Origin of the sequence: Streptococcus suis (genome assembly GCF_002964045.1) — a bacterium.
GTDB lineage: Bacteria > Bacillota > Bacilli > Lactobacillales > Streptococcaceae > Streptococcus > Streptococcus suis_U.
On the sequence record NZ_POPB01000339.1, the window covers coordinates 1 to 57,671 of the forward strand.

General features: G+C 42.3%; 60 protein-coding genes, 1 tRNA gene and 1 other RNA gene. 18 read left to right on the top strand and 44 right to left on the bottom strand.

Annotated features, from left to right (window positions below; genetic code table 11):
- Positions 1-135: 135 nt before the first annotated feature.
- The 5 genes from C1E99_RS07155 to C1E99_RS07180 all read right to left on the bottom strand — a co-directional run bounded on the left by C1E99_RS07155 (position 136) and on the right by C1E99_RS07180 (position 4,872).
- Positions 136-837, bottom strand: coding sequence for an ABC transporter permease (locus C1E99_RS07155; RefSeq protein WP_105207099.1), 702 nt, complete (start codon positions 835-837; stop codon positions 136-138).
- A complete protein-coding gene (locus C1E99_RS07160; RefSeq protein WP_161951168.1) occupies positions 830-1,666 on the bottom strand; it encodes an ABC transporter ATP-binding protein in 837 nt (278 codons plus the stop codon). Before C1E99_RS07160 ends, C1E99_RS07155 begins: the two co-directional genes overlap by 8 nt.
- A gap of 218 nt (positions 1,667-1,884) precedes the next feature.
- Positions 1,885-2,775 (bottom strand): helix-turn-helix domain-containing protein, encoded by an 891-nt coding sequence (locus C1E99_RS07165; RefSeq protein WP_105207100.1) that lies wholly within the window; start codon positions 2,773-2,775, stop codon positions 1,885-1,887.
- Positions 2,776-3,278: 503 nt separating this feature from the next.
- Complete coding sequence (locus tag C1E99_RS07175) at positions 3,279-3,953, bottom strand: CPBP family intramembrane glutamic endopeptidase (protein ID WP_105207101.1); 675 nt, start codon at positions 3,951-3,953, stop codon at positions 3,279-3,281.
- A 268-nt stretch (positions 3,954-4,221) separates the two neighbouring features.
- Positions 4,222-4,872 (bottom strand): CPBP family intramembrane glutamic endopeptidase, encoded by a 651-nt coding sequence (locus C1E99_RS07180; RefSeq protein WP_105112426.1) that lies wholly within the window; start codon positions 4,870-4,872, stop codon positions 4,222-4,224.
- A 225-nt stretch (positions 4,873-5,097) separates the two neighbouring features.
- Here C1E99_RS07180 and C1E99_RS07185 point away from each other — a divergent pair, with 225 nt between their 5' ends.
- A complete protein-coding gene (locus C1E99_RS07185; protein ID WP_032511323.1) occupies positions 5,098-5,385 on the top strand; it encodes a type II toxin-antitoxin system RelB/DinJ family antitoxin in 288 nt (95 codons plus the stop codon).
- The gene (locus tag C1E99_RS07190) at positions 5,375-5,716 is read left to right on the top strand and encodes a type II toxin-antitoxin system RelE/ParE family toxin (RefSeq protein WP_105207102.1); all 342 of its coding nucleotides are present in this window, start codon (positions 5,375-5,377) and stop codon (positions 5,714-5,716) included. Before C1E99_RS07185 ends, C1E99_RS07190 begins: the two co-directional genes overlap by 11 nt.
- A gap of 94 nt (positions 5,717-5,810) precedes the next feature.
- Here the strand turns inward: C1E99_RS07190 and C1E99_RS07195 are convergent, their stop codons facing one another.
- The 13 genes from C1E99_RS07195 to C1E99_RS07250 all read right to left on the bottom strand — a co-directional run bounded on the left by C1E99_RS07195 (position 5,811) and on the right by C1E99_RS07250 (position 14,495).
- Positions 5,811-6,005, bottom strand: a complete 195-nt coding sequence (locus C1E99_RS07195; protein ID WP_024377604.1) for a hypothetical protein — start codon at positions 6,003-6,005, stop codon at positions 5,811-5,813.
- A gap of 21 nt (positions 6,006-6,026) precedes the next feature.
- Positions 6,027-6,692 (bottom strand): CPBP family intramembrane glutamic endopeptidase, encoded by a 666-nt coding sequence (locus C1E99_RS07200; RefSeq protein WP_105207103.1) that lies wholly within the window; start codon positions 6,690-6,692, stop codon positions 6,027-6,029.
- 38 nt (positions 6,693-6,730) lie between these two features.
- A complete protein-coding gene (locus C1E99_RS07205; RefSeq protein WP_105207104.1) occupies positions 6,731-7,141 on the bottom strand; it encodes a hypothetical protein in 411 nt (136 codons plus the stop codon).
- 241 nt (positions 7,142-7,382) lie between these two features.
- Positions 7,383-7,544, bottom strand: a complete 162-nt coding sequence (locus tag C1E99_RS14680) for a hypothetical protein (RefSeq protein ID WP_153309274.1) — start codon at positions 7,542-7,544, stop codon at positions 7,383-7,385.
- 629 nt (positions 7,545-8,173) lie between these two features.
- Complete coding sequence (locus C1E99_RS14685) at positions 8,174-8,341, bottom strand: hypothetical protein (RefSeq protein WP_153309275.1); 168 nt, start codon at positions 8,339-8,341, stop codon at positions 8,174-8,176.
- A 73-nt stretch (positions 8,342-8,414) separates the two neighbouring features.
- A complete protein-coding gene (locus C1E99_RS14690) occupies positions 8,415-8,567 on the bottom strand; it encodes a hypothetical protein (protein WP_161951169.1) in 153 nt (50 codons plus the stop codon).
- A 48-nt stretch (positions 8,568-8,615) separates the two neighbouring features.
- Entirely contained in the window at positions 8,616-8,774 is a 159-nt protein-coding gene (locus tag C1E99_RS07220) for a hypothetical protein (RefSeq protein ID WP_024403937.1), read from the bottom strand.
- 163 nt (positions 8,775-8,937) lie between these two features.
- Positions 8,938-10,272: a sensor histidine kinase gene (locus C1E99_RS07225; RefSeq protein WP_105207105.1), complete on the bottom strand. Its 1,335-nt coding sequence runs from the start codon at positions 10,270-10,272 to the stop codon at positions 8,938-8,940.
- The gene (locus C1E99_RS07230) at positions 10,272-11,009 is read right to left on the bottom strand and encodes a response regulator transcription factor (RefSeq protein ID WP_105207106.1); all 738 of its coding nucleotides are present in this window, start codon (positions 11,007-11,009) and stop codon (positions 10,272-10,274) included. The genes C1E99_RS07225 and C1E99_RS07230 overlap by 1 nt, the downstream gene beginning before the upstream one ends.
- 215 nt (positions 11,010-11,224) lie before the next feature.
- Positions 11,225-11,299, bottom strand: coding sequence for a hypothetical protein (locus C1E99_RS15240; protein ID WP_232503818.1), 75 nt, complete (start codon positions 11,297-11,299; stop codon positions 11,225-11,227).
- 301 nt (positions 11,300-11,600) lie between these two features.
- A complete protein-coding gene (locus tag C1E99_RS07240; protein WP_002941993.1) occupies positions 11,601-11,786 on the bottom strand; it encodes a hypothetical protein in 186 nt (61 codons plus the stop codon).
- A 62-nt stretch (positions 11,787-11,848) separates the two neighbouring features.
- Positions 11,849-12,292: a D-aminoacyl-tRNA deacylase gene (gene dtd / locus C1E99_RS07245; RefSeq protein WP_024377597.1), complete on the bottom strand. Its 444-nt coding sequence runs from the start codon at positions 12,290-12,292 to the stop codon at positions 11,849-11,851.
- A 1-nt stretch (position 12,293) separates the two neighbouring features.
- Positions 12,294-14,495 (bottom strand): RelA/SpoT family protein, encoded by a 2,202-nt coding sequence (locus C1E99_RS07250; protein ID WP_105207108.1) that lies wholly within the window; start codon positions 14,493-14,495, stop codon positions 12,294-12,296.
- A gap of 261 nt (positions 14,496-14,756) precedes the next feature.
- Here C1E99_RS07250 and C1E99_RS07255 point away from each other — a divergent pair, with 261 nt between their 5' ends.
- Positions 14,757-17,363, top strand: a complete 2,607-nt coding sequence (locus C1E99_RS07255; RefSeq protein WP_105207109.1) for a bifunctional 2',3'-cyclic-nucleotide 2'-phosphodiesterase/3'-nucleotidase — start codon at positions 14,757-14,759, stop codon at positions 17,361-17,363.
- Between the two features lie 72 nt (positions 17,364-17,435).
- Positions 17,436-17,906 carry a GNAT family N-acetyltransferase gene (locus C1E99_RS07260; protein WP_105207110.1) on the top strand — a complete coding sequence of 157 codons (471 nt, stop codon included), beginning with the start codon at positions 17,436-17,438 and terminating at the stop codon, positions 17,904-17,906.
- 27 nt (positions 17,907-17,933) lie between these two features.
- On the opposite strand, the gene C1E99_RS07265 is transcribed toward C1E99_RS07260, so the two are convergent.
- The 6 genes from C1E99_RS07265 to C1E99_RS07290 form a co-directional block, all read right to left on the bottom strand.
- Positions 17,934-18,650 carry a DUF554 domain-containing protein gene (locus C1E99_RS07265; protein WP_105207111.1) on the bottom strand — a complete coding sequence of 239 codons (717 nt, stop codon included), beginning with the start codon at positions 18,648-18,650 and terminating at the stop codon, positions 17,934-17,936.
- 12 nt (positions 18,651-18,662) lie between these two features.
- Positions 18,663-19,922 (bottom strand): hypothetical protein, encoded by a 1,260-nt coding sequence (locus C1E99_RS07270; protein ID WP_105207112.1) that lies wholly within the window; start codon positions 19,920-19,922, stop codon positions 18,663-18,665.
- Between the two features lie 13 nt (positions 19,923-19,935).
- Positions 19,936-20,682 carry a 16S rRNA (uracil(1498)-N(3))-methyltransferase gene (locus C1E99_RS07275; RefSeq protein WP_105207113.1) on the bottom strand — a complete coding sequence of 249 codons (747 nt, stop codon included), beginning with the start codon at positions 20,680-20,682 and terminating at the stop codon, positions 19,936-19,938.
- Position 20,683: 1 nt separating this feature from the next.
- On the bottom strand, positions 20,684-21,637 hold the full coding sequence (prmA, locus tag C1E99_RS07280) for a 50S ribosomal protein L11 methyltransferase (protein WP_105207114.1): 954 nt from the start codon (positions 21,635-21,637) through the stop codon (positions 20,684-20,686).
- 587 nt (positions 21,638-22,224) lie between these two features.
- The gene (locus C1E99_RS07285) at positions 22,225-22,695 is read right to left on the bottom strand and encodes a DUF3013 family protein (RefSeq protein ID WP_105207115.1); all 471 of its coding nucleotides are present in this window, start codon (positions 22,693-22,695) and stop codon (positions 22,225-22,227) included.
- A 111-nt stretch (positions 22,696-22,806) separates the two neighbouring features.
- Positions 22,807-23,136 carry a MazG nucleotide pyrophosphohydrolase domain-containing protein gene (locus C1E99_RS07290; RefSeq protein ID WP_105207116.1) on the bottom strand — a complete coding sequence of 110 codons (330 nt, stop codon included), beginning with the start codon at positions 23,134-23,136 and terminating at the stop codon, positions 22,807-22,809.
- A gap of 69 nt (positions 23,137-23,205) precedes the next feature.
- Here C1E99_RS07290 and C1E99_RS07295 point away from each other — a divergent pair, with 69 nt between their 5' ends.
- The 4 genes from C1E99_RS07295 (at position 23,206) to C1E99_RS07310 (ending at position 25,460) form a co-directional block, all read left to right on the top strand.
- On the top strand, positions 23,206-24,486 hold the full coding sequence (locus C1E99_RS07295; protein WP_105207117.1) for a replication-associated recombination protein A: 1,281 nt from the start codon (positions 23,206-23,208) through the stop codon (positions 24,484-24,486).
- Between the two features lie 76 nt (positions 24,487-24,562).
- A complete protein-coding gene (locus C1E99_RS07300) occupies positions 24,563-24,979 on the top strand; it encodes a hypothetical protein (protein ID WP_044750666.1) in 417 nt (138 codons plus the stop codon).
- Between the two features lie 207 nt (positions 24,980-25,186).
- Positions 25,187-25,380, top strand: a non-coding RNA gene (ssrS, locus tag C1E99_RS07305) — 6S RNA.
- A 7-nt stretch (positions 25,381-25,387) separates the two neighbouring features.
- Positions 25,388-25,460 (top strand) — tRNA-Lys (locus tag C1E99_RS07310).
- Between the two features lie 108 nt (positions 25,461-25,568).
- Here C1E99_RS07310 and nrdG read toward each other — a convergent pair.
- From nrdG to C1E99_RS07370, 11 genes are all read right to left on the bottom strand, one after another.
- Complete coding sequence (gene nrdG, locus C1E99_RS07315; RefSeq protein ID WP_105207118.1) at positions 25,569-26,141, bottom strand: anaerobic ribonucleoside-triphosphate reductase activating protein; 573 nt, start codon at positions 26,139-26,141, stop codon at positions 25,569-25,571.
- Between the two features lie 15 nt (positions 26,142-26,156).
- Complete coding sequence (locus C1E99_RS07320; RefSeq protein WP_105207119.1) at positions 26,157-26,648, bottom strand: GNAT family N-acetyltransferase; 492 nt, start codon at positions 26,646-26,648, stop codon at positions 26,157-26,159.
- 1 nt (position 26,649) lies between these two features.
- On the bottom strand, positions 26,650-27,996 hold the full coding sequence (locus C1E99_RS07325) for a bifunctional metallophosphatase/5'-nucleotidase (protein ID WP_105207120.1): 1,347 nt from the start codon (positions 27,994-27,996) through the stop codon (positions 26,650-26,652).
- 1 nt (position 27,997) lies between these two features.
- Positions 27,998-28,132, bottom strand: coding sequence for a hypothetical protein (locus tag C1E99_RS15405; protein ID WP_105207121.1), 135 nt, complete (start codon positions 28,130-28,132; stop codon positions 27,998-28,000).
- Positions 28,133-28,397: 265 nt separating this feature from the next.
- The gene (gene nrdD, locus C1E99_RS07335; protein WP_105207122.1) at positions 28,398-30,569 is read right to left on the bottom strand and encodes an anaerobic ribonucleoside-triphosphate reductase; all 2,172 of its coding nucleotides are present in this window, start codon (positions 30,567-30,569) and stop codon (positions 28,398-28,400) included.
- A gap of 348 nt (positions 30,570-30,917) precedes the next feature.
- The gene (locus tag C1E99_RS07345) at positions 30,918-31,358 is read right to left on the bottom strand and encodes a DUF3021 domain-containing protein (RefSeq protein WP_105207124.1); all 441 of its coding nucleotides are present in this window, start codon (positions 31,356-31,358) and stop codon (positions 30,918-30,920) included.
- The gene (locus C1E99_RS07350; protein ID WP_105207125.1) at positions 31,355-31,798 is read right to left on the bottom strand and encodes a LytTR family DNA-binding domain-containing protein; all 444 of its coding nucleotides are present in this window, start codon (positions 31,796-31,798) and stop codon (positions 31,355-31,357) included. The genes C1E99_RS07345 and C1E99_RS07350 overlap by 4 nt, the downstream gene beginning before the upstream one ends.
- Before the next feature lie 124 nt (positions 31,799-31,922).
- Positions 31,923-32,588 carry a DUF998 domain-containing protein gene (locus C1E99_RS07355; protein WP_238146218.1) on the bottom strand — a complete coding sequence of 222 codons (666 nt, stop codon included), beginning with the start codon at positions 32,586-32,588 and terminating at the stop codon, positions 31,923-31,925.
- Between the two features lie 26 nt (positions 32,589-32,614).
- Complete coding sequence (locus C1E99_RS07360; RefSeq protein WP_105207126.1) at positions 32,615-33,241, bottom strand: nitroreductase family protein; 627 nt, start codon at positions 33,239-33,241, stop codon at positions 32,615-32,617.
- Between the two features lie 16 nt (positions 33,242-33,257).
- Positions 33,258-34,601, bottom strand: a complete 1,344-nt coding sequence (locus tag C1E99_RS07365) for a dihydrolipoyl dehydrogenase family protein (protein ID WP_105207127.1) — start codon at positions 34,599-34,601, stop codon at positions 33,258-33,260.
- Positions 34,601-35,293 (bottom strand): type 1 glutamine amidotransferase domain-containing protein, encoded by a 693-nt coding sequence (locus C1E99_RS07370; protein WP_105207128.1) that lies wholly within the window; start codon positions 35,291-35,293, stop codon positions 34,601-34,603. Before C1E99_RS07370 ends, C1E99_RS07365 begins: the two co-directional genes overlap by 1 nt.
- 135 nt (positions 35,294-35,428) lie before the next feature.
- Here C1E99_RS07370 and C1E99_RS07375 point away from each other — a divergent pair, with 135 nt between their 5' ends.
- Entirely contained in the window at positions 35,429-35,866 is a 438-nt protein-coding gene (locus C1E99_RS07375) for a MarR family winged helix-turn-helix transcriptional regulator (RefSeq protein WP_105207129.1), read from the top strand.
- An 86-nt stretch (positions 35,867-35,952) separates the two neighbouring features.
- On the opposite strand, the gene mutS is transcribed toward C1E99_RS07375, so the two are convergent.
- Together mutS and argR are read right to left on the bottom strand one after the other, a co-directional pair.
- Positions 35,953-38,493, bottom strand: coding sequence for a DNA mismatch repair protein MutS (mutS, locus tag C1E99_RS07380; protein WP_105207130.1), 2,541 nt, complete (start codon positions 38,491-38,493; stop codon positions 35,953-35,955).
- A gap of 14 nt (positions 38,494-38,507) precedes the next feature.
- The gene (gene argR / locus C1E99_RS07385) at positions 38,508-38,948 is read right to left on the bottom strand and encodes an arginine repressor (protein ID WP_105207131.1); all 441 of its coding nucleotides are present in this window, start codon (positions 38,946-38,948) and stop codon (positions 38,508-38,510) included.
- 106 nt (positions 38,949-39,054) lie between these two features.
- Here argR and argS point away from each other — a divergent pair, with 106 nt between their 5' ends.
- Positions 39,055-40,743 carry an arginine--tRNA ligase gene (gene argS, locus C1E99_RS07390; protein WP_105207132.1) on the top strand — a complete coding sequence of 563 codons (1,689 nt, stop codon included), beginning with the start codon at positions 39,055-39,057 and terminating at the stop codon, positions 40,741-40,743.
- A 315-nt stretch (positions 40,744-41,058) separates the two neighbouring features.
- On the top strand, positions 41,059-42,489 hold the full coding sequence (locus C1E99_RS07395) for an SH3 domain-containing protein (protein ID WP_105207133.1): 1,431 nt from the start codon (positions 41,059-41,061) through the stop codon (positions 42,487-42,489).
- Between the two features lie 49 nt (positions 42,490-42,538).
- Here C1E99_RS07395 and C1E99_RS07400 read toward each other — a convergent pair whose 3' ends face one another.
- Positions 42,539-43,060, bottom strand: coding sequence for an MFS transporter (locus C1E99_RS07400; protein WP_105106719.1), 522 nt, complete (start codon positions 43,058-43,060; stop codon positions 42,539-42,541).
- Positions 43,061-43,189: 129 nt separating this feature from the next.
- Here C1E99_RS07400 and C1E99_RS07405 point away from each other — a divergent pair, with 129 nt between their 5' ends.
- Positions 43,190-43,384, top strand: coding sequence for a hypothetical protein (locus tag C1E99_RS07405; protein ID WP_105106718.1), 195 nt, complete (start codon positions 43,190-43,192; stop codon positions 43,382-43,384).
- Between the two features lie 37 nt (positions 43,385-43,421).
- On the opposite strand, the gene C1E99_RS07410 is transcribed toward C1E99_RS07405, so the two are convergent.
- The 6 genes from C1E99_RS07410 to malQ all read right to left on the bottom strand — a co-directional run bounded on the left by C1E99_RS07410 (position 43,422) and on the right by malQ (position 49,645).
- On the bottom strand, positions 43,422-43,721 hold the full coding sequence (locus C1E99_RS07410; RefSeq protein WP_105106717.1) for a hypothetical protein: 300 nt from the start codon (positions 43,719-43,721) through the stop codon (positions 43,422-43,424).
- Positions 43,714-44,355, bottom strand: coding sequence for an ABC transporter ATP-binding protein (locus tag C1E99_RS07415; protein WP_105106716.1), 642 nt, complete (start codon positions 44,353-44,355; stop codon positions 43,714-43,716). The genes C1E99_RS07410 and C1E99_RS07415 overlap by 8 nt, the downstream gene beginning before the upstream one ends.
- Position 44,356: 1 nt before the next feature.
- Positions 44,357-46,387 (bottom strand): bacteriocin-associated integral membrane family protein, encoded by a 2,031-nt coding sequence (locus tag C1E99_RS07420; RefSeq protein WP_105144094.1) that lies wholly within the window; start codon positions 46,385-46,387, stop codon positions 44,357-44,359.
- Between the two features lie 61 nt (positions 46,388-46,448).
- Positions 46,449-46,742 carry a lactococcin 972 family bacteriocin gene (locus C1E99_RS07425; RefSeq protein WP_105106714.1) on the bottom strand — a complete coding sequence of 98 codons (294 nt, stop codon included), beginning with the start codon at positions 46,740-46,742 and terminating at the stop codon, positions 46,449-46,451.
- A gap of 372 nt (positions 46,743-47,114) precedes the next feature.
- Positions 47,115-48,026 carry a helix-turn-helix domain-containing protein gene (locus tag C1E99_RS07430; RefSeq protein ID WP_105106713.1) on the bottom strand — a complete coding sequence of 304 codons (912 nt, stop codon included), beginning with the start codon at positions 48,024-48,026 and terminating at the stop codon, positions 47,115-47,117.
- 80 nt (positions 48,027-48,106) lie between these two features.
- Entirely contained in the window at positions 48,107-49,645 is a 1,539-nt protein-coding gene (malQ, locus tag C1E99_RS07435) for a 4-alpha-glucanotransferase (RefSeq protein WP_105106712.1), read from the bottom strand.
- A gap of 318 nt (positions 49,646-49,963) precedes the next feature.
- Between malQ and C1E99_RS07440 the strand changes: the two genes are divergently transcribed.
- The 6 genes from C1E99_RS07440 to pulA all read left to right on the top strand — a co-directional run bounded on the left by C1E99_RS07440 (position 49,964) and on the right by pulA (position 57,376).
- The gene (locus C1E99_RS07440; RefSeq protein WP_105207134.1) at positions 49,964-51,217 is read left to right on the top strand and encodes an extracellular solute-binding protein; all 1,254 of its coding nucleotides are present in this window, start codon (positions 49,964-49,966) and stop codon (positions 51,215-51,217) included.
- A gap of 104 nt (positions 51,218-51,321) precedes the next feature.
- Entirely contained in the window at positions 51,322-52,617 is a 1,296-nt protein-coding gene (locus C1E99_RS07445; RefSeq protein WP_029186015.1) for a sugar ABC transporter permease, read from the top strand.
- A gap of 1 nt (position 52,618) precedes the next feature.
- The gene (locus C1E99_RS07450; protein WP_029186016.1) at positions 52,619-53,461 is read left to right on the top strand and encodes a sugar ABC transporter permease; all 843 of its coding nucleotides are present in this window, start codon (positions 52,619-52,621) and stop codon (positions 53,459-53,461) included.
- Positions 53,462-53,570: 109 nt separating this feature from the next.
- Positions 53,571-54,302 (top strand): hypothetical protein, encoded by a 732-nt coding sequence (locus C1E99_RS07455; protein ID WP_238146219.1) that lies wholly within the window; start codon positions 53,571-53,573, stop codon positions 54,300-54,302.
- Positions 54,303-54,311: 9 nt separating this feature from the next.
- On the top strand, positions 54,312-55,295 hold the full coding sequence (locus C1E99_RS07460; protein WP_105109253.1) for a LacI family DNA-binding transcriptional regulator: 984 nt from the start codon (positions 54,312-54,314) through the stop codon (positions 55,293-55,295).
- A 23-nt stretch (positions 55,296-55,318) separates the two neighbouring features.
- Positions 55,319-57,376: a type I pullulanase gene (gene pulA / locus C1E99_RS07465; RefSeq protein WP_105207136.1), complete on the top strand. Its 2,058-nt coding sequence runs from the start codon at positions 55,319-55,321 to the stop codon at positions 57,374-57,376.
- Positions 57,377-57,671: the final 295 nt, after the last annotated feature.

Consider the following 57,671-nt stretch of genomic DNA (forward strand, 5'->3'; position numbering starts at 1 on the left):
AATCACCAACGTTTTCAAGAGCGCAACAACGGCCTTGCCCCTCTTGAAATGAGGAACAAGGCCGCCGCCTAATCTTTTATTATTTCATTGTCCACTTGACAGGGAGCTGTTCAATAAGCTGAGCGATTTTGCTTTTTATTTTTCAGCGGTTTCCACAAATTTACTCTTCTTCATTGCTCCCCACGTTAACACAGCTAAAACAAGATTCCAAAGCAACAAGATTTTTATAGAATCCGCATTCATTGAAAAATGTTCCTTGGTAAAGAAGTCTGTATAGGCTCCCATAAAAGAATAGCCTACAAGAGTTTCTACACCTTCTTTCAAGCCAGCAAACATTGGCAACAAGGCCACAATAAATGTAATAGGCAAGCCATTGATTTGAGCCTTAGACTGTGTATCAGAAAGCAAACCGATGTACATATTGATCAGCATGACAGCCAAGGAGGTCAGGAACATTACAAGAGCGTATTCGCCATACATTCCTTCTAAATCTGTTTCAGTCAAAATTGGAAATGAAATCAAGGTAATCACCATCATTATCATGGGGTGAATAAGGACTGATAGGATGTATTCATGGTATCTGACACCGCTCAACAATAAGGTCTTGAGCATATTTTTTTCTTTCTCTTCCGCAATCATGGTTGAAATCATCATCCCAATAGACATTGCAATTGCCATAGACAAACAGATAAACATGAGTTTCATTCCTGATGCATCCATAAAATTCTTATAGAGTAAGACCAGCATATAAGGCAACAATATCTGAACAGCTAAATTTTTATTGCTTACTAATAGTTGATTTCTCAGCCAAAACAAGGCATTCATTCTTCTAAACATTTAACTTCTCTCCTGTCAATTGAATAAAAATATCTTCAAGCGTTGGCTCGCATGAGTGGACGGCAATCGCGTTTGATAGGTCATTATTGGTAAAGTTTGCAAACGGAATTTCTTTTTGACTAAAATCAGAATAGGTCACTCTTACCACCTTATCCTGATTGTATCTTTGAATAATATCTCTCGGAACTCCATTTTCCACTAATCTACCCTTGTTTAGTAAGACCAACTCATCACAGAGCAGGGTAGCTTCACGCATATCGTGAGTTGTCAGGAAAATCGTTGTTCCTTGTTCTTTCAAATCCATAAGTAAGGCATGTATGGATTGAGAAGTAGTTGGGTCTAAGCCACTTGTTGGTTCGTCAAGAAAGAGAATTTTTGGAGCATTCAGTAAGGCTCTGACAAGTAGCATGCGTTGTTTCATGCCAGTTGATAACTTCTCAGCAGGTACCTTCTTGCTATCAAACAAACCAACCCGTTTCAATAAGTCATCTATTTTTTCTGCTTTAGCACCAAATAATTTTCCATACAACTGTAAATTCTTTTCCAATGACAATTTCTCATAAAAACCACTTTTATCACTGACAATTCCAATTTCTTCTAAATCTGACGGAGTCAAATCAGAAGAATCTTTTCCTAGCAACTGACCTTTTCCTTGGTTTGCCTTCATCTGACCTGTTAAAATGTTGATCATCGTTGTTTTACCAGAACCGGACGGTCCTAAAAATCCAAAGATGTTCCCCTCACGAATTTCAAAACTAATACTATTTAATGCAACTTTATCCCCAAAAGACTTGGTAATCTTATCTGCTACAATCATCGTTTCTTTCATAACCTATCTCCTTTTCCTCAATTCATTGTCATTATTTATGAACTTAGTATAAAACAAATCAGCATAATAGTTACATTCATGTCACGAACGGTCGCTATTTTGTAATGAATGACCATTTTCCGTCTCAAGTTTTTCTACTAATCCTTATTTATAGTCCTAGTATAAGAAAAAAATAAAAAAAGCAACATGACATGTAAGTCAGGTTGCATATTCTCTATTTAGAAACGTGCTAAATCATTTTCCTTTTCCATCTTAAGATTTTTCACTAGAATATCATCATTAAGCATCTTCGCGAAGGCAATTGCCTTATCATATAATTCTTCTACTTTTTCCTTATCATTTTCCACTTCTAGATAGTGTTTTGCTTCAAAAGCGTAGACTACTGGTTTGTGTTGATAGTTGGTTGATTCCTCAATGATTTCCCTTAGAGCATGGGTATAAATCAGGTAATCTTTTGGATCTGCTTGAACCAAGATATTGATGAGTATCCTCTCCAGAAGATACAAACGTTCGGTATCGCCATAGTCAATATGAAGCAAGACTTTTTGAGACAATTCCTCAACATAAGAATTGTCTTCCAATCCCATAATACAACACATGAAATAAATGTTGATAATCAACAAGTCATTGTAGTTAAATCGTTTCTTTTTCAAAATTTGATGAAAATATTCTTCTAACAGTCCCTCACCAAATCCTGTATCTTGGCTACTAAATACATTTGCCTGGGCTTGCAGGACTTCAACTAGGAGTTGTTCCTCTTCAGGAAGATTATCATAAAAATCATTATAAACCTCATCAAACATCGCTTCTTGTTGAGCAATACGCTCCTCATCGCCATAAGTGTGAAATTTTATCAGTTTATTTTTTAATACCAGATAACGATTTGGAATCTCAACCTTAGAAACATCTACCAAATCCTGTATTTGTATCCCTAATTTTTGAGATAAGAAGAGGAGTTTGGGAATTGTAGCCATTGCTTGTCCATTTTCAATTCGTGCCAACTGTCGGATCGTTAATTCAGTTTCATCATCACAAATATCTGCTTGAGTTAAGTTTCTACTGATTCGAGCATGTCGAATTTTCTTTCCAATTTCAACCTTTATATCCATTAAATCTCCCCAGATGTGTATTGTTATCTCAACTACTAATGTAAAACATTATACCATTTTTAGTGGAAAAAGCGATTCTAATTCGTAACGAATAAAAATGACTAAATCGCCCAGCCTAATAAGCTGAGCGATTATTTTTTCTTCCAATTGTGGAAAATTGATCTGGCAACAAAAAATAGCTGCCCACATACATAAACGAACCAAAGTAGGAAACCGATATAAAAACAGCCCAACAGAAAGTAGGGGTTATATGTTAAAGGCTGCAAGATAAACATGAGAAGCCCTACCAAACCCCACCGCATACCCCAGGTCATCTTTCTCTGGATAATCCACTCCAGCCAATCTTCTCTAGTTGAACTTCTGGTGTCCAGATATTCTTGATTAAGGTCCTGAAAAAATTTTCTCATATTCTTAATCCCCCCGCACTTGCTATTTGGCAATTATAAAATTGCCAACTTCCTCTTAGTATACAGGCATTTCCCCAAATTGTCTACTGTCAATTTTTATCCACCAATCTGCACCAAACCAAATAGAATTTGGATGATTAAAATGGAGGCATTATATAAGCTATGTGCAAGGATACTGTCCGTCATTCGTCTATTGCACATATACAGATAGCCCAGATAAGCCCCTGTTATAAAGTGCCCTAAAAATGCTACTGAAAAGCTCCAAGTATGACAATAGGCAAATAGAAGGGCAGAAAATACGATGACCATTTGAGGATGCTTAGGAAAATACTGGGCTGTCTTTTCTAACAAAATCCCTCTGTAAAGAAATTCTTCTAAAACTGGAGCAAACAAGACAACTGAGAGAGCCATCACCCAAAAATTATCCGAATTTAACTGATTGACTATATCCAAGGCGTTAGAATCACTAGGGCTAAGACCCAAATACTGCAAAAGGAGGTTCAGGCCAGTTTCTCCAGTAAATACCAGTGCTGTCATTCCGACTATTTTTAAAACATTCAGCTTCTCTCTTGAAAAGACTTGATGCTTCATCATTCCTCGTCTGATGACAGAAAGTAGTGCCAATATTGCAAGACCAAGCCCTATCATGACTGCAAGTTTTAGTAGCACATTCTCTTGAAAGGCTGTTATCCCCACATATGCTGGAAGTTGAATGAGCAAAGTGAGTAGCAAGGTACCCACAGCTAAACCGATGGATTTTATTATTTTCATATTCTCAGCTCCTACTCATTTTTTATCTATTACAACTAATTCCGAGTGTTCTTTTTATATGTATGATAACTTAGAATTAATATTCCTACTAACCCCAATATATTTAAAATATATCGCAAGTAGTCTGTCACTCGAAACAAGTTTAGTATTCCCATCATTAATAGTACAAACAAGGGAATAATAGTTATCAATTTTAGCATTTTCATATTCTCTCTCCTTTCCATTGTCATTTATAGCCTATCCAATTGTTATTCACAATGTTACACCTTTACACACTTATAACATTTAAAATGGTCACAATACTGTTCGACAAGATATGTGCCACTATCGGATATTTGAGATGATTGGTTTTATAGTAAACCCAAGAAAAAACAAGACCCGGGAAAAATAGCATCCAAAAACTTACAGAAATATCATAAGTATGTACAAAAGTAAAAATTACCGTTGTGACAAAGACACTGATCTTTGGATAAGCCTTATTCCTAATTCTTTCTTGAAAGACACCTCTATATAGATATTCTTCACGAATAGGCCCCAAAATATTTACACTAAGCAAGGCCATCCAACCATATTTGGACTGAAATAGATCTAACATGGAACTATTATCGATGGTCGAACCAGACAATCGTAAAAAAATATTCGATACTACAAGTTGTGCCACAATTCCTAGTAAAACCAATCCAAACAGTTTTACATAACTATATTCTCGGACTTGGAGACTATCATCACGATACTTTTTCCGTAATGTCCCTAATAACCAAAAAATAAGAGCCGTTAGAACAAACCAACATAGTACATGTATGAGATAACCTACTACTGTGTCATCCATCTTTCCCCAAGACATTTCAGCTATTACAGGGACTTGTATGACTAAGGTCAACAATAAAACCTGTACGATGCTTTTTATCCAATGAACCATTGCTACTCTCCCTTTCTAATAGAATCTTTTTATGAATTTAGTATACAGCAAATCAGCACACCATTCTCATCCCTGTCACGAACGGTTGCTATTTTGTAATGAATGACTATTTTTTCGAATTCACCGAATTGCATCCAAGATATTCAGCTTAAGATTATCGCTTGACAGATGTAAAACAAATAGCTACACTATTGTTATACATATTAGAATTTGGAGTTGAAGACAATGGCAGGATTGGTTAGGGATAGACAATATAATTTTAGAGTAAATGCACAATTACTGGAACAAGCAAAAATAATCTTATCGGAAAAAGATATGACCCTTTCTGATGCTCTTAATTTATTTGTAGAAAGGGTGGTTGAAGAGCAAGATTTGCCAATAAAAACAGTAGAAGAGGCACGTGCAGATGCTTTTCTAGATGAGTTGATTGCAGAGCTTGATGAAGGCTACCAAGAAGTTTTATCAGGACACACAACACCTGCTCGTGAGGTATTCGCCAAATATGGTCTATGAAGTACATTTATCTGCTAAAGCCGAACAAGATTTAGAGGAAATCTACCAGTATTATGTCCGTGAATTTTCAGAATCAAGTGCTCGAAAGGTGCTTGCATCTCTAAGCACAGCTATCTTGACCTTAGAAATATTTCCAGAGGGATATATTGACCTCGACGCTCGTCTGGGACGAGCATTATTCCCAGAAGGAAAAACAAGGATGATTCCTGGAAAACAGCACCTCATCTTCTATTTGATTCGTGGCTCTCATGTAGATATCCTTCGCATTAGAGGAGCAAGGACAGACTACCTAAACAACCTAGACAATCTATTCAAGCAAACCCTCAAATAACGAGATACTTTCCCCCCTTCAACAAGTCTATCGAAACGAGTGTAAACAAAAAGCTGATTGCTCAGCTTTTTTCATTTTATTTTCTTCCACTCCCTCATCCAAAAACAGAATATAGAAATTCACCGAATTCTTGCCCTGCTGAATATATCGCTGGTACAAGAACTGATCCAAGTGTCATCAAGGTCAGTGCTACTCCTACCCAGACCAAGAATTTCATTGCAAACGGGGAAGACTCATAAGCTGTTTCAAATTCTTGGTATTTTTTATCTAATTTTTCCATCATTGTCATAACTGAACTCCTTTAACATCACTAACCAAACAGTACCAATAAGTAACCAATAATGGAGAAGATAACCAGTAGGCTATTGTTCAATATATGAACAAGAATCGCATCCACAATATTGCCACGGCGAGCATAGGCCAAATAGAAGACTGCCCCCAGCAAGAAGTAAAGTGGCAACTCAATTGGATGAATCGCATGAAGAAGAGCAAAGACAGCTGAACTGATTATCAATTTTAGCCATTTTTGATTTTCTTTGAAGAAATAACTGCTAAACAAACCTCTGAAAACAAGCTCTTCCATAAAAGGAGCAAAGACACCTATTGCAACATGAAAGGCAACAAAGTATAGCGGAAACATCTTCGCCAATTGCTCATTTGTAGCCAAGAGTGCTGCATCGTTGGCTGTGGTGGCATTGCCAGTAACCAACTGGGTCAATAGCGTTCCGCCAATACCAACAACCCGTCCAGCCAAGAAAAATAGCAGAGCAAACCCAAAATCTTTCCAGGTAAATGTGAACCCTTTTTGCTGGTCAGGCAGACCTTTCTTATACCGTTTCCAAGTCCACACCACAATAGCTGTAGCAATGGCCAGATAGCCAATGCCAGAAACCCACTGCATGGCACCTGACATCGAATCCTGTATGGCAATCAATCGCATCGGAGTTATGTTAATCGCAACGATGACAAGAATCAAACCAATAAATTTTAAATATTTTTAACACGTTTCATAAGCTAGTCCTCCTTTTTAGTCTTATTCACTTTCATTAGAAAATACAATGCAATAAAGAGCATTGGATAGAAATTAGATGAGAAAACATCTACTGTTTTTCCAAGAACAAGCCAAGCCATTAGGTGAATAAGAACGGCAGTGACCAAAATTCCTTCAACAAGCCTTTGCAAGAACTGCATAATTTTATTCTTTCTTTGATAGTCATCATTTGATGTTTGTTTTCCATTTTTATTTCTCCTTCCCGTAAAGCTCAAAAAGGTAGCGGAATATATGATAGCGTATGTAGATGGAATATATAATTCTATATCAAAATTAATTATAGATACATCTGCTAAGATACATAGAATTGCATAACTAATGATTAGAATACTAATTATGGTTTTGATTTTATCCATTGTTTTAAATTTAGTCATATATTTTCTCCTTGTTCTTGTTTTCTTTACTAACTTACTTTTCCTTGTTTTGTCCCTTATTTGTAAAAATGGCAAAAGCGATGATTAGACCTGGATTACTGACTGCTAAAATATTGAAATAGTCTTTAATGTTTTCATCTGACAAATTCGCACAGATTTTAAAAACTATCCAAAGTACAACGGGAATCAAAACTGCATAGAATTTTTTTTCTTCATCTTCAATTCTCCTTGTTCTTGTTTTTTATAAAACATTTTCTAATAAAACACCGACTTCATATCCAAAATATTTAAAAACTGTATAGACAGGTGGAACGAGCCAAGCAAATACTACTAGAGATAGTATGAGAATAGCTACCGTTTTAAAATCAAATTTTCTTCCTTCCTTAGGATATTTATGTTCCATCTTTGTTTCTCCTGTTCTTGTTTTCTTTACACTCTTAATATAAGCCAACTCAGATCAAATTTTTCATCCATGTCATGAACGGTCGTTATTTTATAATGAATGACCATTTTTTATCGATTCATTAAGTTGTGATATAGTTTTTTGCAAAATTTCTCTAATTTTTCTTCAACGAGAACAAATAGATACAGTCCATAGGGAGTTATGAAGCGTGGTACAAAATTCTTAGTGACAAGTAAGTACAGCACATACAAGGTATAGACTATCATAGCGACATGTAGCAATTGTTCTTCTGTCATAGCAATTTTCTTTTTCACTGTCATCTCATTTCTCCTTGTTCTTATTTTTTACACTCTTAGTATAGACCAACACACCACCATTTTTTCATCCATGTCATGGACGGTCGATATTTTGTAATGAATGACCATTTTTTCATTAAGTCGTTTTCATGCTTCTCTTTTTTTCAATCATCGATAGAACGATGACTGAAAACAGCGGTGGAACCAAATAACTAATTTCGCTAAAATGAATACCAAATCCTATAACAGACAACCATTTGAGAAAAAGCATATTTAAGACAAATAAGGCAAGAAAAAGTATCCCGAGTTTCAACATCCTTTTCAACTCTTTACTCATACTTCATCCCCACCTTTTCCATATTTATCCACTAAATGGGACACAATGACGGTAATGACCGCAACTGTGACTCCATTTAAGTAATGGTTGTGAAAAGGCTGTAAAATACTTGTTACAGGAATGGAAATTACAACAACCAATAGAAGTTTAATAAGCCAAATCATAAAATTATTCCTCCTACGATACGCGTATAAAATGCACCGACAAACACATTCCGTAAAATCATCTCATCATTTACTAAAACCAAAGTGCAAGAGCCTGACCAAATTCATAACCAATTTGATATAGGGTATCAATGAGAGATGGAATATCAATCACACTAACCAAAAGTAACAAGAGCAAAACTTTTTCACGCTCTGACCACGGTTGACTATCCTTAACAGTTTTCATTTTTTCATCGCTTTCTCTCCTTTAAAATTTCCTATCCTATCTACATATTTACGGTAAAACTGCATTCACAAAACTACGCCCAAAATCTCTACCTGCTTGGTAAATGGTTTGAAAAATAGGCGGATAAATGGTCAATAAGCCAACAATAATCAACAACATGTAGATTGTTTTTTTATTTCCTTTGAAGTATGTTTTTAAAGTATTCATGTTCGTGCCTCCTTTTTTGTTTTCTTTACACTCTTAGTATAGACCAACACACCACCATTTTTTCATCCATGTCATGAACTGTCGTTATTTTGTAATGAATGACCATTTTTTCGAGAAGATGCAAAAAAATCCAGCCTTTCGACTGGACTTACATCTATAAATCTTATTCCAAAAACACCAACTCCTGAACAAATCGATGATTGCTACTGTTCGTTGATATAGAAAATTTAGGATATTTATGTAAAATAGCTTTTACATTAGCCAAGCCAATTCCTCGATTATCTCCTTTTGTAGAATGACCATATTCAAAAATATGACTTGTAGATACTTTATCTTCAACCGTAGTATTTTCTACAATGATAATTTTTCTGTCATATTCCTGGAAGTAGGCAAATACAATATTTCCATTTACACACTGCTCTGCAGCATCGATAGCATTATCTAATAAAATAGACAGAATCGTTATGAATTCTATCAACTCTAAAGCAGGTGGTTCAATTTCAGAATCTACTTCCACAGAAATTGCAATACCTTTTTTTTGTGCCTCCAACATCTTAGATGACAGCAGGCTCTTCACAGCAGGATTTTGTATATTGGACAATCTAGCTATATCGTACTTTCCATCATAGAATTTTCTATCAGAATCTGCAATAACCTCGCGATAAATAGTTCGAATCGCAACAATGTCTTCCTCTTTTATAGCCTCATTCAAGCTAACGAGAATATTTGTATAGTCGTGTCGGAAACTTCGAATTTCTTTATAAAGTGACTCAACATGACGACTATAACGGCCTAAATCTGTTAATTGTTTGTCTTTCAACTCCTGGATTTCTTTGTCTTGCTTTTCTTTATTTCTGTAATTCAGATATAATAAACTTGCTGTAAAAAGAACAAAATAAAGTAATACTATATTGGTACGAACATAATAAGGATCCCAATTAACTGCTATTACTTTCATTTCTACCCATCTTTCAATTAAAACTGTAGTTCTGACAAAAAGAAAATAGACAATGAATGAAATATTCAAACTGAGAAATATATTTTTAAAATCACTATCAAGTGTATCAACTTTTAAATACTTAGCTTCAATTCTCAACCCTTTAAAAAAGAGAGTATAGAACGGTATAAGCAACAAGGTTAAAATAATATCGAAAAATAAACCTAAACTGAAATAATCCAATTGAAACACAAATCTCAAATAGAGACTTATGATACGTTGAAACATATCCCCGATTACAAATGGTAATAAGCCGTAAAATAGTTTCTGGGTTCCATTCCAATTTGTTTTTAAAAAAGGAATAATAACCAAAAAAGAAAAAGGCTCTAATAACAGATATATGTCATAAAAAACTATTTGACAACCAGTTAAAAGAAAAGCAATCCAACATTTTTTCTTCTTGCTCAAAAATAAACCACTGATTTGTTGAAGAATCATCAAACGAATCAGCATGTCAATAAAGAATACAGTGTCATAAAATGGAGATATAAAAATATTCATCAATCAATCTCCAACAAATCTGCAAGTTTCTTCTGCTTCAAACGAGAAACAAAACAAGAATCTCCATTCTCAAAATAGGCAATGTGATTTGTTCTGTCCAATCTGGTTATATTTAATGGATTCACTACACAAGAACGATGTGCCTGGTAAAGTCGTTCGTCAGCTTTCGCTATATCGGATACTTTCCCGTAAAACTCAGTCTGACCTGTTTTTGTTTTTAAAATAACTTTATGTATTGTTGATGATGTTTCAAAATAAAGGATGTCACTAAAAGGGACTTGAATATGAGCAGTTTCAGTTTTGTATATAAAAGAATTTTCAGCTATAGTATGATCAATATTTTCAAAAGCATGCACTAACACATCTGATACTGCCTTTTGAAAGTCACTATCCTCCAGGCCTTTATCTATAAAATCTAAAGCAGAAACCCGATAACGATACGTTACCGGCATAAATTCTGAGTGAGTTGTTACAAAGACAATAACAGCATAAGGATCTCGAGCACGGATTTCTTTAGCGATTTCCATTCCTTTCTTTTCTTCGCCTTTAATTTCAATATCTAAAAAGAAAAATTGGTGATTGCCTGCTTCCTCAATTGATTCCAATAACTGATTTGGTTTACCAAAAACTTCTAGGAATTTATATCTTACTGACGTTTCTTCAACACACTGCCTAATAGCATTTTCTAGCCTGCTCTGCTGAAAAAAATCATCTTCTAATACAAAAATATTAAGCATCGAAATCTCCTACATTTTTTGTAAGTAATAATCATTATTATAGCATATTTCAGCAAAAGATAAATGTCCAACTTGACTTGATAGACCTACCGATGTATAATTAACATAGAAAAAGGTAGTTGCCAGAAACAACTACCCCTTGCAGAACCGTTTAAGACGGTGGCTTGTTATAAATTATGAAAAAATAACCGTGAACTCGCCAAAGTTACAGACGGTTATTTTTTTGTCGTTTTTACCAATTCAAGAACTAACATCACGAGAGCGATAACAAAGTTACCAGCTACAAACATGAGTGTTAGCCACTCAAAGGTTGACAAGCTAAGACTTTCGACGTGAGAGTTTTGAAACGATATTTTTCAAAACTCGAGCTAGTGCGAGCCCTAGACAAATCTTATAGGATTTGTCGTTGCCAGATGAGTAAGTTCACTTACCAGCTGGCTTGGGCTAGCCTTTCTGTTAGATTTTGATGATTTGACCATAGGCACCACCTACCTTTCAGAAATTAGAGCCACCGTCTTTACTTTTCTGCAAAAACTATTATAGCATATTTAATAAAGAATTGTAGTCCAATTTACACATCAAAAAACCAGCCTACTTGGGCTGGTCTTCTTGTAGCCGCTCTTTAAGGCGACGACGGTATAAAATCTGCGAAGGGATAAAATAGAGAAAACTTGCCAGAATAATCCAGCGTTTGTCAATTCCACTAAAGTAAATCACCAAAATCAAGGTAAATGCTACCACTAGGTAGAAAAAATGATTGGTCAGTAAGTTTTTCATGGCACACCTCCACATCTAATTCACTTTTAGTATATCAAAATAGACACAAAAAGTATAGAGGTCTAGCGATTTTTGGTATCTAACACAATGGTCACCGGCCCATCATTGACCAGACTGACCGCCATATCCGCCCCAAACACGCCCACTTCAACCGGCACAAAGGCTGACAGGGCTTGGTTAAAAGCATCATAAAGTTGGCTGGCTAGGGCAGGAGCTGCTGCTCCTGTAAAAGCAGGGCGATTGCCTTTTTTAGTGTCCGCAAAAAGGGTAAATTGGGAAATGGATAAAATCTTGCCCGCCACATCTTGAACAGACTTGTTCATCTTGCCTGCCTCATCTGAAAAAATCCGCATATTGACAATTTTTCGAACAGCATAGTCCAGGTCTTCCTGGCTGTCATCTGGCCCCACACCGACTAGGAGCAAAAGCCCCTGATCAATTTGCCCATGAATGCTTCCTTCGATGGTCACACTGGCCTGTGATACACGTTGTAATACAATTTTCATCTTATCCGTTGGTCCTTTTCACTGAGTAAACTTCTGGTACCGACTTGATCTTGTCCACCAGACTGGTCAAGGTTGCCAGGTTGGAAATGCCAAAGGAAACATGGATGGTCGCAAACTTCATATCCTTGGTTGGCTGGGCATTGACCGAAGAAATGTTCTTGCTGGCATTGGTCAAAACCTTAAGGACATCATTGAGCAGACCTGAACGGTTGAGCCCGTAGATGTCAATGTTTGCCATGTATTCCTTGGTTGAGTTTTCATCCTCCCAACCGACATCAATTAGGCGGACATCATAGTTTTCCTGGCTCTTGAGGTTCATACAGTCCACACGGTGAACCGCAACCCCACGTCCCTTGGTAATGTAGCCGACAATCTCATCGCCAGGTACTGGATTACAACATTTGGCAATCCGGATCAGCAAGCCTGACGCCCCTTCAATGACCACGCCACCCTCGTGACGGATTTTCAAACTATCTTTGTTGTCGTGTTTGACTTCACCACCGTTGACCAATTCATCCGCGACAGCTTTGGCCTTAGCCCGCTCGGCTTCTCGACGTTCTTTCTCTGTCAGACGATTAAAGACGGACACGGCAGAGATTTCCCCAAAACCAACCGCTGCATAGAGAGCCTCATCGGTTTTATAGCTGGTCTTTTGTAGGACTTCGTCCATGTGGCGACGGTCCAGGTATTGGTTAGGAACGTAGCCGTTTTCTTGGAGGAGATTCTGGAGCATTTCACGCCCTTTGGAAACAGACAATTCCTTGTCCTGGTTTTTGAAGAACTGCTTGATTTTATTGCGAGCCTTGTGGGTCTTTACAAGATTGACCCAGTCACGACTGGGACCGAAAGAGTTGGCAGAGGTGATGATTTCCACCTGGTCGCCCGTCTTGAGCTTGGTCGTCAGAGGCACCATACGGCCGTTGACCTTGGCACCTGTCGCCCGCTCACCGACCTTGGTATGAATTTCATAGGCGAAGTCAATCGGTACGGAGTCCTTAGGCAATTCACGCACCGCACCATCTGGCGTAAAGACGTAAATCCGCTCAGTGAAGATGTCCTCTTTGACCGAATCAACGAAGGATTGGGCATCTCCTGCCCCCTCTTGAAGTTCAATCAGGTTGTTGATCCAACGCAGCTCTTTTTCAGAAGCAGTTGCCTTGCCACCACGCTTGTAGGCCCAGTGAGCCGCAACCCCGTATTCTGCAACCTGGTGCATTTCCACCGTCCGAATTTGAAACTCAATCGGTCCCTTTGGTCCGTAAACTGTCGTATGGATGGACTGGTAGCCATTGGCTTTTGGACTGGCAATGTAGTCCTTGAAGCGACCGGGCATAGGCTTCCAGAGTTCATGGATGTAGCCCAGCATGGCATAGACATCGCTTGGAGTGTCCATCAAACAACGGATAGCAGTCAAATCATATAGTTCGTCAAAACGCTTTTTCTTGTCATGCATCTTCCGATAGATGGAGTAGATATGCTTGGGACGACCATAGATTTGACCGTGAAGATGGCGCTCCTCTGTGTATTCTCTCAACTTGTCGACGACTTCATTGACCAACTCTTCCCGTTCGCGTCGTTTCTCCCTCATCATGTGGGTAATCTTGTAAAACTCAACTTCATTGAGGTAACGGAAAGACATGTCTTCCAATTCCCACTTGATAGAAGAAATACCTAGACGGTGGGCAAGCGGTGCATAGATTTCCATTGTTTCACGTGAAATACGTTCCTGCTTGTCCTTGCGCAAGTGCTTAAGAGTCCGCATATTGTGGAGACGGTCTGCCAGTTTAACCAGAATGACCCGCATGTCTTGGGACATGGCAATCAGCATGTTGCGGTGATTTTCAGCCAACTGCTCCGCATGAGATTTGTACTCGACCTTACCTAGCTTGGTCACCCCACCGACAATGTGGCGAACCTCTGGTCCAAATTCCGCCTCCATTTCATCCAAGGTAACTTCCGTATCCTCAACCACATCATGCAAGAAGCCACAAGCTACGGTTACCGCATCTAGCTTGAGCCCTGCTAAAATACCTGCTACTTGGATAGGGTGGACAATATAGGGTTCACCTGATTTTCGAAATTGTGTCTTATGAGCTTCCGTCGCAAAATCCAAGGCCTTCTGAACAAAAGCAACATCTTCGGCTGGAAGGTAGGTGGCAGTCAGCCCAACAACCTCTTCTCCTGTAAAATTGATTTCCTTCATTTGTTTCTCTCCCTAACTATTTCCTATTATTTTACCATTTTCACTGGAAAAGAAAAAGGAAAGCGGTAATTCATCCATACTATATCATTCAAAATGACGATAAACAAAGAAAACTAACCAAACATTTTTTAGTCATCGTTCGTTTTTTGTTGTTTTTCTGAAAATTTTCCATCATTTTTCTTATATATTTGACAAAAAACCTTGATGTTTCCGTTTTCAATATGTATAATATTCTTGAGATTATATCAAATGGAGGTTCTCATGAAATTTCGTTTTAGTAAGTGTGCCCTAGCCCTCAGCCTAGCTTTACTGGCTAGCACCAACACCGCCCTTGTCTCTGCTGAAGAAACCAGCACAGAGACCCCTGTCTTAAAGACTGAAACAGAAACCAGTAGCTCTGTAGCAACCAGCCAAGCCGAAGCAACGACTGGTGAGGTTGCCACACCGACAACTACCGAAACTACAGCCGGTGAGGCTGTCACGCCAACTACAGAAACCACTGACCAGTCTGTTACACCAGTAACAGAAGAAGCTGCTCCTGTTGTAGAAACCAGCAATACTCCAGTTAACGACACAACAGCTAGCCCTGTTACAACAACACGCGCAGCGGCTACTGAAACTACCACTCCAGTTGAAGGCCAGTCTGTTGATGTCCGTATCCTAGCAACAACGGACCTCCATACCAACTTGGTCAACTACGACTACTACCAAGACAAGCCTGTGGAAACACTCGGTCTGGCTAAAACGGCGGTCCTAATCGAAGAGGCAAAAGCTGAGAATTCAAATATTGTGCTTGTGGATAACGGTGACACCATCCAAGGAACACCGCTTGGCAATTACAAGTCTCTCATTGATCCGATTGAAGAAGGTGAGCAACACCCTATGTACACTGCCTTGGACACGCTCGGTTTCGATGCTGGTACCCTTGGAAACCATGAGTTCAACTACGGTCTAGACTATCTCCGCAAGGTGATTTCAACTGCTGGCATGCCCCTTCTCAATGCCAACGTTTTACATCCTACAACCAAAGACTTCCTCTACCAGCCTTATACGATCATTGACAAGACCTTCACAGATACGACTGGCAAGGCTGTCAGCCTGAAAGTCGGGATCACAGGAATCGTTCCGCCACAAATCCTCAACTGGGACAAAGCCTATTTGGAAGGCAAGGTCATCGTGCGCGATGCGGTTGAAGCAGTCCGTGACATTGTTCCTGTTATTCGTGAAAATGGCGCTGACATCGTTTTGGTTCTTTCTCACTCAGGTATCGGTGATGACCAGTATGAAGTCGGCGAGGAAAATGTCGGTTACCAAATCGCCAGCCTAGCTGGAGTTGATGCGGTCATCACAGGCCACTCCCACGCAGAATTCCCAGGAACTGCTGAAAAACCAAGCTTCTATGCTAAATATGCTGGCGTGGACGACACAAATGGAAAAATCAACGGCACTCCTGTCACTATGGCTGGAAAATACGGTGACCACCTTGGGGTGATTGACCTAAACCTGACTTATACTGACGGTAAATGGACCACAACTTCTAGCAAGGCAGCCATCCGCAAGATTGACACCAAGTCATCTGTGGCGGACAGTCGTATCATTGACCTCGCTAAAGAAGCTCATACTGAAACTATCAACTATGTCCGTCAGCAAGTCGGTGAAACAACTGCTCCAATCAACAGTTTCTTCTCCTTGGTGCAAGACGACCCATCTGTTCAAATCGTCAACAATGCCCAAATCTGGTATGCTAAACAGCAACTAGCAGGAACGCCTGAAGCCGGCCTACCAATCCTTTCTGCAGCAGCCCCATTCAAGGCTGGAACTCGTGGTGATGCAACTGCCTATACAGATATTCCTGCTGGCCCAATCGCCATCAAGAACGTAGCAGACCTTTACCTCTACGACAACGTTGTAGCCATCTTAAAAGTCAACGGTGCCCAACTCAAAGAATGGTTGGAAATGTCCGCTGGTCAGTTCAATCAAATCGATCCAAACTCTACTGAACCGCAAAACCTGGTCAATACAGATTACCGGACTTATAACTTCGATGTCATTGATGGCGTAACCTATCAATACGACATCACCCAGCCAAACAAGTACGACCGCAGTGGTAAGCTAGTCAACGAAACTGCTAGTCGTGTTCGCAACCTTCAGTACAATGGACAGGCTGTCACAGATGAGCAAGAGTTTATCGTTGTGACCAACAACTACCGTGCAAATGGTACCTTCCCAGGTGTCAAAGATGCCTCTGTCAATTATTTGCTTAATTTGGAAAACCGCCAAGCTATCATCAACTACATCATCTCTGAGAAGGTCATCAACCCAACTGCAGACAATAACTGGACCTTTACAGATAGCATCAAGGGCTTAGACCTCCGTTTCTTGACAGCCGATCGTGCAAAAGACCTGTTGGCTAATCAAGAAGGTCTGGTTTACATCCAAGCCTCTACTGAAAACGAAGGATTTGGCGAATTCAAATTTGTCTACACTGAGCCAAAAGTGGTGACACCTCCAACTAACCAAACAGATGCCAACACTGACACATCTGCTGGTCAAACTGGTGTTCAAATCACACTTCCATCTGGTCAGGTGATTACCCTTCCAGCTGAAAAAACAACTGCACCTGCACCAAAACACAAACTTGCTACAACCACTGTATCTACCAACAAACCTGGTTTCGTAGCAGTCGCAACTACTACGACAAACACAGATACAGCGACCGATACTACTTCAAAAATAAGTACCGCCTCTACAAAAGCTCAAACTGGACAAAAAACACTCCCTGCAACTGGTGAGGCAAGTTCTGTACTCAGCCTCCTTGGCTTCAGCTTGATTGGCTTTGTCGGTGCTTTCCGCAAGAAAAAAGACTAGTAAAAACATGTAAGAGGAAACCATGTTTCAACCTTCCCTACTCTAAATTCTACCTCCTTCCAACTTCGAAAAATCGAGGAAACAGACCTCGATGACCTGTGGGAAATCTATTCCAACCCCCTTCATTTCCAATACACTCCTAACACGTCAACTAAAAATAAAGAAACCCTTCGCAAACGAATCAGTCATTTCCAACGTGATTTTGATAAGAAAAAAAGATTGTTTTTAGGACTAGAATTTCAAGGAAAATTGATTGGCGTTTTGGAAGTTTTCGACCACAAGAAACGGTCTGCGTCGGTAACCATAGGCTATCGGATTCATCATGCCTTCTGGAATCAGGGTCTAGCTAGTCAGGCAGTCAGCCTGCTCTGCCATTTCCTAATGGAAGAATGTCAGATAAAAGCAATCGTTGCCTTTGTCCTGCCAGAAAACCGAGCCTCTCAGAAGGTGCTACTGAAAAATGGTTTTCAACAGAGTGGGCAAATCGAGGAGGTCTGGAAGGGCTTGGGGCAGGTCAGCCTCTTGCAATTTGAACGAAAATAGTAAAAACCAGGGAAATCCTGGTTTTTCTTATGCAAAGTAGCTCCAAACAACCGCGATAAGAATCGCAGGCAACATGTTGGCAACGCGAATCTTTTTGTCCCAGATGATATTGACACCGACACAAAAGATGAGGGCGGAGCCGATAAAGGAGAGATTGGCAAGGGCCTGATCCGTCATCAAAGGTTCAATCAGACGGGCCAAAAGAGTCACAGAGCCTTGAAAGAGAAAGACTGGTACCGCTGAAAATCCAGCACCCTTGCCCAAACTGGCCGTCATGATAAAAATAATAATAAAGTCCAGAATACTCTTAATGACCAAAAGGCTAGAATCTCCCGTCAGACCATCTTGTATAGAGCCAATAATGGCCATGGCACCGATACAGACAGTCAGAGAGGCAGTCAAAAAAGCATCTAAAAACTGAGAGTCTTGACCATTGCCCGACTTTTCTCGGAGCCAAATCCCCAATCGTTCAAACCAGCCTTCGATATGAAGAACCTCGCCTAAAAAAGTCCCAAAGGCTAGACTCAGCACAAAGAGCATAGTATTCTGGGTGACCAGTTGACCATTTTCTACTCTTAAAAGGCCTGTCAGCGTTCCTGAAATCCCTAAAAAGAGAATGGCAACGCCGCTAGCCAAGGTTAGCCCAGACTGATGCCGTTCTTTCAGCAAATGTCCAAACCAAGACCCTAGCAAACCTGCTAGGGCAATGGCCACTGTATTGATAATGGTTCCTAATGCGAACATATCTCTCCTCTATCATCCTCTACCATCTGTCAACAGATAATAAACTTTGCCATCGTCAAGTAACAATTCTACATTCTCACCATAGTTGTTAATCGATAGTTGCTTACTAGATTGGTAGAAAACAGCTTTTTGTTCTGAAATTAGCTTAACTGTCCGTTTTCGAACATCAATGTAACGAATGGCCTTATTTAGCTCTCCAGCCGCTTTACCAATTCCAAAACCTGCTGCTGCACCTACGATACCTCCAAGAAAGCCTACTCCAGCAGCAACATGGGCATTCTTATCCAACTCTTTTGCAATATCTGCAACTACTTTCATAGCGCCTTCCTGTGCACGTCTATTGCGCTTAGTGTCAATTTGGAAAAATTTTATCTTATCTTTGTGCCAATTGGCTATCTTTTCACCTAGACTATTACAATTGTTTAGATAGTACTCGTACACATAATAACTACTATCCTCTGACATCACTCCTTGCGAGAAGGCTAGATCTAGCTTACTAAGTTCCGCTAATAATCTCAACAAGGTTTGTTGATAGGATAAATTAGTACTTAACTTATCAATTAACTGTTCATACTTTTCAAAAGATAATTCTTTTCCCTTAGTGAGACTCTCTTCAATAGCTAGATTGACCTGTTCTAGTAACTTGGTTACTTCAGCACGGAAGTTAGCACACTCCATCAACTTTAATCTTACTAATTCAGTATTTCCAACATAATCTGCTGAAAATTTTGATAGCTGAGAAATATTAACAATCAAAGCCCGAACAGTCCCTTTAAATTCTCTTTCTTGAAAATCTTTAATATCATTTAAAGTTTCTTTCATGGAATTAAGTTGTCCATTGATTTCAGCCATATAATATTGACCAACAACCATGGCACCAACTTGCATTGCACCCGAAACGGCTGCCGCAGCTTTTGCTCCCTTTGCGATATCCACTTGTGCAGGAGTCAAGATTGCATGGGTATTAATTTTTCCATCTGCACCTTTAACAAAGGCACGATACTTATCCGTTTCCCCTTTGATTTTGTGCAAATCGCCTATCGGCAAATCCACTTTGAACAATCCCTTAGGAATATTAGGCTGTACGGCTTTCTGAAGATTATGTTTAAGTGCTGGTTGAACTATCTTTTCAACATGAGCCAAAACTTTCGGATTTGTGATTTCATATTTTTGATATGGCGGCAATGCCAACTCATCCATTTCCTGAATGAGGGCAAAACAGTTCTCAGATACAATTAGTTCTCCTTGTTCCTTTGACTTTAGTTCATTCATCTTGAGACTCTCCTTATTTCAACAATTCCGTTGCGTAGCTAATAGCAGAAAGAGCATAAAGTGGAGCCGTTTCTGCTCGTAAGATACGAGGACCAAGACCTGTCTTGACCGCTCCTACTCCTTCAAAAGCGGCTACTTCCTCAGGCGACACGCCACCTTCTGGACCGACGATGACAAGGACTGATTGCTCGGCTTCTAAGCCAGACAAGATTTTCACTAGATTGGCTTGTTCGCCCTCCTTGGCGGATTCTTCGTAGGCTAAGATAATCTGGTCAAAACCTGCCAGCTGGGATAGGAAATCGCCTTTTTTCTCGAACAAACGAACTGCTGGAATCCGATTGCGTTTGCTTTGCTCGGCTGCTCCTTGGGCGATTTTTTCTAACTTTTCTGCTTTTTTTGCCAGTTTTTTGCCGTCCCATTTGACCACAGACCAGTCCGCTGGAAAGGCCCAAAGAGCTGCCATGCCTAACTCCGTTGCCTTTTGGGCGACAAATTCGAGCTTATCTCCCTTGGGAAAGCCCATGGCAATAGTAACGGAAACGGGTAATTCGACATTGTCTGCCAGTTCTTCGATGATTTCAACAGATTGGCTCTGGCTGTCCACTACACGCGCCAAGCGTTTAATCCCGTCGTCAAAAACAAGGACAATCTGGTCGTCTGCCTGCAAGCGCATAACAGAAAACATGTGCTTGGCAGTGTCCTTATCGCTAATCTGGAAAATGCCCTGCGGTGCTCTGCCATTGACAAAATACTGCTGCATCCTAGCCTCCAATCACACCTGAGCGGTCAGCTGTTTTCTTGAAGACGCAGCAATTCCACTCGCCCTGGATCATGTGGGTCTCAAGGAAGAAGCCAGCCGCCTCCGCCGATGCTCGCACCATGTCCCACTTATCCGCGATGATGCCGCTCATAATTAGGTAGCCCTCCTCCTTGACCAGACGGTAGGCATCCTCAGTCAGATGGATGAGAATGTCCGCCAAGATGTTGGCAACGATGACTTCTGCTTTAATATCAACGCCACGAAGCAAGTCACCTGCCGCAACATGAATATTGCTAGTGTGGGCGTTGAGGTCAATGTTTTCCTGAGCCACACGCACCGCCACTTCATCCAAGTCATAGGCGTAAATCTCCTTGGCACCTAGGAGGGAGCTAGCAATGGAAAGGACACCTGAGCCTGTGCCGACGTCGATGACTGTCTCGCCACCACGCAGGACCTGAGAAAGAGCAAAAAGGCTCATCTTGGTCGTCGGGTGAGTTCCCGTCCCGAAAGCCATGCCTGGGTCCAAGCGGATAATTTTCTCACCAGCCGTTGCCTCATAGTCCGTCCAAGACGGCACAATGGTCAAATCGTGGGTAATGCGGGCTGGCTCATAGTATTTCTTCCAGTTGTCCGCCCAGTCTTCCTCCGCCAGTTCCTGACTTTCTAGGCTGACCTGACCCGTTTCCAAGCCAAATCCCGTCAAATCCGCCAAGCGAGTCACCAAGTCTGCCTTAACTTCCTCAATATCTACAGTATCAGGATAATAGGCCGTAATGGCAATCATATCCGACTGCTCCACCTCGGGATAGAGTTCACCAAAACGGTCCTCCTGTCCCACATAGTCAGCCGAGTCGCTAATCGCCACCCCCTGACTGCCCGTTTCAATCATTAGATTTGAAACTGCCTCTTCTGCATCACGATGTACGTGAATCGTTAATTCTTGCCATGAGTTCATGTTTGTTGTTCCTTTTCTTTTCTATGCGTCAATCACTGTATTATTGTACCGATTTCTAGCCTATTTTACAAGTTAATGTTATAAGGTAGGTAAAATCAAAATAATTTTCGAATAAATAAAATGACAGGAAAATCTGAGCGGTGGTTCTGATTTCTGAAAGGTGGTGGTGCCTATGCAAATAGACACAAAATCCAACGGAAAGGCTAGCCCATGCCAGATGGTAAGTAAACTTACTCATCTGGCAACGACAAATCCTATAAGATTTGTCTAGGGCACGCACTAACTCGAGTTTTGAAAAATATCGTTTCAAAACTCTCACGTCGGAAATCTCTGGATTTATATTTATCAAGTCTACTTGTTGAAATGCTGAGCTTGATAATCGTCATCATTTTAGCTATTCGAGATAAAAAATAACCGTCAGCAAACTTTGACACAGTTCTGACGGTTATTTAATCTAACGAACTGAACCACCATTTAGCGGTCCTACTGGGCGTTGAGCTGGAACTCAACGCCTTTTCTATTTTTAGATAATAGCAAAAGTTTCACCCATAGTCAAGTCAGAACCAAACTTACAGATATCTCGCTCCCTAATACCTCGGATATGGGTAAAATTCCCCTTCTACCAAGTCTGCTCTGCCTTTTTCAAAAGCCTCACCGTCCCAAGCAATCGCAAATTCTTGGGCCTCTGGGTCCGCCAAAAAGTCCATGAGGTCATCTAGGCCTTGGTCTGCGGTGTCCTTGAGAAAGCTTGCAAAATAGGTCAGAAACTCTGCTGAAAAGCCCTTCTTGGCGTCAAATGGCAGAGCGACCAGATAGTCTTCCTCATCAAAGCGAGACTTGTCCTGGTTGTAGAAAAGGACGTACTCCTCCAGGAAAATATCCTCTGCAGATGCATTGCCTTCGTCGTCCACCGTTTCAATCCCAGCCGCATTTTGCGCCTCCAAGATAAAAGCCAACTCAACTGCGTGGTTTTTCTTGTCCCAGTTAAGCTCATAATCGTAAGTAAAATGTTTGTCCAGTGCTGCTTCCAGCACATCTAAAAAGCCATGTTTTGCCATTCTATTTCCTCTTTTCTATATAGTCTTTTAGTTTACTTTTAGTACTAGGCAACGAGCTGTAGGCTGTACTGAAGTACGGCAAAGCGAGTTAACGACGTAATAAAAGAAAAACTAAATGACGATAAATTCCAATAAATTTATTTCTCGACCATATTTGACGGAAGCCCGCTTGTCTTTCTCCAAAATGGACTTGGTTAAATCTAGTTGATTCACCGCTGCCAAGGCTACAGCATAGTGAATAACGTCAGCTAATTCTTCTGCCAGACGAGCAGAGCTGTCGTCTTCGCCATCCATCATCTTGCGGCCTGCACGTTGATTCAGTAGCTCTGCCACTTCACCAATTTCCTCCACTAATTTCATAAAGAGACTTTGCTCTGGAACTGTCGTCCCATAGTGGTCACGCAAGTATTCTTCCAAAACACTCACCGTCAACTCCGTCATCTTCGTTTTTCTCCAAATCCTAAAATTGTAGTATAATGATTATACCATAAATGCACTGAAAGGAAGCCTATGCCCGCCAATCTCGCCCTTCGTATGCGGCCCAAATCCATTGATGACGTCATCGGTCAGGAACACCTGGTCGGTCCTGGAAAGATTATCCGTCGCATGATTGATGCCAATATGCTGTCGTCCATGATTCTCTACGGTCCGCCGGGAATTGGCAAGACCTCGATTGCGTCTGCAATTGCTGGCACGACCAAATACGCCTTTCGGACCTTTAATGCCACGACCGACAACCAAAAACGCCTGCAGGAAATCGCTGAAGAAGCTAAATTTTCTGGCGGTCTGGTTCTCATGCTCGATGAGATTCATCGCCTCAACAAGACCAAGCAGGACTTCCTGCTTCCTCTTTTGGAAAATGGCAATATCATCATGATTGGGGCAACGACAGAAAATCCCTTCTTCTCAATTTTGCCTGCCATTCGTAGTCGAGTGCAGATTTTTGAATTGCAACCCCTGAAAACCAGCCATATCCGACAGGCTCTGGAACTGGCTCTGACAGACAGCGAACGCGGTTTTGACTTCCCCGTCACCATTGAGCCTGAAGCTCTGGACTTCCTAGCCAATGCTACCAACGGTGACCTGCGTGCCGCCTATAACTCGCTAGAATTGGCTGTGCTTTCTACCAAGGAAAGCGAGGGCAGTCGCCACATTGACCTAGACGCTGTGGAAAATAGCTTACAGAAATCCTACATCAGCATGGACAAGAACGGCGATGCCCACTACGACATTCTCTCAGCCCTGCAAAAATCCATTCGAGGCAGCGATGTCAATGCCAGCCTCCACTACGCCGCCCGTTTGATTGAGGCGGAAGACCTTCCTAGTCTGGCTCGTCGCTTGACGGTCATTGCCTATGAAGACATCGGCTTGGCCAATCCAGAGGCTCAGATTCATACCGTGACCGCCCTTGAAGCCGCCCAGAAAATCGGATTTCCAGAAGCACGGATTTTGATTGCCAATGTGGTAGTCGATTTGGCTCTTTCTCCCAAGTCTAATTCTGCCTATCAGGCTATGGATGCAGCTCTGGCTGATTTGCGGAAAAATGGTCATCTACCTATCCCAAATCACCTGCGGGACGGGCATTATGCTGGTAGTAAGGAGCTGGGAAATGCTATTGGCTACCAGTATCCGCATGCCTATCCGGAAAAATGGGTGGACCAGCAATACCTGCCCGATAAGTTACTGAATGCGGACTACTTCACCGCCAACGACACCGGCAAATACGAGCGTGCCTTGGGCATGACCCAAGAAAAAATCAGGCATCTAAAACAGACCGAGAAAAATGTGTAATATAGGACTAGTTTCTATTGATTATGAGCCAAAGACCATCAAACTGATTGTAGAAATCTTAAAATGAGGTATTCCAATGAAAATAGAACGAAATTTTGGCGAGGGCTTTCCGTATTCGATGCATGATGCAAGAATTACGAAGATTGAACACCTGGATAATCAGCTAATACTGCATATGGATTCTCTGTTTTATTATACTGATAATCAAACTGAACAGATTCATAAAGCAACCATCCTGTTTGAACAGGTTGATAAAGAGGATGTCGAGTTTTTCGTATTCGAAGATACTGTTACAGGGGATTTTTCAGGAACTTGTATTGGGCTGGAAGATTACCAGAAAAAGTACCAAGATAGTGAATTTGAAGTAATTGTGGAAACCTACAACTGGAGTCGAGCTGTATTTCAGGGGTGGTTATGGACTGGTGCTACTCCTGTAACCTGTCTAATGAATATTTTCTATTCAGGAAAAATGCTTTACCAAATAGGTGAGTAAGAGAAACACAGGGACTTCCTGATTTTACAACGCTTATCAATAAGGAATGGGAGAAATATAGGTAATAAATGAACTGAACACAATATCGTCCTGTATCATAAATTGTAGTGCTTTTCTTCAGAAAAATAAAATTTGATAACGTTTTCATTTTTTGCCGATTTTCTCTTGATTTTTTTTTAAAATGTGGTAATATTAAATCATAAATAAGAACTGCTGTGGTATACGAATTCATACCTATGTGTTGACCGACTATTTTTGTATTACTAGGGAGACAAAGATCTTTTGGCAGTATGCAGGCTGGTACACCCAGAAGCAACTAAGTCAGAAACACGTCACCCACCTGCTTCTAGCGTGCGGGATCAATACAATTCATGAATAACCGGTACCAATACAGCGTTTTTATTTTGCCCTTCCTTAGCTCAGCTGGCAGAGCAGCGGACTCTTAATCCGTGGGTCGTAGGTTCGATCCCTACAGGGAGGATTGGTTGATATGAGGAAAGTCTTGATTTATCAAGGCTTTTTCTCGTTTTTTGAGTGAATTTGATCATCTTTGGTCAAAAAATAAACCCGTACATTAAAACTATACGGGTCATTTTTGTAATTTATCCCATAAAATCACTCGATTTTTCTGCAAGGACCTCTGCACATCAATGATGCGTTGGTTGGATGAGCCTCTAAATTGCAACATGAGATTGCGTTTGTTTTTGTCATAGCGGCCGTCTACGAGTATGTCCAACCAGCTGAGCAGTTCCAGTTTGTCTGGCGTTTCCTGCATCAATTCTTCCCATGTGTAGCCTGTCCAGGACCAGATGTCCTTGTCTGGCAATTCCTCCCGAACCCGCTTGACGAGTGGGAGGACCGTACCTGTATTAAGAAAGGGCTCACCACCTAAGAGGGTCAGGCCCTGTACATAGGGCTGGGCCAAGTCTGCTAAGATGCGGTCTTCCAGCTCCTGAGTGTAGGGAATGCCAGCCTTGAAGGACCAGGTGGCCACGTTGTAGCAACCGGGGCAGTGAAAGAGGCAACCGCTGACATAGAGGGAGCACCGCACGCCTTCGCCGTCCACAAAATTAAAGGCCTTGTAGTCCATAATCCGTCCCTGACTAAGTTCCTCGCTCTTCCACTCGCCTGGTTTGGGATTGTTCCAGGTCTGCTCCGTCATAGCTGCCTCCTTCTCTTAGCCAATCCAGTAACGTTCTACTCCTTCGCGGGTGTCTTCTAGGCTACCGCCACAAGCCACAATCGTGCGACGACTGGCTTGATTGTTTGTCGAGCAGGTCACAAGGACCTTGGTGATATTTTTACTAGCCGCCTCCTGCAAACCAAGTCGCAGTTGTTCCTTGGCATAGCCCTTGCCACGCTCGGACGGTCGAATGGAATAGCCAATATGACCGCCTTTATTGAGCAGGAAATCGTTGAGCCGTAGGCGTAAACTGAGAAAACCAAGGGCTCGACCTGTTTGGTCAAATGATACATATTGAATGGAAGGGACAAAACCGTCTGGCAGGTTTAGGCCTGCTTCATAATCTTGGTTTCGCAAAATCCAGTCTTCAAAGTCCACATCTTTAGAGATAAAGCCTCCGTCCATAGCAGAGCCTGCGGCTTCAAACTCGGCTAGCATATCCAAAATCGTTTCCTTATCCGCCACAGTCGGTCTTCTTAATTCCATTCTAGCCTCCATATTGTCTTTTGAAAAATTCGCTGATGATGTCAATATCCAGTCCCAAGTCCTGCACAATTTCTGCCTTGTGGAAATCGTCATAGTTGTCCTTACCACTCCAGACAAAAGAATTGGTCACAATCTGATAGACCTTGTCTGGCTCGACTGCTCTGCCATTGACCATAAAACCCTCACCGTCTGGGATAATGCCCCACATCTGAGGGTGGAGGCCGGTCTGCAAGCTAGCCACCAAATCGCTGCCTTTGATAGCAACCAGCAGGACGCGTTTGGAAAAGGGCAGGACCTTGACCAAGTCCGAATAAAAGATTGGTCCCGCCGACAAGGAAGCCCGAATGCCGAAGCCGTTGATGACCGCTCCATCCGCCTGCAAACCTAGTTGACTCGCCTGTTCAAATAAAGCCTGACAAATAACAGGGGCCAGAGTTGATAACCCTTGACGAATGCTGTCTCGCTCTCCGTCTAGTGCCTGAGGTAAAATCGCTATCGGTTTGGAAAAAGCTGCGTCACGTTCCGATTTCATCTGGTCGATAATAGCCTTGACCGCCCTGTCTTCTTGGGTCAGTTTCTCCACCTCAATCAAGTCATAAGCCAGAACTTCGTGCCGTCCATCTGCAAAACACCGCAGGGATAGATGACCGACAAAACGACCATACTGACCAGCCTGGCAGATACTAACTCCACCAGTCTGACTAGGTTGTTTTAGAATGGTATGGGTATGTCCGCCCAAAATCACGTTAAGTTCAGGGAAATCCTTGGCCAGATTCACATCTTCATCATAGCCCAAGTGACTGAGCACGACCAGATGAGCTGATGGATTCTGACTCACAATCTGGTCTACCAATCGCCGCAGAGCTTGTCGATGGTCTTCAAAAATCACATTCTCCGACGGTGACGCAACCTCCTGGGTTTCCAGAGTAGTCAGACCTAAGACATAGAGAGGCTTTCCATTCATATCGAATTCTAGGACATCCTCAAGCGGCACCAGTTCATCAGTCGCTGCTTCATCACGGTAGCGGAGATTGGAGGACACGATTGGAAACTGGGCAAAGTCGTCCAATCGACTGAGCAACTCATCTCCGTGGTCAAACTCATGATTGCCCAAGGTCATGGCCTGGCAACCGATTCGATTCATCAACTCGATTTCCTTGACCCCTCGATACATATTGAAAAAGATATTGCCCGAAAAGAGATCGCCACTGTCAAAAACAAAGGTCGGAATTCCGTTCTGCTCATTACGAGCCTGAATATCCGCAATCAGCTGTGCCTTCTTGGGAAAATTCTCCACATAGGAATGCATATCATTAGTATGGAGAATGCTGATATCTGTAAATTCCATATTATTTCTTCTTATTCTTGGCTTGCTTGAGCAATTCCTGCACACGCGACTTCTTGTCCTGCTTCACAGTAGAATTCTTCTCATGATAGCGTGCCACCAAGGCCTTGCCCTTGTCGTCTAATTGATATTTTCCCATTGTTTTCTCCTTTTTATGTAGTCATTCAGTTTACTTTTAGTACTCGCTTCAAAGGTTTGGGGAACCTTTGAAGGCTGGAAATAGGGCGAACCGCTTTCGCCTCAAAAGCTGCAGACAGCCGGAAATGAGATTTGCGAAAGCGAGTTAACGACGTAATAAAAGATAAACTGGATGACGATGAAATAGCAGAGCTATTGATTGTTTCTTTCTATTATAACAAACTTCCGTAGTTCCTCAAAACTACGGAAGCCCTAATGTCCGTTCTTTATAAACTAGACCCATTCATGTGTTTGACACGGGAAATAATTTCCTTGTGGCGACCCTTGACCATAGGTCTGGCCTGCGGATTGCCTAAATAGCCACAGGTCCGCTTGACCACGTCAACTGTTTTGGGGTCGCTATTGCCACAGTTTGGGCACTTGAAACCACGCTCTGTCGGCTCGAAGTCCCCCTCAAAATCACAGGCGTAGCAATGGTCAATCGGAGTATTGGTCCCCAGATAGCCCACACGGTCATAGGCATAGTCCCAAACAGCCTCCAAGGCCTTTGGATTTTGTTGCAAGACAGGGTATTCACAGTAGTGGATAAAGCCACCGCTGGCACCTGCCTCCACATAGACCTTTTCAAAGTCCAGTTTTTCAAAAGGAGTCGGATTTTTCCGTACATCGTAGTGGAAGGAATTAGTGTAATACTGCTTGTCGGTAATGTTTGCAACCAGACCAAACTTGTCTGTATCCATGCGGCAGAAGCGATCCGTCAGGCTTTCAGATGGGGTTGAATAAACAGAGAAATGATAGCCATATTGGTCAGACCAAGCATCTGTCAATTCCTTCATTCGTTTGATAATGGCAATCGTGAAATCCTTGGCTTCTGGATTGTCCTCCCAGTGACCTCCGTAGAAAACGGCCGCCACTTCATAGAGTCCGATATAGCCTAGCGAAATGGTCGCTCTGCGATGTTTGAAAACCTCATCCACCGTATCGGTCTTGGCCAGTCGCTTGCCAAAAGCCCCATACTGATACAAAATCGGTGCATTGGCAGGTGTCGCCTCCTTGACCCGCTCCACACGGTAAACCAAGGCATCCTTGGCAATAGCCATGCGTTCTGCAAATATTTCCCAGAACTTGTCCATGTCGCCCGCTGATTCCATAGCAATCCGTGGCAGATTGACGGTCACAACACCCAAGTTCATCCGCCCAGATGTCACATCCTGACCGTTTTCATCCTGCCAACCTTGTAAGAAGGAACGGCAACCCATTGGCACCTTGAAGGAGCCTGTCAACTCAACAATCTTGTCATAAGACAGCATATCTGGATACATCCGCTTGGTTGCACATTCCACCGCCAGCTGCTTGATGTCATAGTTGGGCGAATCAGGCTCCAAGTTCAAGCCCCGCTTGACTGTGTAAATCAACTTTGGAAAGATAGCTGTCCGACCTTCGCGCCCCAGACCTTTGATACGAATGTTCAAAATCGCTTTTTGAATTTCCCGTTCAAACCAGGAGGTTCCGAGACCAAAACCGAGCGAGGTAAAAGGCGTTTGCCCATTGGACGTAAAGAGGGTGTTAATCTCATACTCCAAAGACTGCATGGCATCGTAGATATCCTTTTGAGTCTTGGCACGCGCATAGTCTTCCTGCTTGTCTGGCAAAACCCAGTCTGTTGCTTCCTTCAAATGCTTCTGGTAATTGAGTTCCGCATAGGGAGCTAGCACCTCATCAATGCGGTCAGCTGAGCAACCTCCGTACTGACTAGAGGATACATTGGCAATAATCTGCGAAATCTGAGCCGTAGCCGTCTGAATCGACTTGGGACTTTCCACATCCGCATTCCCAATCTTAAAGCCCTGAGCCAACATCCCCTTGAAATCAATCAAGCAACAGTTGGTCATGGGAGTATAAGGACTGTAATCCAAGTCATGATAATGAATATCACCTTTTTGGTGGGCATTGGCTACATGGGCAGGCAAGAGTTTGAGGCCAATGGATTTTCCAACGATCCCCGCTGTCAAATCCCGCTGAGTATTGAAAACATCGGCGTCCTTGTTGGCATTCTCATTGACCAAGGCCTGATCCTTGCTCAGCAACTTGTGAATTTCAAAGTTAATATCGGTCGCCTGATGTCGACGAAAATCCCGCTGGGTCCGATACTGGATATAGCGTTCTGCTAACTCATACAAATGAGCCTTGAGCAACTCCTGCTCCACAATGGTCTGGATTTCATAAATCTGGATGTCGCCTGTGAAACGACGACCAATCTCTTGCAAGCTTGCCTCTAAAACCAGCTGCAGACCAGCCTCTGACACGGGGTGTTCTAACTCCTGATTGGCCCGCGAAAGAGCAGAAAAAATCTTTTGCTCAGTAAAGGACACCGTCCGACCGTCCCGTTTCAAGACGACTAAATTCAGTTTTTCTACATCATTTTCTTGCACCTTCATCTGACTGGCCTCCATTTTTTCACTGCTACTAGTGTAACATTTCACAAATTAAAAATCAATATCTTGTGTTAAAAAATATAAAAATTAAAAAATTACACTAAATATAGTCTATCTTTCTGAAAAGCAAATGAAAACAAGAGCCTATTCTGACTCTTGCTTTCTGGTCCATAAGAAGTACAAATTGATCGCACAGGCCACTAAAATCACAGTAGGCCAAAGCAAATTTAAGAGGGGAACTTTACCAACATTCACAGCAAGAATGAGGATATTCCACACCACTCCCAAACTATAGACAATCGTCAGTATAATTTTCATAAAACACTCCAATTAAATGATAGTGCTATTATACTACAAACGACCGTTGATGTCCTTAATCTGTCGCTCCATTTTTCGATAGTTTATTAGAAATAGCAGAGCGTATACCAAGACAAAGATAAGCCAGAAGAAGAGAAGGGCACCAAGTTTCACGGGAAACCAGCCTGCTAAAATGCCCAGCGGTGTGAAGCCTAAAGCTGTGATGCAAAAATGCGTTGCCGTCATTCGCAAAAGGCTCCAATCCTGTTCAAAAATCTTGTCTGCCAGCTGAAACAAGATGCCGATTGCTGCCCAAATCAGCACACAGATTAACATGACGGTTACCTGATTAAAATTGCTCAGGTAGTAAGCCCCCATGGTTGAGAGTGGATTGAGCGGAAGATACGTTCCCTTTCCGAAAATACTGGAAGTGATGATGGAAATGACAGTTCCAACTGAAACGCCTAAACTGGCTGATAAGATGTATTTTTTCATATTCCTAACCTTTCTTTGATGGATTTTAAATAACGTCGAGACGAGTAGGTGACAGAGCCATTTTTCATGACCAGTTTGACCAGACCATTGGCTGTCAGCTTGAGGTGATCCAGTTGCTTGATGTGAATGATTTCCGACTGGGAAATCTGCAAAAAGTTGGCAGGCAGTTCCTCCTTAACCTGATACAAGCGTAGGTTGGAAGTAAAGGAATCTGCCACCGTTTCCACCTGTAAAACCTTGTCTTCCAAGTAGAGCCTGACAATCTCATCATGCTCCAAAAGATATACCTGCTCCCCTTTTTTGACTGTCAGCCTAGATGTCTGCTTGTCTAGGTTTTGAACATAGGCCACCAACTGTGAAATCTGCTCAGACATAGTTTGAGCCTCAATGGTCACTAAGTCTTCCAAAATTTCTGGTGATATAGCTAGTTTTACTTTCATCTTCTCTCCCTTCTCTTTCTGACCCTATTAAACACCATTTCTCTATTGGTTTCAAGGGCTTTTGACTATGTGGTCGATTTCCTGCCCTAAACGGCAAAAAAGCCAGAACAACTGTCCTGACTTCTTATTTCTTTAAAAATGTAAGACCGGTTATCATCTGCCAAACAGTGATTGGGTAAACAGTCAGGCGCTCATAGATCGCCATTACAGTCACTTGATTTTCTGAAATCACCATCTGTAAAAAGCCTGCTGCAATAAAACCACATACTCCAAGGAGGACGCTCAATGAACGATAGGTTATTTTAGACCCTGTCAGGAAAACACCTGTTAAGATCAAGGTAGCATTTCCCATCATAAATGACAGCCTAGCCCCAAGTCCATGAAGACCATCCTGACCAGGTACTCCACCTTGGAAGAAACCAACTAACAAGCTCCCCAGCCCAAATAAAGTGACAATGAATAATAAGAACATTGCCGCAAGGGGATGTCTCTGCCTTATTTTTGGAAAAATAAGCAGAGCGTAGGAGAGAACAAAGCCAATCGCAGTCAGGATGAAGCCTAGATTCATGACAATGGCCCAATTCGAAAAGTTCTCTGGAACGCCAGCTACCTGTTGCCCATTATATACTCCAAGTGCCGAAATAAATTGACGACCATAAACATAACTAAGTGGGTAACCAGTTCCAATCGCAGCAATCAATTCTGTCCCTAAGTAGATACTGGCATTGATCAGAAAACCAATCGCTCCCCATTTTTGTAGATGACTTTCTCTCACCATTTCCTTACTCAACTTTCTCTTTGTGTTTACTGACAGAATTATTTAAAGACTGTTTTCTTTTCTGCCTCTATACGAACAGAGTCAAAGCCTGGTTCCTTGGCTTTCCCAATTGAAACCATCAACACAGGAATATATCTCTCTGGATCCAAGTCAAAGGTCGCTGCCATCTCCTCAGGGTCAAAACCTGACATTGGATTCGTTTCATAGCCGTGAGAACGAGCCACCAACATCAATTGCATAGCGGCCAGACTAGCATCCATTTTAACGACTTCTCTCATCGTGGCTGGTGATAAAGCATTATACATGCTCTTGATGATAGGCACCTGATAATCTCGTACATCTTGAGGCATCTTGCCTTCAGTCACAGCACGATCGTAGATAGCTTCTGTGTGTTCCTGCGGCTGCATATCTGCAAAGATTAAAACGACAGCTGAAGCCGTATCTACTTGCTTGGTGTTAAAACGTACCATAGGACGCAACTTGGCCTTAGCAGCCTCGCTTTCCACCACCACAAAACGCCAAGGTTGTAAATTGACAGAAGATGGAGCTGAAATGGCCTTGTTTAGCATTTCGAGCATTTCCTCATGGTCAATTTTGACTGTTTCGTCATATACTTTGACCGACTTACGGCCAAACATAATCTCATTAAAATCATTCGTTTGCATACTGATTTATCCCCCCTTACGATAGTGCTGTTATGACATTAGAAAGTAGGGCGTAGGTCGTTGCAGGAAAGGCAAAAATCATACGATTTAAGTCTTTTGCGGTTAACTTCTGATTGATAATCAAAGTCAGCAAGTTTACCATCTCTCCTGCTTCATGTCCCAACAAAGCTGCCCCTTTCAAGGTTTTATCCTTACCAACAATCAGCGTAAAACGAGCCTCCGCTTCTAACTTCGTTTGGAATTTCAATCGTTGACCAAAGGGAACCTCGATAATCTGATATTGTTCCGGATTGGCTTCGGCTTCTGCCACAGTGACACCGACTTGTGCCAGACGCGGCAGAGTGAAAACAACGTTTGGAACTACTGGATAGTCAATTGGATCTGGATTTCCCAAAATATGCTCTGCAATGTAGCTAGACTCAAAGCTGGCAGTCGGTGTTAAGCGAGGAATGGTTTTTGAAACCACATCTCCAGATGCGTAGATATTGGATAGGGATGTCTGCATAAACTCATTTACCTTGATACCTGTTCGGTCAAAATCCACTCCCACAGTTTCCAAGCCAAGACCTTCTACGTTTGACACGCGGCCTGTCGCATCAATAATCGTATCTGTCTCGATTTCTAATCCTTGAGCCGTCTTGACAAGAAGGCCACTTGCAGTTTTTTCAGCGGAAGAAACGGCTTGGTTAAAATGGAACTGGACGCCATCGGCTGTCATTTTTTCAACCACAGTGGCTACCATTTTTTCAGGATAAGCTGCCAATGCCCGTTCGGCAAACTCGATGATATGGACTTCTGAACCCAGCAGTGATGCCATTGTCGCAAATTCTAGTGAAATAATCCCAGCACCGATAAAGACCAGTCTCTCAGGCATATGGTCCATATCAAGAAAGGCACGGCTATCTTGGAACCATTCATTACCAGGAACATTGAGGCGTGCTGGACGTTGACCTGTTCCGATGACGACATAGTCTGTCGAAATTTCCTTGTCATCAACCAAGACAGTATGAGCATCTTTTAACTGTCCGTGACCTTTTAAGACGTCAATCGATAGATGGGCAAACATGCCTTCTAGCATAGGAGAGTAGGTCGGGATTTCCTCTTTTTTGTAAGCCATGAGCTTCTCCCAAGAAATCTCACCTGTTTTGGCAATCCCTGCCTTTTCATACCGAGCCAAGCCGTCCATAAATTCAAACGGACTTTCTAGCAAGAACTTAGCGTTACAACCATAGTTTGTACAGGTTCCAGCTATAATATCTTTTTCGACAATGGCAACTTTTTTACCTGCCTTGGCCAAGTCAACAGCAGCATGCCAGTTAGCATGACCAGAGCCGATAAAAGTAACATCGTATTGGTACATTATTTCTCTCCTCCTTTTGCTAACACAGAAACGACCATCTGACCCAGAGCACGAGCAGATTGAGGATTTTGACCTGTCAAGACACGACTATCTTGGCGAACTACCGGTGTAAAGGCTGTTCCAATCTCAACCTTAGCTCCTTTTTCAAGAAGAGCAGTTTCCGTTAAAAATGGTACTAAATCGGTAGTCCCGTTTAGTTCTTCTTCTTGATTGGTAAAACCAGTAATAACTTTCCCTTCAATCAAGGCCTGACCTGCCTCATCTTTAATAGGCAAAAGTCCTGCCACACCGTGACAAACTGCTGTTACAAGGCCTCCATTTTGGTAAATCTGGCTGGCCAGCTCTGCTATTTCCATTGACTGTGGAAAATCCCACATAACCCCATGACCACCTGTATAATAAATCAAGTCATAGTCAGCCGCCTTAACCTGATCTGGTCGAAGCGTTTGACCCAGGGCACGATTGCGAAAATCAGCGTCCGTGTAGTAAGTGCGGTCCACAGCATCTATCATGGTGAGGCTATGTGGGTCTAGTGGAACATAACCACCCTTTGGACTAACAAAATCCGCCTCATAACCAGCTTTAACCAACTCATCATAAAAATGAGTCAGTTCACTGAGCCAGAGGCCTGTAAGTCGCTCATGCTCACCATACTGTTGGACATTTGTTAAGACAATCAATACTTTTTTCATTTTTTCACCTTTAATTCAATCGCGCGCGATTGTTTTTTGATATGTGTATAGTCTATGCTTATTCATTTGATTTGTCAAGACAAAAGAATTTTGATAAGATATTTTTATCGCAAACGATTAGAAAGACGAGAAACCATGTCCGATTATCATTTTTCCAAACAGCTCTGCCATTCCTTCTACCATGTTAACAAGCTCTTTAATCAATTCTACATGAAAAATCTCAAGGAATTTGATTTGACCTATACTCAGTACCTCGTCCTCGTTGTCCTTTGGGAAACATCTCCTCTATCACTCAAGGTGTTGGGTGAAAAATTGGATCTTGCCAGTAATACTTTAACGCCTCTTCTCAAACGCTTAGAAGAAAAGGGATATATTCGACGCATGATTCCCAAGGAAGATAAACGCCAACTTCTGATTTATCTTACCGAAGACGGTCAAAAACTACAAGAAACCCTTGAAGACAAGCTACTTTCCTGTTTTCGTCAACTAGATGGCTTGACCATAGAAAAAAAACAAGCCTATATCCAGTCTAATCAAGAACTCATCGACAGTTTACAGAACTATTTGAACTAATCATCTATCCACTCCTGCTTTTCTCCACAAAAGCAGGAGTTTTTTCCACCCAAAAAGCCAGAACAGCTGTCCTGACTTTCATTGTCTTATATTTTTTTCTTCAACTCCGCCACTGCCATCATGACTTCCATGGGGGTCATATTATAGATGTCCAGTTTTGCCAGTTCATCGAGGACTGGGTTAGAAGGCGTGTCTGCGAAGAGGTCGATTTGTCCAGACGGCTCTTCCACAACTGACGGAGCTGGGTTAGCTGGTGCAGTAGGGGCTTGGTTTTCAAGTGTCTGCAAAATCCTGTCCGCCCGCTGCAATAACTCCTCTGGCATTCCCGCAATCTTAGCCACATGAATCCCGTAGGACTTGTCAGCTGGACCTTGGGCAATCTTGTGGAGGAAGGTGACTTGGCCGTCCTTCTCCAAGGTCGATACATGGACATTCTCTAAGTGTTCCAAGGTCTGGCTAAGGTCTGTCAACTCATGGTAGTGGGTGGCAAAGAGGGTCTTGGCACCAATCTTGTCGTGGATGTACTCGATGATAGACTGGGCCAGAGCCATGCCGTCATAGGTGGCCGTTCCCCGTCCAAGTTCATCAAAGAGGATGAGAGACCGATCTGTCGCCAGACGGACCGCCTTATTGGCCTCCATCATTTCGACCATGAAGGTGGACTGTCCGCTGACCAAGTCGTCTGCCGCCCCAATACGGGTAAAAATAGCATCGAAAATCGGCAATGCAGCCTGATCAGCAGGCACATAGGAACCCATCTGCGCCATGATGACGATAACCGCCAACTGCCGCATATAGGTAGACTTACCGCTCATGTTTGGACCTGTAATCAGTTGCATATGCGTATCAGTATCCAAATGAATAGAGTTGGGAATGTAGGTCTGCTTGCCCATGACCTTCTCCACCACCGCATGACGACCACGGTCAATGGTCAATTCTCTTTGATCTGTAAAGCGTGGACAAACCAAATGTTGCTGCTCCGCCACAACTGCAAAGGCCTGCAAAACATCGATGGTTGCAATGGTCCGAGCCAGCTTCTGCAAGCGACCGATATACTTCTCAACCTCTTGGCGAATCCGCATGAAAATCTCGTACTCCAAATTAGCAGACTTATCACGCGCCTCCAACATCTGCCCTTCAATTTTGGCCAACTCCTCCGTACCATAGCGTTCCGAATTTTTCAAGGTCGCCTTACGGAAAAAATGGTCCGGCACATTGCCCAGATTGGAATTGGTCACATGGAAATAGTAGCCGTCTTTTTTATTGTAATCAATCTTGAGATTATTGATACCAGACGCCTCACGCTCCTTGGCCTCAATCTCCGCAATCCAACCCGCACCCTCACGCATGACCAGACGGTACTGATCCAGCGTTTCGTCAAAGCCCGTACGGATGATGTTTCCATCTGTGATAGTCCCTTGGGCTTCTGGGTCAATAGCAGAGCTGATAAGAGCGTGTAGTTCTGGGATTGGATCCAGACCTGCCACCAAGCTAGTCAGAGCAGGCTGATCCATTTGTAACAAGATATTCTTGATAGCAGGGACATTTCCAAGGGTCTGAGAAAGCTGCAAGAGGTCCTTGGGCAAGGTCTTGCCAAAAGACACCCGACTGGCCAAGCGTTCGATGTCATAGACACCCTTCAAGGCCTCGACCAAGTCGCTCCGTTCAAAGTAGTAATCCAGAAAGACCTGCACAACAGCCTGGCGGCTCTCAATCCGCTTGAGGTCAATCAAGGGCCTGTCAATCCAAGCCCGCAAGAGCCGCATCCCCATAGCTGTCTTGGTTTCGTCCAGCAACCAATACAAGCTACCATGCTTCTTGCCAGTTCGACCGTTTTCCAGCAGGTCCAAGCTGGACTTGGTCGCATAGTCCATTTGCAGATAGTCCTTGATTTCATAATGGACTACCTTCTGCAAGTGGCTCAAGTCCCGCATCTGTGTCCGATGTAGGTAGCTGAGGAGTTTGCCCGCCGCAGCCTTTTCCAAGTCTGTCAAGGAGTTATCAATCAGCTGAACATCCTCCGTCACCTCATCTTCAAAAGACAGCAACAAGTTCATCTGATTAGAGAAGACCTGCTCTTCTTCCTCAGACAGAGCGTAACCGATGACCAATTCACGTGCTCGTAAATTGCGGATTTCACCACAAAGACTGGTAAAATCGTCTAGACTAGTCACGAAAAATTGCCCTGTTGACACATCCATATAAGAAAGTGCGAACTGCACACCCTGACGGTCAATAGTGACCAGGTAGTTGCTATCGGATCCCATTTTGGTGGAATCCATGACTGTCCCCGGTGTGATGACCTGCACCACTTCCCGCTTGACCACGCCGACTGCCTGCTTGGGATCCTCCATTTGCTCGGCAATCGCGACCTTGTGTCCCAACTCTACCAGTGTATCAATGTACTGCTGGGCCGCATGATAGGGAACACCAGCCATGGGAATGGGATTTTCCGCATTTTTATTGCGACTGGTCAGGGATAATTCCAAAATCTGCGCAGCTTCGACCGCATCTTCATAAAATAATTCATAAAAGTCACCCATGCGAAACAGCAAAAAAGCATCTGGATAGTTTGCTTTGATATCCAGATACTGCTGCATGCCTGGAGAAATTTTATCTGTTGCCATTCTTTCTCTCAATTCTAATTCAAGTAATAATTTATTTCAGCCTCAACCTGTTTGGCAGCCTCCTCGTCTCGACAAATGACCAACAAGGTATCTGCACCTGCCAAGGTTCCTAAAATCGACTTTGGCTTTTCAGCATCGATAATATTGGCCATCAAAGCAGCTTCCCCAAGGTCCGAATGAAGAACTAGGATAAAACTAGCTCTGTCGACTTTATATGCATATTGTGCCAATAGTTGGATAAAGTTAACTCCGTCTTCCTCCACTGCCAAAGAATAAAAGGAATGCCCATTTTCATGAATTTTTATCACGCCTAATTCACGCAAGTCCCGTGACAATGTGGTCTGGGTCACCACTACTCCTTGAGCCTCCAATGCCTGCTGAATATCTGTTTGACGTCCAATCTTTTCCTGACGAATCATGGCCCGAATCAAATCATGTCGTCCTGCTTTATTCATCTTCTTACCTCAGAATGTATATTTATAAAAATATTATAACACTTTTCACCGCTATTGACCTAGAAATGTGTTAAAATAGAATCAATAACTTTGGAGGAAATCCTATATGAATCAAAAACAAGTGATTGCAGAAAGACTAGCTACCATCCTTCCGAGTTTGGAAGTAGAAGCTATCTACAATCTGCTAGAAAAACCGAAATCATCAGAAATGGGTGACATCGCCTTCCCTGCCTTCTCACTTGCAAAAGTAGAACGCAAGGCTCCACAGGCTATCGCAGCAGACATCGTTGAAAAACTCGATACAACTGGCTTTGAGAAGGTTGTAGCTACCGGTCCCTACGTCAATTTCTTCTTGGACAAGGCTGCTATTTCACATCAAGTCTTAACAGATGTCATTACTAAAAAAGACCAATACGGTAAACTCAACATTGGTCAAGGACGCAATGTAACCATCGACATGTCTAGCCCAAACATTGCTAAACCATTCTCAGTTGGACATTTGCGCTCAACTGTTATCGGCGATGCCCTTGCCAACATCCACGAAAAGCTTGGCTACAAGCCAATCCGCATCAACCACTTGGGTGACTGGGGTAAACAATTTGGTATGTTGATTGTTGCCTACAAACTTTGGGGTGACAAGGCTGCCGTCGAAGCCGATCCAATCTCAGAACTCCTTAAACTCTATGTCCGTATCAACGCTGAAGCGGAAGAAAAGCCTGAGTTGGACGACGAAGCACGCCAATGGTTCAAAAAATTGGAAGACGGCGACCCAGAAGCGCATGAATTGTGGCAATGGTTCCGTGATGAAAGCTTGGTCGAATTTAACCGCATCTACGACAAGCTAGGTGTCCAATTCGACAGTTTCAATGGCGAAGCCTTCTATAACGACAAGATGGATGAAGGCATCCAAATCCTAGAAGAAAAAGGACTCCTTAAAGAATCTAAAGGTGCACAAATCGTTGACCTTGAGAGCTACAATCTTCCACCTGCTCTTATCCGAAAAACAGACGGTGCAACACTTTACATCACACGTGACATGGCAACAGCTATGTACCGCAAACGCACCTACGACTTTGTGAAAAGCATCTATGTCGTTGGTCAGGAGCAAATCAACCACTTCAAACAGCTCAAGGCTGTCTTGAAAGAAATGGGCTTCGACTGGAGCGACGATATGACCCACATCACCTTCGGTCTGGTTACCAAGGACAAGAAAAAGCTCTCCACTCGTAAAGGAAATATCATCCTGCTCGAGCCAACGCTTGACGAAGCCATTTCACGTGCCCTTACCCAAATTGAAGCCAAAAACCCTGACCTTGAAAACAAGGAAGAAGTGGCACACGCAGTTGGTGTCGGCGCTGTTAAGTTCTACGACCTCAAAACCGACCGTGACAATGGCTACGACTTCGACTTGGAAGCTATGGTTTCCTTCGAAGGTGAAACAGGTCCTTATGTACAATACGCATACGCCCGCATCCAGTCTATCCTGCGCAAAGCCAATTTTGTACCAAGCGCAGAAAATGACTACAAACTAGCTGACGCAGAAAGCTGGGAAATCATCAAACACATCCAAAACTTCTCAAACGTTGTAGAACGTGCTGGTGACAAATTTGACCCATCTCTCATCGCTAAATATGCTATTAACCTGGCTCAAGCCTTCAACAAGTACTATGCACATACTCGAATCTTGGATGAAAGCCCAGAGCGTGACAGCCGTTTGGCTCTTGCCTACACAACTGGTGTCGTCCTCAAAGAAGCTCTACGTCTTCTCGGCGTAAAAGCACCAGAAAAAATGTAATAACATTCTATCCTCAATCTTATTGATTGAGGATTTTTCGTTGCCAGCAACCAATAAATTTCAGTAAACGACTAAAAAATTTCAAAAATTGTCAGACAAGTGCGAATAGATTTAGCGAGGGGGAATAAGAACCTGTATTCACAGTTCAGTACTTCCACTTAAAGTTAATTTTTCAGCTACTCATCATTCGTTTTTTTCAAAATACAGTCCGTATTCTCTCAAAAACTTCCTTGATGAGCGATCTTATCTAAAAGTACTATACTTGTAAATACAGATTCTAAGACCTCTACAAAACATTTTTTCAAAGGAGTCTGAATGACACAAAGAACACTGACAACAAATCAACCACGTTTTTCTATCCGCACCTATTCACTCGGCGCCGCCTCTGTTTTGCTAGCCTACGCCTGTCTAACAGCTGGCCCAGTGGCTACTGCCAATACGACAACCGGTACAGCTATAACCCCGTCTTCCACCCAAACAAGGACGACTAGCTCGACTGGTCAGGACATAAAAACACAAGTCAGTCAATCTACTAGCAATCAGTCTAGTACAAACCAAACAAGTACTACGACTTCCATTCAATCCACCCCATCAAGCTATCAAGAAAAGAGCCCTGCAGGCACAACTACATCGTCTACACAAGTAACCACTCCATCTTCTAGTCTAGCAAGCTCTCAACAAACGACGCCGGCTTCACAGGAAAGTCAAAGCCAGACTAAACAAACAAAGACCAACCAAAACCAGACTAATACTTCATCAGCAAGTAGCTCTGCTATTTCCCCAAAAAATACAAGCCAAAGTCAGACGCGTAACAGCCAAAGCCCTACAACAAATCAAGCAAGGACCGCAACTGTTCAAAATTCTAGTACACGTTCTACAACAACCGGCTCAATTTCACAAGGTGACGACTATCCCTATAAAACAGGTTGGCAAATCGACCCTTGGGGGCTCTATACACGTCAGTGTACTTCATTCGTAGCTTATCGTCTCAGTTCCGTAAACGGCTTTACACTACCTCGTGCTTATGGTAATGCCGATGTTTGGGGAACAAGGGCTCAAAGCGAAGGTTATCGAGTTGATATGAATCCTGCCTTAGGATCCGTTGCTTGGTGGAATACCATGCACGTTGCTTGGGTAACTGCAATTGATGGCGACCGTGTTGAAATTGAAGAATATAATTACAACTATTCAGAAAGTTACCACAGACGATGGATTTCTAAAAATTCTGTCAGCGGCTACATTCATTTCAAAGACCTATCTAGCTCGTCCATTACCCAAACAAAGCCAACCACTTCTAATTCCTCTAGCTTAGCTTCAAGCGGAACTTATACCTTCACTCAACAAGCACCTATTAAAAATGAAGCCAAGCAATCCAGCTCGACTATCGATTACTACTACTCTGGAGAGACAGTTCGCTATGATAAAGTACTGACAGCAGATGGATATCAGTGGATTAGCTATCTTAGTTATTCAGGGGCTCGTCGTTATATTCCTATCAAGCAAATAACAACAACTCAAGTAACACAGCCATCTACTCAAGCTAACAATCAGCTTCCTGCATCAGGTACTTACACCTTCCGTAGTAGAGCTAGTATCCGTAATCAACCAAGCCTATCCTCTGCCGAGGTTGCTTACTATAACGCTGGCTCATCTGTCCGCTATGACCGCATTGTCACTGCCGAAGGACGTCAATGGATCAGTTATGTCAGCTTTTCTGGGGCCCGTCGCTACATTGCCATTCCATAAAAACAAAGAAACTGCAGGGTCACTATGAACCGTGCAGTTTTTTAGATGATTAAATATCTGTGGAATTAATAGCAGTACTTGGCTGCTCCTTTGGCTTACGTAAATGGAAGAACACCGTCACACCAAAATAAATAGCAAATAAGACAATATTGATGATGTAGCCCCCTAACATAGTTGCTGCTGTCACATCACGAAAGGCTGCATCTGAGTAGAGTTGAGCAACACCTTTACCTGCTAGGTAGTTATAGGTGTTCAGTAGCAAGGTTGAAAATAGATAGCCAATGTAAAGATAGGAGGCCAGCTCATTTTTCTTCATGAAGAGGAAAACAATGACTGCAATCAGTAGACCAAACATGACTATAGCTGCTATCTTCTGAATCATGCTAGTCTGAAGATTGGCTGTTTCGCGCGAAACAAGAATATACTCTTCCACATTAATCCCTGTAACTCCCTGCATAGCCGAACGAACCTGCTCCTCATTGAAAGTCGAAACAAAGGAACTAAACAGTCTTAAAATAACTGCAATACTGGATAGTATCACAAAAATATACAAATGAATTGGTCTTTTCATATAAGCACCTCCTAATTTTAGTCTTATTCTACTCCAAAAACCATGCTTTGTCAATGTGATTTTGTGAACAAGTTGAAATCTATATATTAAAATGCTATAATAAAGAAAAAACGGTAAGGAGGAGAAGCGATGAAACATTTTAGAAAATACTACTGGCAATACTTTTATCTCTACCTACTTTTTTATCATTTTGCAAAATTACTCTTCCCTGACCTCACTAATATTTTGGGTGCTATCGGTTTTTGGAGCCTTGTTGCTGCCCTGCTCTATACCATCTACTACTGGATTAGCTACTGGCTCTATATCCGTAAGCAGAAGAAATAAGAACATCTCCTCTAAGCCTGACCTAGAGGAGATACTTTTATTTATTGGTGATGTTTTGAAAAAAGTCAAATTGGCGGTAGGTCAGATTTTCTGGCAAGGTCAAATCCACATCGTCCTCCACATCCGCTACCGTTAATTCCACATCCAAGGGCAGATCCTTCAATCTGTAGTGTCTGACTACCCGCCCCTCTGCACTAACAAAGTCCAGCAAATACCCATTCACCCGAACTTGATACAACATCAAATTATCCGTCAAATTTTCAATGACCAGCATATCCATCTTTCTACGCCCAATCGTATATTCTGGAACCCTATAGTAATGAAATTTTTTATCCATGTCCAATCTCCTTCATATCAATGACCACATCTGCCTTTTCCCAAATAGCAGGATTGTGGGTCGCAATGACAATCACACGCTTGTCATTTTTTAATTCTGTCAAAAGCTGCATGACCTCTTCAGAATTTTTAGGGTCAAGTGCAGCGGTTGGTTCATCCGCTAAAATCAAGGGAGGATTTTTTAAAATCAACTTGGCTAGGGCGACCCTCTGCGCCTCTCCACCTGATAGGGTATAGACAGGTTTGTTCACATCTAAATAGCCCAGATTGACCTGTTCCATAGCCACCAACTGCCTTTGCAACCGCTCAGCTTTTGATAGCTTCTGTCCAACAAATCCCAAGTCCAAATTCTCTCTAATGGACTGATTTTCCAACAAGCCAAAATGTTGAAAAAGATAGCCCATCTCCTGCCGAAAGAAAACCTGCGAAGATAAGGTGGACAAATCCTGTCCCTGATACATAATCCGCCCACCATCAGTAGCTTCCAGCTTGGCCAGCATATTCAACAAGGTCGTCTTGCCACTGCCACTTTTACCAATCAAGGCATATATTTTCCCCTTTTCAAGTTTCATATTCAAATCAGAAAAAATCACCCGTTGTTCAAAACTCTTTTTCAATCCCTGAATCTCAATCATCTTATTGTCCTTTCAATACTGCAACATTGGCAGTCTGTTCTTTTTTATCTTGCAGTTTCAATATCACCATGGCATTGACAGCAAGCAAGCCCACTGCCAAACTGCTCATAACAAGATTACTTGTCAACCAAACTGATGCAAGCAAACCTACTACAAATACCCCCAGTTGCCCCAAGAGATAGTGTCCATGAAGCTCACGGAAGGTCATTCCTGCCAAACGCTTGATAAAGATTTCCCGTCTGAATTGCTCAAAATAGAGCAAGTTCATGGCATCAAAGAGCAAAATGGCCGTTGCTAAAGTCAAGACAGTGCCAATGAGTAGCGAATAAAACTCTGTCCGCTTGGTGTTCAAGACACCCATAAAGGTCAAACGATGATTGACCAAATACGACACCCAATTATATACACCTTGTTCTTTCATTGCTTCAATCGTAGCCTGATAGTCCTTAAACTTCATCCCCACATCAACACTGGTTCCCCAAAACATATCTGAAATCGGTGTTGCACCAGTGGACTTCGGAGTTAAGACAACAATAATCGGATCTGTCAGATACTGAAGCTGGCTACGCTCACCGTCATTATAGAGGAAGCGCTGGTGACCGCTATCTGTATAGGTCAGACTGATCTTAGTATCAAATAACTGCTGGCTACTTATTTCCAAGCTTTCACGAGAAAATCCTTCTAATTCTGCCTGAAACATCTCCTCTACTTGCTTCGCTTGATGTCGCAAGCTCTCTGGCAAAATCAAGCCATATTCCCCTAAAGTCAAGTGATTCATCTTCTCCAAGAATGCGGTATCCACTGCCACCTTCTGCTCGGTCAGATATGCTGGCGTTACATAGAGGACATTGCCACGAGGACTATAATCCGTCAGCCGATTGCCCTCTGGATCCACATCGCTACCAAAGAGATACTGGTCTACATTGCTTTTCACAAATAAAGCCGACCCAGCTTCTAGCTGTCCTTGGGCAAACTCCCGCCACTTTTTATTCTGCTGGGCGACTTCCTCTTCAGACATCATAGCAGAGCTGTAACTAAAAACAGATTTGTAATAGTCATCTCTCAATACCCATTCTTCCTGAGCCTGTTCCAGCAAGCGGATTTCCTGATAACCCTGCAATAGACGGCTAGAGCTAAAACCTACTACCAAAATAGCCAGCAGTTGCCCAACCATCATCATAGCCAACATCCGTTTGAGAGGAAGTTTTCCCTTGAGCAAATCAACCAAGCTATTTTGCCTCAAACCTAGTAAATACACTAGGCTAAGTAGGACAGAAATACTAGCAAGAGCCAGTGCATAGAGGAAAAGCCCTAGGAAGAAGACCTGCAAGATGGATAGTAAAAATCCAGCTTGAAGATAGAGAATAAGAAGTCCGATTATAGACCCCACCAATGTAGCTACCGTAATCTGACAAATATCCTCCCATAAAGGTCGAGCCACCACCTGTAAGAAACCTTGACCAGAAATCAGACGAATCCCTGCAAATCGTAAAGTCTTGATCCGATAGATTAAGGTGAGAGCCATGAAGGTCAAAAGAAAGACAAAGAAACTCAGTATGGCTACTTCTGAAACGACTGTGGACAGGAAGATACTAAAAAGAGAATAACCATGATGGACCATGCCACTGTAACCCAGTGATTCCAAGCTTTCTTTCAAGACTTGGTTGTCCAAATCTCCTGAAACAATCAGATAAGAACTGACCAAGTCGCTGGTTTCAGCACTTTCCTTGGAGGAAACGGTCAAACCTTCTGGAACCTGTCCGCTACCATAGATAGCGTAGGTAAAACTGGTTTCCCCAGAAGCATTAGGCTCGACAATCCGTCTAGCAATCACACTCTTATGCTCATCTGCCAAGTCGGTCAAGACCTCTGTCACCTGGTCACGATTGGCTGTCTGTCTATTGGTATCTTTCCCGATAACATCCACTGCCGGATATGAACCAAACTCTACAAGACTAACCTGACCAGCCAAAGAAATACCCAGGTAAATCGCTACCAATACGGTCGATACTAGAATAAATAAACGTTTCATCGTCTCCTCCAAAGAATTGCTTGGAAACTATAGAAAATAGTCCCAAGCAAAATGCACTGTGTTAATAGTTGTAATAGAAAGCCGCTTGCTCTCCACGTTTTGTACTGATCCATGCACGAGAGGTCTGTCCTGCCTGTGCATACCCTTTACTTGAGGCTCCAGTCCATCGACTTACCACTGTTGAACTATGGTAGCGACTGCTGTGATAATAGTTTGAATAGGCGCCACCATTTGCTGCTCCGTACGTCCAAACTCCTCCACCAGGATACTGTACAGCCGCTGAAGCTACTGCTGTTCCGCCAATTGTTGCTACAAGTCCCGCGATGAGTGCAAATTTTTTAAGTGTCTTTTTCATTTTAATTTTCTCCTTTTGTTTTTTCTGTTTTATTGTTTATTTTTTAGGTCTAACTTCCTATCACGGAATATACACCTTTTCAAAAATACATCTCATTTTCTCCTAACCTTTCTAAAAGTGTTTAAATTGTCCACCAAACATCGCCTAGCTTGCCAAAAAAATATTTAAGCATCTCTTATCTCCTTCTTACATATAACTTTTTATGTGCCTAGTATATCCTCTTTTTACAAAATCACCAATGACGACAATGTCATCGAAAATAATCTATAAAGCGTAAAAAGGCATTCAAGAGATCAAAAAAGACCTAAAAGACGAACAATCTCATCTTTTAGGTCTTTCAGCGATGACATTTATGTCACCGATAAATTATGGTTACAAATATTTTTTCAAATCTTTCTGCCACTCCTCTGCTAATTTCTGTGCCAGATAGTCATTTCCAATGACCTGAGCAAACAATTTGGCTGACTGGTAAACTTTTTCAGCTTTTTCATAATTCCCCTCCAATTTCAAAGCCGTTTTCCATTCCAGCATAAACAAGAGAGGTTTCTTTTGATAATCTTGCGTCTCTTCCATTATTCCACGAAGACAATCAATATAGATAGGGGCATCGTCATAATATTCTACCAGTTCAAAGCAGGCTAGACCTGAGATAATCGCATCTCTTAAATAAAAAGTATCTTCTAATCGAACAAATGTCTGACTGCTGGCTAGTTTTTTCATTAAAAACGAGATAGATTCAAAGTTATTTTGAACTCTACTAACTGTATTCTCTCCTATTGTTTGCTGGACAAAAAAGAGCCGAATAAGAATCAAGTCATTGACATCACACACTTCTTTATTCATAAGAAGTGGCAAGGTTTCTGCCAATAAACTTACTGCATAATCTGGTTGATTGGTCCGCACCATATCCACCATAGCCTGCATAGCTTCACAAATTCTTTGCTCAGATTTTGGGAGTTCTTCAAAATAGGTATCATATATGGTTTCGATATACCCTTCCTGTTTATCCAACACCTCTACCTTATTATATATCGGCTCCCGCAACAACTTATACTTGAGCTCCAAATAGCCTTGTGGCAGTTCCTTATAGTCTGGCATCAGGCTATAGGCTGGAATGCCTAAACGCTGGGCAATGTACTCTAACTTGGGAATAGAGGGCTGAGATTGACCACTTTCTATCCGAGCTAATTGCCGTACCGTCAACTCGGATTCATCTCCGCAAAAATCTGGACGGCTCAGCCCCTTTTCTAGCCTCAGTTGCTCGATTTTTTGTCCTAAATCCATACTAGTCCCCCTACTTCACCTATTCATCCTTATCCAAACAGTATATCATATCTTGCAAGCCTTTACAAAAAACCACCAGCCTAGGCTGATGGTTCTGTCATTTCTTGTTCTTTTGCTTTTATAATAGCATTCTCACGGCGGTAGGTTACTGTCAAATCAAGCAAGTCCGCCTCAATTGCAGGGGTGAGTTGATCAGCAGTCATCCGCCAGGTCCAGTTGCCACCAAGGGTATTTGGCAGATTCATACGAGCTGACCCATCCAGACCAAGCAAGTCCTGCATAGTAGCCACAGCCATAAAGGCAGGTGAGCCGAACAGCAAGCGGAACATCGCATGGCTAACCGTTTCATCCTCACGGCGATTGCTGTACTTGTCTAAGAATGCACGGGATTCTTCCGTCGTTTCCTTTTCATACCAACCAAGAATCGTATCATTGTCATGCGTACCAGTATAAGCTACAACATTATTGCGGTGATTGTGTGGCATTTCAATGCTGTCGCCCTCAGGATCAAAGGCAAATTGCAAGACTTTCATACCTGGGAAACCAGTTGTTTCACGCAGTTGAATCACCTTGTCTGTCACAGTTCCCAAATCTTCTGCGATGATATTTAAATCACCCAAGTGATACTTGATGGTTTCAAAGAGTTCAAAACCTGGTGCTTCTACACGGTAGCCGTTAACTGCCGTTTCTTCCCCAGCTGGAATTTCCCAGAAGGAAGCAAAGCCGATAAAGTGGTCAATCCGTACCATATCATAAATCTTGAAGGATTCACGCAAGCGAGCCACCCACCAAGTAAAGCCATCGTATTTCATCGCTTCCCAGTCATAGATTGGGTTGCCCCAGAGCTGACCGATTTCTGAAAAGGCATCAGGTGGACAGCCTGCAACCACACTTGGCTTGCCTTCTTCATCCGTTTTAAAGAAGTGTGGATTGGCCCACATATCAGCTGAATCAGCTGCGATATAAATCGGCATATCCCCAACAAACTCGATCCCTTTGGCATTGGCGTAAGCCTTCAAAGCATGCCACTGGCTGAAGAACAAATACTGGGTAATGCGGTGATAATCCATCTGATCCGCCAAGAGATGACGGTAATACTCTAAAGTATCGTGGTAACGCAGACGAGCCCCTTGGTCCTCCCAATCTGTCCATGGTTTGAGGTCAAAATGCTCCTTGATCGCCATGTACTCCGCAAAGGTATGCAACCAAAAACCATTTTCCTCTGCAAAAGACCAATAATCAGCAGGTAAGCCCTCTGCTTTTATAGCCTGCACAACCTTTTCCAACACAGGACGGCGACCGTGAAAGACCTTGGCATAATCCACCTCTGTATCATTAGTACCAAAGTCAATCCCAGCAAGATCAGCCTCTGTCAACCAGCCCTTTTCAATCAAGAAATCAAAATCAATAAAGTGGGTATTTCCAGCAAAGGCTGAAAAAGACTGATAAGGTGAATCCCCATAACTGGTTGTACCTAGTGGTAAAATCTGCCAATAACGTTGCTTGGTCCTTTCCAAAAAATCAACAAAATCATAGGCAGCCTGTCCCATAGAACCAATGCCGTATTTACCAGGTAGAGATGAGATGTGCATGAGCACACCACTTTGGCGTTCTTTCATAATAGTCCCCTATATCTTTCTAAAAATTCTTTTTTATAAACGCAAACGATTGCTTTGATTTATTATATAATGAAAACGGTAACAAATCAAGCTTTTTTCACAGTTCTATCAAATAATTTCGATAGCATTTACAAGTTTCTTCATTAAATATAGTGAATCGTTTTTCCGATATTTTATATTAACCTAAAAAAATTTTTTAATTTTTTTATAAAAACACTTGCAAACGCATTCATTCTGGTGTATAATAAATTCATCTTAGGAAAACGTTTGCGCTAGCAAGCATTTCACAATAAAACATTTATTCTTGGAGGGAAGAATATGAAACACAAACTTCTTAAGAGCGTTGCTCTCTTAGCTGCATCTACAGCTGTTTTGGCTGCTTGCTCAAACTCATCGTCAGAGTCATCTAGCTCAGCAGACAGTAGCAAAGAATTGACGATTTACGTTGACCAAGGTTATGAAACTTACATTAACGATGTAAAAGCTGCATTCGAAGAAGAAAACGGTGTAACTGTTAACGTTAAAACTGGTGATGCCCTTACAGGTTTGGATAACTTGTCATTGGATAACCAATCTGGCTCAGCTCCAGACGTTATGATGGCTCCATACGACCGCGTAGGAAGTCTTGGTTCAGAAGGTCAATTGTCTGAATTAACACTTGCTGATACAAGCAAGACAGACGATACAACAACTGCTCTCGTAACAAACGGTGGTAAAGTCTACGGTTCACCTGCTGTTATTGAAACACTTGTTCTTTACTACAACAAAGATTTGTTGACAGAAGCACCTAAAACATTTGCTGACCTTGAAAAATTGGCAACTGATAGCAAATATGCATTTGAAGGTGAATCAGGTAAAACAACTGCTTTCCTTGCAGACTGGACTAACTTCTACTACACTTATGGACTTCTAGCTGGTTACGGCGGTTATGTATTTGGTGACAATGGTACAAATCCATCTGACATCGGTCTTGCAAACGACGGTGCAATTAAAGCAATTGAATACGCTAAAACTTGGTACGAAAAATGGCCTCAAGGTCTTCAAGACAGCACAGCTGCTAACAACTTGATCAACACTCAATTTACAGATGGTAAAGCTGCTGCAATCATCGAAGGCCCTTGGAAAGCTGCTTCATACAAAGAAGCTGGTTTGAACTACGGTGTAGCAACAATCCCAACACTTGCAAATGACAAAGAATACGCTGCCTTTGGTGGTGGTAAAGCTTGGGTTGTTCCAACAGGTTCTCAAAACCCAGAAATGGCACAAAAATTTGTTGACTACTTGACATCTACTGATCAACAAAAAGCTCTTTACGATGCAACAAACGAAGTTCCTGCTAACACAGAAGCACGTGAATATGCTGTAGGCAAAAACGATGAATTGACAACTGCGGTTATCAACCAATTTGCTTCAGCACAACCAATGCCAAACATCTCAGAAATGAGCACAGTTTGGGAACCTGCAGCAAACATGCTCTTTGACGCTGCTAGCGGTGCTAAAGATGCAAAAACTGCTGCTACTGATGCTGTTAAATTGATCGAAGATACAATCGCTCAAAAATACGGTAACTAGTCAAGTTTAAAGTTGGACTGGGAAGAACTCCCAGTCTACTTTGTTAATATTCTACCAAAAAGTATATTGACATTTAAAATTGACTCTCGATGCTAAAGGAGACTATGACTATGAAACAAAATCCAGGTAAAGCACTCCTTTTGTCCTTGATCCCTGGTCTCGGACAAATCTATAATAAACAAAAAGCAAAAGGATATATCTTCTTAGGAGTTACTATTGCATTTTTGATTTATTTCATTGCTATTGCTGCTGGTGAATTAGGAAATTTGATTACCCTAGGTAGTCAACGCGGACGTGACAACTCCCTCTTTATGTTGATTCGTGGTTCTTTCCACTTAATCATCACGGTTGTTTATCTCGCTTTTTATGCCCTTAACCTAAAAGATGCTAAAGATACAGCCCAACGTTGGAATAATGGTTACCCTGTACCGACAACATTAAATGAGATGGTAAAAGGTGTCTATGAGAATGGATTCCCATATCTCTTAATTATTCCATCTTACATTGCCATGACTTTTGCTATCATCTTCCCTGTTGTGGTAACCCTCTTTATCGCCTTTACCAACTACGATTTCCAACATTTGCCTCCTGGCGCTCTATTGGACTGGGTTGGACTCACAAACTTCACCAATATTTGGAAATTAAGCACCTTCCGTTCAGCTTTCGGTTCTGTTCTAGGTTGGACAATTATTTGGGCCTTGGCTGCTTCAACTGCACAGATTGTTATCGGTATCTTGACAGCCATCATTGCCAACCAGCCATTTATTAAAGGCAAACGCATCTTCGGTGTTATCTTCTTGCTCCCATGGGCTGTTCCAGCCTTCGTGACTATCTTGACCTTCAGTAACATGTTCAACGATAGTGTCGGTGCTATTAACACACAAGTATTACCATTCCTAAGCAAATTCTTGCCATTTATCGACAACTTCCTTATTCCATGGAAAACAGATCCATTCTGGACTAAGGTTGCCCTTATCATGATGCAGGCTTGGCTTGGTTTCCCTTATATCTATGTCTTGACCTTGGGTATTTTGCAATCCATTCCAAACGATTTGTACGAGGCTGCCTACATTGATGGTGCAAGTGCCATTCAAAAATTCCGCAGTATCACACTTCCAATGATCTTGGCAGTGGCTGCACCAACTCTTATCAGTCAGTACACCTTCAACTTCAACAACTTCTCTATCATCTACCTCTTCAACAACGGTGGACCTGGTAGTGTCGGTGGTGGTGCTGGTTCAACTGACATCTTGATTTCATGGATTTACAAATTGACAACTGGTACTGCTCCTCAGTATTCAATGGCTGCAGCGGTGACCTTGATTATCTCTATGATTGTCATCAGTATCTCTATGATTGCCTTCAAGAAATTAAATGCATTTGAAATGGAGGATGTATAAGATGAAAGTATCTGTAAAAACTAGACGCATACTCAATCAGACCTTTACTTACCTTTATCTGATTACCCTCTCTATCATTATCATCTATCCTCTATTGATTACAATCATGTCAGCCTTCAAGTCTGGTAACGTGGTTGCCTTCAAATTGGATAGCAATATCAACTTTACACTAGATAATTTCAAAGGACTCTTTACCGAAACTCTTTACGGAACTTGGTACCTCAATACGCTTATCATTGCTCTCTTGACAATGGTTATCCAAACAAGTATAGTGGTATTAGCAGGTTATGCATATAGCCGTTATAACTTCATCGCTCGTAAACAGAGTTTGGTCTTCTTCTTGATTATTCAAATGGTGCCAACCATGGCGGCTCTTACAGCCTTCTTCGTTATGGCCCTCATGCTCAATGCGCTCAACCAAAGCTGGTTCCTCATCTTCCTCTATGTCGGTGGTGGTATCCCAATGAACGCTTGGCTCATGAAAGGCTACTTTGATACGGTGCCAATTTCCCTCGATGAATCTGCAAAACTAGACGGTGCTGGTCACTTCAGACGTTTCTGGCAAATCGTTCTTCCACTTGTTCGTCCAATGATTGCGGTACAAGCACTCTGGGCCTTCATGGGACCATTTGGAGATTACATCCTATCCAAATTCTTGCTTCGTGAAAAAGAATTTTATACTGTAGCCGTTGGTCTTCAAACCTTCATCTCTGATGTGAAAAACTTGAAGATTGCCTACTTTGCGGCAGGTGCTATCCTTATCGCCCTACCAATCAGTATCCTATTCTTCTTCCTACAAAAGAACTTTGTATCTGGTTTAACAAGTGGTGGTGACAAGGGATAACCCTGTCCCACCTTTTCCCTTTTTAGACAGAGCAAAGATATTTATGAAAGGTTCACTTATGCTCCCTTATCCATTCTCATATTTTTCTAGTCTATTCTCCCCAAGAAAGATGTTTGCCAATCGACATTTGATGACACTCTGGCAGCGACTATTTACGACTATTTTCCTGGTTGCCCTATTAGTCATCCCAAGTTCATTGCAAACTGCCAGTCTTGGAACCTACCCTATGGAGAATTTTGTAGAGGGGATTTATAATCCCTTGACAGAGAAAATTGTTGAGGATCTTCACCAACATGTGACAATTGAAAATCATCAACTGGCCTATACTGGAAATGGTAACTGGGAACAAGTAACCTTCGGCGACACAGTGTCTACGAGCTCCGACTTTTCCTATCAATTTGACGCACAAACCTTAACCATTCGAAAAGGTCAGGATATCCTGACCCAGTTAAGCTATGAAGGTCTAACAACCGCTGATTTCTCTAACAAGGAAAGCTTGACAACTGCCATTTCAAAATCATGGTATCAAGCCAATCGTGCAGCCGTTGGACTAAGTATTACCCTAGTGTCGACAATTATCCTTTCGACCAACCTTCTCTTTATTTTGCTAGGTGCTAGCTTCTTCCTGTTTTTAACAAAGAAATCTCGTTTCTTCCATTTTAAAACCTTTGCAGAGTGCTATAATTTCTCGCTCAATTGCTTGGGACTACCAACCATTTTAGCCTGTCTAATCGGCTTGTTTGGTCAGCCTGTCACGACTGTTTTAACCATTCAGAATATCCTGTTTGTACTATGCTTACTATGGGTATTTTTCAAAACCAAATTTAGAGATGACAATTAGGAGGTTCCCATGCGCGCTACCATTAAAGATGTCGCTAAGTTAGCTGGTGTTTCGCCTTCTACCGTTACCCGCGTCATTCAAAATAGCTCTGCCATTAGCCAAAAAACCAAAGATTTGGTAAGAAAGGCCATGGCTGAACTCAATTACCATCCCAATCTAAATGCTCGTAGTTTGGTTTCCAGCTACACCCAGGTTATCGGCTTGGTCTTGCCTGACGATTCCGATGTCTTCTACCAAAACCCCTTCTTTCCAACAGCCCTGCGTGGCATTTCACAGGTGGCTGCAGACCACAATTACGCCCTTCAAATCTCTACGGGCAAAAATGAAGAGCAACGTCTTGAGGCTATTTCTCAAATGGTTTACGGGAAACGAGTAGACGGGCTAATTTTCCTTTATTCCAAGCCAGATGATCCGCTGGTCCAGCTAGCCATTCAGCATAAATTTCCCTTCCTCATTCTTGGAAAGGCAGATTCCCCGTTTATCTCCCTAGTCGATAACGATAATATCCAAGCTGGATTTGAAGCGACCAATTACTTTATCAATAAAGGCTACAAGAATATCGCCTTCGTCGCCGGTAACAAAGAGCTGGTCGTATCCCAAGACCGCTATGCAGGCTATAAAAACGCCTTGAAATCACACAACATCCCTCTAGATGAAAACAAGGTCAAGTTTGTATCAGGTTTCCTTTTGGAAGATAGTGCCTATAAAATCTCCAAGAAATTACTCAAACAGGATATAGACGCAATCGTCACAACCGATACCATGGTCGCGGAAGGGATTGTCAAATACCTCAACGAAGCCGGTTCCAAACTACCCATCATCTCCTTTGACTCTGTCAAACCAAAATTGGATATTGAAGCCTATGTCGATGTCCATGCCATTAAACTTGGACGCGTGGCCTTCAATACCCTCCACCAAATTATCAATGACAATAAGGAAGACAAGCAGGTCTGCTACCGCCGTGTCATTCCACATTCTATTACCGAACTCTAACTTAGAAAGGAGCCTTTTAGCTCATGGCATTACGACAATTTCAAGCATTTCTAGATGATGTAGCTACTATTCGCCTAGTAATGGAAAAACGATTTGATTCCGAGCATATGAGTTTCTCTCTCGAATCATCCGACGCTACATCTCAACTCTTTATTCATTCCTGTCTAGAGGTAGATAATCTTGTTCTATATTATTTAACTAGTCTCCATGCCCTCAATTTGGATAAAGACTACACCATTTACGACCAAGATCGCAACAAAACCGAGTTAGGCTATGGGCATATCGTTCGCTCTGCTATTTTCGAACAAAATTATACCTATAACGGCCGAGACTTGGGTGCAACCTATAGTCCTCAGTCCACTAGCTTCAAGCTTTGGGCTCCTATCTCCAAGCAAGTCTTTCTAGTTCTAGAGGGCAACCCTCATGCAATGACCAAGGGTTCTAATGGTGTCTGGCAGGTCACAGTAGAGGGCGATTTGGACAGTCAAAGCTACCACTATCTCCACAAAGTCAATGGCGAGTGGATTGCTGTTCACGACCCTTATGCCCTTTCTTCTAAGGCAAACTCTGGCGATAGCTATGTCATCAACCCAAATAAGCTCCACAAGGTTCGTCGTGCCAAGACTCAACGCCCTATCTCTCAGGCTATTGTCTATGAAATGAGCGTCCGTGATTTCTCTTGGCAGACAGAAGCCGGCTTTAAACACCGTAGCCAATTCCTGGGTCTGACAGAATCTCCTGTCTTAGATGGTATGCAGCTTGGCATGGACTATGTCAAAAACTTGGGCGTAACCCATATTCAACTCTTACCAGTGTATGATTTTGGCAGTGTGGATGAAAACAAACCTCAGGCTGTTTACAACTGGGGTTACGACCCTATGCAGTACAATCTACCTGAAGGATCCTTCTCCAGTCTGCCAAATGACCCCTACGCCCGTATCTTAGAACTCCAAGAAGCCATTCAAGCCTATCACGATGCAGATATTTCGGTCAATATGGACGTTGTTTACAACCATGTTTATCACGCTGAGAAATACGCATTCGAACTCATCGTGCCTGGTTATTTCTACCGTTACAACGAGCATGGTATGCGGACTGATGGTACCTTCTGTGGCAACGATGTCGCTAGTGAACGCAGCATGGTTCGTAACTACATCAAGCAATCCCTTCGCCAATGGCTAGAAATCTATGGTTTTGATGGATTCCGTTTTGACTTGATGGGTATCTTGGATAGCGAAACCATCAATCAAATCCAAGCAGAATTGGCTGCCATCTACCCAAATGTCTATCTCTATGGCGAAGGCTGGAAGATGGCAACTGGCTTAGAATATGAAAAACTGGCCCACCAGTACAACGCAGATCAACTCCCTGAAGTGAGCTTCTTCAACGATGACTACCGTGATACCTTCAAAAAGCTCTTACTCAACCCACATCGTTTGGTTGACAAGCAACTACACGAAAAAGTACAGCATCTTTTGACAGGTAGCCGCTATAGCCACTTCATCAAACCGCAACAGTCACTCAACTATATTGAGTGCCATGATAATGCGACAGCCTTTGATTACTTCCATATTGAAAATCCAAGCTGGACCCCGCAACAACAAAAGCGTGCTGCAAGTTTTGGACTACAGTTGATCCTTATTTCCCAAGGTATGGCCTTTATCCATAGCGGACAAGAATTCTTCCGTACCAAAGATGAGATTGACAATACCTACAATATTCCTGACCGTATCAATCGCTTGGACTGGACACGAGCTGTACACTATAAAGAACATATCGAATTTATCCAAGAATTGATTGCCTTCCGTAAAAACAATCCAATTCTCAGCCAAGATAGCTATGAAACCATTCAAGAAACCTGTGATTTCTACTGGTTGACCGAATATGTTCTCCGCTATCAAGTCACAAATGGTGAGAAAACCATCCACTTCATTATCAACTTTGCAGACAGCGATTTTGTTTTTGAAAATGAGGAAGAACAAACCATTCGTTTCAGTTTCCCTCCTGTTGACGATAAAAAAGCCCAGCACATCACATTGGCTGGACAAAGTATTTGTATTTTGGAAGATATAGTCTTTTAGTTTACTTTTAGTACTCGCTTCAAAGGTTTGGGGAACCTTTGAAGGCTGGAGATAGTGCGAACCAAGTTCGCTTCAAAAGCCGCAGGCATAACTCAATGCTTTCTTATTTCTAGGCATTGACTTGCTGAGGTACTTCGCTTTTTTGTTTTCAGGCTCAGGTACGAATAGTCCACCGGACTATTCGTATCCCCCAGACTGTTTCAATCAGGCAAGGCGAGTTCAAACACTCCAGTGGAATGTTTGAAGTTGGAAATAAGTAAACGAAGTTTCCTCATTCGTCGAAGTAATAAAAGTC

Coding starts and splice junctions, on each gene's coding strand:
- C1E99_RS07155 (WP_105207099.1), bottom strand. CDS start 837: ATGTTTAGAAGAATGAATGCCTTGTTTTGGCTGAGAAATCAACTATTA.
- C1E99_RS07160 (WP_161951168.1), bottom strand. CDS start 1,666: ATGAAAGAAACGATGATTGTAGCAGATAAGATTACCAAGTCTTTTGGG.
- C1E99_RS07165 (WP_105207100.1), bottom strand. CDS start 2,775: ATGGATATAAAGGTTGAAATTGGAAAGAAAATTCGACATGCTCGAATC.
- C1E99_RS07175 (WP_105207101.1), bottom strand. CDS start 3,953: ATGAAAATAATAAAATCCATCGGTTTAGCTGTGGGTACCTTGCTACTC.
- C1E99_RS07180 (WP_105112426.1), bottom strand. CDS start 4,872: ATGGTTCATTGGATAAAAAGCATCGTACAGGTTTTATTGTTGACCTTA.
- C1E99_RS07185 (WP_032511323.1), top strand. CDS start 5,098: ATGGCAGGATTGGTTAGGGATAGACAATATAATTTTAGAGTAAATGCA.
- C1E99_RS07190 (WP_105207102.1), top strand. CDS start 5,375: ATGGTCTATGAAGTACATTTATCTGCTAAAGCCGAACAAGATTTAGAG.
- C1E99_RS07195 (WP_024377604.1), bottom strand. CDS start 6,005: ATGACAATGATGGAAAAATTAGATAAAAAATACCAAGAATTTGAAACA.
- C1E99_RS07205 (WP_105207104.1), bottom strand. CDS start 7,141: ATGACTAAATTTAAAACAATGGATAAAATCAAAACCATAATTAGTATT.
- C1E99_RS14680 (WP_153309274.1), bottom strand. CDS start 7,544: ATGGAACATAAATATCCTAAGGAAGGAAGAAAATTTGATTTTAAAACG.
- C1E99_RS14685 (WP_153309275.1), bottom strand. CDS start 8,341: ATGATTTGGCTTATTAAACTTCTATTGGTTGTTGTAATTTCCATTCCT.
- C1E99_RS14690 (WP_161951169.1), bottom strand. CDS start 8,567: ATGAAAACTGTTAAGGATAGTCAACCGTGGTCAGAGCGTGAAAAAGTT.
- C1E99_RS07220 (WP_024403937.1), bottom strand. CDS start 8,774: ATGAATACTTTAAAAACATACTTCAAAGGAAATAAAAAAACAATCTAC.
- C1E99_RS07225 (WP_105207105.1), bottom strand. CDS start 10,272: ATGAATATTTTTATATCTCCATTTTATGACACTGTATTCTTTATTGAC.
- C1E99_RS07230 (WP_105207106.1), bottom strand. CDS start 11,009: ATGCTTAATATTTTTGTATTAGAAGATGATTTTTTTCAGCAGAGCAGG.
- C1E99_RS07240 (WP_002941993.1), bottom strand. CDS start 11,786: ATGAAAAACTTACTGACCAATCATTTTTTCTACCTAGTGGTAGCATTT.
- dtd (WP_024377597.1), bottom strand. CDS start 12,292: ATGAAAATTGTATTACAACGTGTATCACAGGCCAGTGTGACCATCGAA.
- C1E99_RS07250 (WP_105207108.1), bottom strand. CDS start 14,495: ATGAAGGAAATCAATTTTACAGGAGAAGAGGTTGTTGGGCTGACTGCC.
- C1E99_RS07255 (WP_105207109.1), top strand. CDS start 14,757: ATGAAATTTCGTTTTAGTAAGTGTGCCCTAGCCCTCAGCCTAGCTTTA.
- C1E99_RS07265 (WP_105207111.1), bottom strand. CDS start 18,650: ATGTTCGCATTAGGAACCATTATCAATACAGTGGCCATTGCCCTAGCA.
- C1E99_RS07270 (WP_105207112.1), bottom strand. CDS start 19,922: ATGAATGAACTAAAGTCAAAGGAACAAGGAGAACTAATTGTATCTGAG.
- C1E99_RS07275 (WP_105207113.1), bottom strand. CDS start 20,682: ATGCAGCAGTATTTTGTCAATGGCAGAGCACCGCAGGGCATTTTCCAG.
- prmA (WP_105207114.1), bottom strand. CDS start 21,637: ATGAACTCATGGCAAGAATTAACGATTCACGTACATCGTGATGCAGAA.
- C1E99_RS07285 (WP_105207115.1), bottom strand. CDS start 22,695: ATGGCAAAACATGGCTTTTTAGATGTGCTGGAAGCAGCACTGGACAAA.
- C1E99_RS07290 (WP_105207116.1), bottom strand. CDS start 23,136: ATGACGGAGTTGACGGTGAGTGTTTTGGAAGAATACTTGCGTGACCAC.
- C1E99_RS07295 (WP_105207117.1), top strand. CDS start 23,206: ATGCCCGCCAATCTCGCCCTTCGTATGCGGCCCAAATCCATTGATGAC.
- C1E99_RS07300 (WP_044750666.1), top strand. CDS start 24,563: ATGAAAATAGAACGAAATTTTGGCGAGGGCTTTCCGTATTCGATGCAT.
- nrdG (WP_105207118.1), bottom strand. CDS start 26,141: ATGACGGAGCAGACCTGGAACAATCCCAAACCAGGCGAGTGGAAGAGC.
- C1E99_RS07320 (WP_105207119.1), bottom strand. CDS start 26,648: ATGGAATTAAGAAGACCGACTGTGGCGGATAAGGAAACGATTTTGGAT.
- C1E99_RS07325 (WP_105207120.1), bottom strand. CDS start 27,996: ATGGAATTTACAGATATCAGCATTCTCCATACTAATGATATGCATTCC.
- C1E99_RS15405 (WP_105207121.1), bottom strand. CDS start 28,132: ATGGGAAAATATCAATTAGACGACAAGGGCAAGGCCTTGGTGGCACGC.
- nrdD (WP_105207122.1), bottom strand. CDS start 30,569: ATGAAGGTGCAAGAAAATGATGTAGAAAAACTGAATTTAGTCGTCTTG.
- C1E99_RS07345 (WP_105207124.1), bottom strand. CDS start 31,358: ATGAAAAAATACATCTTATCAGCCAGTTTAGGCGTTTCAGTTGGAACT.
- C1E99_RS07350 (WP_105207125.1), bottom strand. CDS start 31,798: ATGAAAGTAAAACTAGCTATATCACCAGAAATTTTGGAAGACTTAGTG.
- C1E99_RS07360 (WP_105207126.1), bottom strand. CDS start 33,241: ATGCAAACGAATGATTTTAATGAGATTATGTTTGGCCGTAAGTCGGTC.
- C1E99_RS07365 (WP_105207127.1), bottom strand. CDS start 34,601: ATGTACCAATACGATGTTACTTTTATCGGCTCTGGTCATGCTAACTGG.
- C1E99_RS07370 (WP_105207128.1), bottom strand. CDS start 35,293: ATGAAAAAAGTATTGATTGTCTTAACAAATGTCCAACAGTATGGTGAG.
- C1E99_RS07375 (WP_105207129.1), top strand. CDS start 35,429: ATGTCCGATTATCATTTTTCCAAACAGCTCTGCCATTCCTTCTACCAT.
- mutS (WP_105207130.1), bottom strand. CDS start 38,493: ATGGCAACAGATAAAATTTCTCCAGGCATGCAGCAGTATCTGGATATC.
- argR (WP_105207131.1), bottom strand. CDS start 38,948: ATGAATAAAGCAGGACGACATGATTTGATTCGGGCCATGATTCGTCAG.
- argS (WP_105207132.1), top strand. CDS start 39,055: ATGAATCAAAAACAAGTGATTGCAGAAAGACTAGCTACCATCCTTCCG.
- C1E99_RS07395 (WP_105207133.1), top strand. CDS start 41,059: ATGACACAAAGAACACTGACAACAAATCAACCACGTTTTTCTATCCGC.
- C1E99_RS07400 (WP_105106719.1), bottom strand. CDS start 43,060: ATGAAAAGACCAATTCATTTGTATATTTTTGTGATACTATCCAGTATT.
- C1E99_RS07405 (WP_105106718.1), top strand. CDS start 43,190: ATGAAACATTTTAGAAAATACTACTGGCAATACTTTTATCTCTACCTA.
- C1E99_RS07410 (WP_105106717.1), bottom strand. CDS start 43,721: ATGGATAAAAAATTTCATTACTATAGGGTTCCAGAATATACGATTGGG.
- C1E99_RS07415 (WP_105106716.1), bottom strand. CDS start 44,355: ATGATTGAGATTCAGGGATTGAAAAAGAGTTTTGAACAACGGGTGATT.
- C1E99_RS07420 (WP_105144094.1), bottom strand. CDS start 46,387: ATGAAACGTTTATTTATTCTAGTATCGACCGTATTGGTAGCGATTTAC.
- C1E99_RS07425 (WP_105106714.1), bottom strand. CDS start 46,742: ATGAAAAAGACACTTAAAAAATTTGCACTCATCGCGGGACTTGTAGCA.
- C1E99_RS07430 (WP_105106713.1), bottom strand. CDS start 48,026: ATGGATTTAGGACAAAAAATCGAGCAACTGAGGCTAGAAAAGGGGCTG.
- malQ (WP_105106712.1), bottom strand. CDS start 49,645: ATGAAAGAACGCCAAAGTGGTGTGCTCATGCACATCTCATCTCTACCT.
- C1E99_RS07440 (WP_105207134.1), top strand. CDS start 49,964: ATGAAACACAAACTTCTTAAGAGCGTTGCTCTCTTAGCTGCATCTACA.
- C1E99_RS07445 (WP_029186015.1), top strand. CDS start 51,322: ATGACTATGAAACAAAATCCAGGTAAAGCACTCCTTTTGTCCTTGATC.
- C1E99_RS07450 (WP_029186016.1), top strand. CDS start 52,619: ATGAAAGTATCTGTAAAAACTAGACGCATACTCAATCAGACCTTTACT.
- C1E99_RS07455 (WP_238146219.1), top strand. CDS start 53,571: ATGTTTGCCAATCGACATTTGATGACACTCTGGCAGCGACTATTTACG.
- C1E99_RS07460 (WP_105109253.1), top strand. CDS start 54,312: ATGCGCGCTACCATTAAAGATGTCGCTAAGTTAGCTGGTGTTTCGCCT.
- pulA (WP_105207136.1), top strand. CDS start 55,319: ATGGCATTACGACAATTTCAAGCATTTCTAGATGATGTAGCTACTATT.